At 58.8% G+C, this 57,671-nt stretch carries 42 protein-coding genes and 3 pseudogenes (1 of these 45 cut by a window edge); 22 read left to right on the top strand and 23 right to left on the bottom strand.

Features of this window, described 5'->3' with window-relative positions; translation table 11 throughout:
- Nucleotides 1–54 precede the first annotated feature (54 nt).
- The 8 genes from XH93_RS10750 to XH93_RS10715 form a co-directional block, all read right to left on the bottom strand.
- Nucleotides 55–2,082, bottom strand: coding sequence for a carbamoyltransferase (locus tag XH93_RS10750; protein WP_194473462.1), 2,028 nt, complete (start codon nt 2,080–2,082; stop codon nt 55–57).
- Nucleotides 2,083–2,368: 286 nt separating this feature from the next.
- Nucleotides 2,369–3,160, bottom strand: coding sequence for an ABC transporter permease (locus tag XH93_RS10745; RefSeq protein WP_194473461.1), 792 nt, complete (start codon nt 3,158–3,160; stop codon nt 2,369–2,371).
- Nucleotides 3,161–3,163: 3 nt separating this feature from the next.
- Nucleotides 3,164–4,081 (bottom strand): nodulation factor ABC transporter ATP-binding protein NodI, encoded by a 918-nt coding sequence (gene nodI, locus XH93_RS10740; RefSeq protein ID WP_194473460.1) that lies wholly within the window; start codon nt 4,079–4,081, stop codon nt 3,164–3,166.
- Nucleotide 4,082: 1 nt separating this feature from the next.
- A complete protein-coding gene (gene nodU, locus XH93_RS10735; protein ID WP_194473459.1) occupies nt 4,083–5,792 on the bottom strand; it encodes a nodulation protein NodU in 1,710 nt (569 codons plus the stop codon).
- Nucleotides 5,793–5,805: 13 nt separating this feature from the next.
- Entirely contained in the window at nt 5,806–6,435 is a 630-nt protein-coding gene (gene nodS / locus XH93_RS10730; protein ID WP_194473458.1) for a nodulation methyltransferase NodS, read from the bottom strand.
- Nucleotides 6,436–6,465: 30 nt separating this feature from the next.
- Complete coding sequence (nodC, locus tag XH93_RS10725) at nt 6,466–7,821, bottom strand: chitooligosaccharide synthase NodC (protein ID WP_194473457.1); 1,356 nt, start codon at nt 7,819–7,821, stop codon at nt 6,466–6,468.
- Nucleotides 7,822–7,837: 16 nt separating this feature from the next.
- Entirely contained in the window at nt 7,838–8,497 is a 660-nt protein-coding gene (gene nodB / locus XH93_RS10720; RefSeq protein WP_194473456.1) for a chitooligosaccharide deacetylase NodB, read from the bottom strand.
- On the bottom strand, nt 8,494–9,126 hold the full coding sequence (locus XH93_RS10715) for a NodA family N-acyltransferase (RefSeq protein WP_194473455.1): 633 nt from the start codon (nt 9,124–9,126) through the stop codon (nt 8,494–8,496). Before XH93_RS10715 ends, nodB begins: the two co-directional genes overlap by 4 nt.
- Before the next feature lie 793 nt (nt 9,127–9,919).
- On the opposite strand from XH93_RS10715, the gene nodD1 reads away from it, so the two are divergent.
- From nodD1 to XH93_RS10665, 10 genes and pseudogenes are all read left to right on the top strand, one after another.
- Nucleotides 9,920–10,864 carry a transcriptional regulator NodD1 gene (gene nodD1, locus XH93_RS10710; protein ID WP_194473454.1) on the top strand — a complete coding sequence of 315 codons (945 nt, stop codon included), beginning with the start codon at nt 9,920–9,922 and terminating at the stop codon, nt 10,862–10,864.
- A gap of 638 nt (nt 10,865–11,502) precedes the next feature.
- Nucleotides 11,503–12,498, top strand: coding sequence for a transcriptional regulator NodD2 (nodD2, locus tag XH93_RS10705; protein WP_194473453.1), 996 nt, complete (start codon nt 11,503–11,505; stop codon nt 12,496–12,498).
- 595 nt (nt 12,499–13,093) lie between these two features.
- Complete coding sequence (locus XH93_RS10700; protein ID WP_194473452.1) at nt 13,094–13,303, top strand: hypothetical protein; 210 nt, start codon at nt 13,094–13,096, stop codon at nt 13,301–13,303.
- Between the two features lie 122 nt (nt 13,304–13,425).
- A complete protein-coding gene (locus XH93_RS10695) occupies nt 13,426–14,139 on the top strand; it encodes a MerR family transcriptional regulator (RefSeq protein ID WP_194475095.1) in 714 nt (237 codons plus the stop codon).
- Nucleotides 14,140–14,400: 261 nt separating this feature from the next.
- Entirely contained in the window at nt 14,401–15,492 is a 1,092-nt protein-coding gene (locus XH93_RS10690) for a branched-chain amino acid ABC transporter substrate-binding protein (protein ID WP_371814976.1), read from the top strand.
- A gap of 406 nt (nt 15,493–15,898) precedes the next feature.
- Nucleotides 15,899–16,162 (top strand): annotated as a pseudogene (locus tag XH93_RS10685) (transposase); the annotation flags it as partial.
- Between the two features lie 169 nt (nt 16,163–16,331).
- Nucleotides 16,332–17,366: an LLM class flavin-dependent oxidoreductase gene (locus tag XH93_RS10680; protein ID WP_194473449.1), complete on the top strand. Its 1,035-nt coding sequence runs from the start codon at nt 16,332–16,334 to the stop codon at nt 17,364–17,366.
- 1,129 nt (nt 17,367–18,495) lie between these two features.
- Nucleotides 18,496–18,870, top strand: a complete 375-nt coding sequence (locus XH93_RS10675; RefSeq protein ID WP_194473448.1) for a NolY — start codon at nt 18,496–18,498, stop codon at nt 18,868–18,870.
- 1,062 nt (nt 18,871–19,932) lie between these two features.
- Nucleotides 19,933–20,190, top strand: a complete 258-nt coding sequence (locus tag XH93_RS10670; RefSeq protein WP_194473447.1) for a hypothetical protein — start codon at nt 19,933–19,935, stop codon at nt 20,188–20,190.
- 635 nt (nt 20,191–20,825) lie between these two features.
- The gene (locus XH93_RS10665; protein WP_194473446.1) at nt 20,826–21,551 is read left to right on the top strand and encodes an outer membrane protein; all 726 of its coding nucleotides are present in this window, start codon (nt 20,826–20,828) and stop codon (nt 21,549–21,551) included.
- Between the two features lie 328 nt (nt 21,552–21,879).
- Here the strand turns inward: XH93_RS10665 and XH93_RS10660 are convergent, their stop codons facing one another.
- Nucleotides 21,880–22,605, bottom strand: a complete 726-nt coding sequence (locus XH93_RS10660; protein ID WP_194475094.1) for a LuxR family transcriptional regulator — start codon at nt 22,603–22,605, stop codon at nt 21,880–21,882.
- A 1,463-nt stretch (nt 22,606–24,068) separates the two neighbouring features.
- Here XH93_RS10660 and XH93_RS10655 point away from each other — a divergent pair.
- The 3 genes from XH93_RS10655 to hemN all read left to right on the top strand — a co-directional run bounded on the left by XH93_RS10655 (nt 24,069) and on the right by hemN (nt 27,163).
- On the top strand, nt 24,069–24,239 hold the full coding sequence (locus XH93_RS10655; RefSeq protein WP_194473445.1) for a hypothetical protein: 171 nt from the start codon (nt 24,069–24,071) through the stop codon (nt 24,237–24,239).
- Between the two features lie 3 nt (nt 24,240–24,242).
- Nucleotides 24,243–24,959 (top strand): sulfite exporter TauE/SafE family protein, encoded by a 717-nt coding sequence (locus XH93_RS10650; RefSeq protein ID WP_194473444.1) that lies wholly within the window; start codon nt 24,243–24,245, stop codon nt 24,957–24,959.
- A gap of 869 nt (nt 24,960–25,828) precedes the next feature.
- Nucleotides 25,829–27,163 carry an oxygen-independent coproporphyrinogen III oxidase gene (gene hemN / locus XH93_RS10645; protein WP_194473443.1) on the top strand — a complete coding sequence of 445 codons (1,335 nt, stop codon included), beginning with the start codon at nt 25,829–25,831 and terminating at the stop codon, nt 27,161–27,163.
- 239 nt (nt 27,164–27,402) lie between these two features.
- Here the strand turns inward: hemN and XH93_RS10640 are convergent, their stop codons facing one another.
- On the bottom strand, nt 27,403–27,927 hold the full coding sequence (locus tag XH93_RS10640; RefSeq protein ID WP_246799564.1) for a hypothetical protein: 525 nt from the start codon (nt 27,925–27,927) through the stop codon (nt 27,403–27,405).
- 1,077 nt (nt 27,928–29,004) lie between these two features.
- Here XH93_RS10640 and XH93_RS10635 point away from each other — a divergent pair.
- Nucleotides 29,005–30,720 (top strand): carbohydrate porin, encoded by a 1,716-nt coding sequence (locus tag XH93_RS10635; protein ID WP_246799563.1) that lies wholly within the window; start codon nt 29,005–29,007, stop codon nt 30,718–30,720.
- A gap of 159 nt (nt 30,721–30,879) precedes the next feature.
- Here XH93_RS10635 and nolL read toward each other — a convergent pair whose 3' ends face one another.
- From nolL to XH93_RS10605, 6 genes are all read right to left on the bottom strand, one after another.
- The gene (nolL, locus tag XH93_RS10630) at nt 30,880–31,995 is read right to left on the bottom strand and encodes a nodulation factor fucose acetyltransferase NolL (protein ID WP_194473441.1); all 1,116 of its coding nucleotides are present in this window, start codon (nt 31,993–31,995) and stop codon (nt 30,880–30,882) included.
- A 1,092-nt stretch (nt 31,996–33,087) separates the two neighbouring features.
- Nucleotides 33,088–35,355 carry a hypothetical protein gene (locus XH93_RS10625; RefSeq protein ID WP_194473440.1) on the bottom strand — a complete coding sequence of 756 codons (2,268 nt, stop codon included), beginning with the start codon at nt 35,353–35,355 and terminating at the stop codon, nt 33,088–33,090.
- A 533-nt stretch (nt 35,356–35,888) separates the two neighbouring features.
- Entirely contained in the window at nt 35,889–36,875 is a 987-nt protein-coding gene (locus tag XH93_RS10620) for a pectinesterase family protein (protein ID WP_194473439.1), read from the bottom strand.
- 252 nt (nt 36,876–37,127) lie between these two features.
- The gene (locus XH93_RS10615) at nt 37,128–38,426 is read right to left on the bottom strand and encodes a glycoside hydrolase family 28 protein (protein ID WP_194473438.1); all 1,299 of its coding nucleotides are present in this window, start codon (nt 38,424–38,426) and stop codon (nt 37,128–37,130) included.
- 1,185 nt (nt 38,427–39,611) lie between these two features.
- Complete coding sequence (locus tag XH93_RS10610; RefSeq protein WP_210340472.1) at nt 39,612–40,175, bottom strand: ImmA/IrrE family metallo-endopeptidase; 564 nt, start codon at nt 40,173–40,175, stop codon at nt 39,612–39,614.
- Nucleotides 40,176–40,181: 6 nt separating this feature from the next.
- Nucleotides 40,182–40,529, bottom strand: coding sequence for a helix-turn-helix domain-containing protein (locus XH93_RS10605; RefSeq protein WP_194473437.1), 348 nt, complete (start codon nt 40,527–40,529; stop codon nt 40,182–40,184).
- A gap of 149 nt (nt 40,530–40,678) precedes the next feature.
- Between XH93_RS10605 and XH93_RS10600 the strand changes: the two genes are divergently transcribed.
- From XH93_RS10600 to XH93_RS10575, 6 genes are all read left to right on the top strand, one after another.
- On the top strand, nt 40,679–41,107 hold the full coding sequence (locus tag XH93_RS10600) for a hypothetical protein (RefSeq protein ID WP_194473436.1): 429 nt from the start codon (nt 40,679–40,681) through the stop codon (nt 41,105–41,107).
- Nucleotides 41,107–41,616 carry a hypothetical protein gene (locus XH93_RS10595; protein WP_194473435.1) on the top strand — a complete coding sequence of 170 codons (510 nt, stop codon included), beginning with the start codon at nt 41,107–41,109 and terminating at the stop codon, nt 41,614–41,616. Before XH93_RS10600 ends, XH93_RS10595 begins: the two co-directional genes overlap by 1 nt.
- Nucleotides 41,613–42,149: a Mov34/MPN/PAD-1 family protein gene (locus tag XH93_RS10590; RefSeq protein WP_194473434.1), complete on the top strand. Its 537-nt coding sequence runs from the start codon at nt 41,613–41,615 to the stop codon at nt 42,147–42,149. The genes XH93_RS10595 and XH93_RS10590 overlap by 4 nt, the downstream gene beginning before the upstream one ends.
- Before the next feature lie 2 nt (nt 42,150–42,151).
- Nucleotides 42,152–43,690 (top strand): ThiF family adenylyltransferase, encoded by a 1,539-nt coding sequence (locus XH93_RS10585; RefSeq protein ID WP_194473433.1) that lies wholly within the window; start codon nt 42,152–42,154, stop codon nt 43,688–43,690.
- Between the two features lie 261 nt (nt 43,691–43,951).
- Entirely contained in the window at nt 43,952–46,981 is a 3,030-nt protein-coding gene (locus XH93_RS10580; RefSeq protein WP_194473432.1) for an AAA family ATPase, read from the top strand.
- Between the two features lie 26 nt (nt 46,982–47,007).
- Nucleotides 47,008–48,567 carry a hypothetical protein gene (locus tag XH93_RS10575; RefSeq protein ID WP_194473431.1) on the top strand — a complete coding sequence of 520 codons (1,560 nt, stop codon included), beginning with the start codon at nt 47,008–47,010 and terminating at the stop codon, nt 48,565–48,567.
- A gap of 425 nt (nt 48,568–48,992) precedes the next feature.
- On the opposite strand, the gene XH93_RS42720 is transcribed toward XH93_RS10575, so the two are convergent.
- The 7 genes and pseudogenes from XH93_RS42720 to XH93_RS10545 form a co-directional block, all read right to left on the bottom strand.
- Nucleotides 48,993–49,115 carry a hypothetical protein gene (locus XH93_RS42720; protein WP_256436602.1) on the bottom strand — a complete coding sequence of 41 codons (123 nt, stop codon included), beginning with the start codon at nt 49,113–49,115 and terminating at the stop codon, nt 48,993–48,995.
- A pseudogene (locus tag XH93_RS10570) lies at nt 49,112–50,213 on the bottom strand (IS5 family transposase). Before XH93_RS10570 ends, XH93_RS42720 begins: the two are co-directional and overlap by 4 nt.
- A gap of 716 nt (nt 50,214–50,929) precedes the next feature.
- On the bottom strand, nt 50,930–51,709 hold the full coding sequence (locus XH93_RS10565; protein ID WP_246799562.1) for a hypothetical protein: 780 nt from the start codon (nt 51,707–51,709) through the stop codon (nt 50,930–50,932).
- 747 nt (nt 51,710–52,456) lie between these two features.
- Nucleotides 52,457–52,777, bottom strand: a complete 321-nt coding sequence (locus XH93_RS10560; RefSeq protein WP_194473430.1) for a helix-turn-helix domain-containing protein — start codon at nt 52,775–52,777, stop codon at nt 52,457–52,459.
- A gap of 53 nt (nt 52,778–52,830) precedes the next feature.
- On the bottom strand, nt 52,831–53,028 hold the full coding sequence (locus XH93_RS10555) for a type II toxin-antitoxin system RelE/ParE family toxin (RefSeq protein WP_210340471.1): 198 nt from the start codon (nt 53,026–53,028) through the stop codon (nt 52,831–52,833).
- A gap of 501 nt (nt 53,029–53,529) precedes the next feature.
- Complete coding sequence (locus XH93_RS10550) at nt 53,530–53,733, bottom strand: hypothetical protein (protein WP_139486127.1); 204 nt, start codon at nt 53,731–53,733, stop codon at nt 53,530–53,532.
- Between the two features lie 786 nt (nt 53,734–54,519).
- Nucleotides 54,520–55,428, bottom strand: a complete 909-nt coding sequence (locus XH93_RS10545; RefSeq protein ID WP_194473429.1) for a hypothetical protein — start codon at nt 55,426–55,428, stop codon at nt 54,520–54,522.
- A gap of 486 nt (nt 55,429–55,914) precedes the next feature.
- Between XH93_RS10545 and XH93_RS42225 the strand changes: the two are divergent.
- Together XH93_RS42225 and XH93_RS10540 are read left to right on the top strand one after the other, a co-directional pair.
- A pseudogene (locus XH93_RS42225) lies at nt 55,915–56,116 on the top strand (aminoglycoside phosphotransferase); the annotation flags it as partial.
- 1,023 nt (nt 56,117–57,139) lie between these two features.
- Nucleotides 57,140–57,671 carry the 5' portion of a glycosyl hydrolase gene (locus XH93_RS10540; RefSeq protein WP_246799561.1) on the top strand. The gene runs 176 nt beyond the window's last position, so the window shows 532 of its 708 coding nt (coding positions 1–532); its start codon is at nt 57,140–57,142; the stop codon falls past the right edge of the window.

Raw genomic sequence — 57,671 nt, 5'->3', positions numbered from 1 at the left:
GGCCCAGCCTCCTGTACACGGAGGCATTGCCATGGCCATATTCATGATCGCCGGTTATGCTTCGCCTTGCGCTCTAATGCGGACGCAAGCAGCGCGTGGCGGATGCAGCCGAACGCTGCGCTGTTCCCACAGGAGTCGCAGTTCCTTCACGAGATCTTCGCGTTGGGGCTGGTCCAACATAGTTGTGTCGAGAAGCCAGCCGAGCGAGGCCTCCCCCTCGATCCGCATCAGCAGGTCGAAGAGCTCATGCGAGATACGCATGCTCTCGCGCCCCGAATGTCCCATACGGATCTCGCAGACCGTTTCCTGACGATCTTCCGCTGTGTGAAAGCGAATACGATGAAGGGATGCATACGGAGGCAATGAAACACTGAGTGTGCACCAATCCCGCAGCGTTGCCGGCCGCTTCTTGACGAGGAATGGCCCAACTACAAGTCCGTCCAGGTCGGTCGTCAAGAACGTGACGATGGCGTCTGAAACGGAATCCACGATCGGCTCGGCATTGTTGTTAAAGGACGTGTTTAGAAGAACCGGGATGCCGGTTCGCTTCTTGAATGCATTGATGACATCCCAATAGGCAGGGTTTGTGCTCCGCGAGACTGTTTGCAGCCGAGCAGTGCCATCAACGTGCGTGATCGCACCAAGCACGCTATGGTGGGCTTCGCGCACACGAACCACGAAGTTCATGAAGGGAAACTCCCGCTTGCCGCTTGGGAGCTCAAAGAACTCACTAGCATCCTCCTCCAGCACTGATGGCGCAAACGGACGATAGCCCTCGCGCTTCTTAACCATGGCATTGATGCGGTTCTTGTTTTCCGCCGGCCGCGGGTCGGCGAGAATGCTGCGGTTGCCAAGCGCACGTGGCCCGAACTCAGATCGGCCCTGAACCCAGCCGATGACAGCGCCATCTGCCATCCAGTCGGCTGCACTGGCTGCGATGTCATCACTACGTTGAAAATCGAGGTGGCCGGACCATGCATTGAGCTCGTGTTCTATGGCTTGCTCGGTCCCAAGATCGGGTCCCCAATAGACGTCCGACAATCGCTCGCGCGGCGCGGGCCGACCCAGCTCGTTTGACATCATCAACGCAGCGCCGAGTGCGCAACCGGCGTCGTGCGCCGCGGGCTGGACGAAGATGTCGTCGAAAAGCCCGGAATAGAGCAGCTTGCCGTTCATCGTGCAATTGTGAGCTACGCCTCCCGCCAGGCACAAGCGCTTCATGCCCGTCGCTTCGCGATGATGCCGCAGGATATGAAAGACGATCCGCTCCAGCGCTTCCTGCAGCGAAGCGCTGACGTCTCGATGCTGCTGCGTGAATGCCATTCCCTTTCGCCGGACCTGGATGCTGCGGATCAAGGCCGGGCCGATTCGATCCAGGTGGACTCGATAACCACCATTGTCCAACAATTCGTAGAACTGCGCGAAGAGCTCGCGATAGGGAGCAGGGTCACCATAGGGAGCAAGCCCCATCACTTTGTACTCGTCGAACAACCCGTAGCCGAGATAACGGATCGTCTCGAGATAGAACAAACCCAGAGAATTATGTTCTGGAAAGCTTGCGAGTTGCGAAATTTCGGTGCCAGACCCCACCGCCAGCAGACCTGAGAGAAAGTCTCCGCCGCCGTCGACCGTAAAGATCAGGCTTTGCTCAAATCCAGACATGGCAAATGCGCTCGCGGCATGCGCTTCATGGTGATTTACGAAGGACACGCGCGACGCATCGACCTCGGTGCCGAACTCCCGTGCCAGCAGCTGACGTAGCAACAGTTTGGCGTCCAACGGCACTGGCTGAGAAACAAACAGCCGCTCCAGCATGGTATTGCAGTAGGCTTCAGTCGCATAGAACGCGATGCGGTCGATCTCGCCAAGCTCAACTCCTGCAGTTGAAAGGCAGTATCGGATCGAGTTGCTTGGGAACTTGTTGGAGTGCTTGACTCGATTGAGGCGCTCCTCTTCGACAGCAGCAAGCACACGGCCATCCCGCACGAGCACCGCAGCGCCATCGTGCAGAAATGTGTTGGGCAGCTCGGGCGAGCTTTGATAGATTCTGTCCAGACCGCCACTTACTCCAAGACACAACATCTTGCTCTCCATTTGATCATGACAGGAAAGCGAACCGCCCTCCCCAACTAAATCGTCTGTACTGTCACGCCCTCTCGGCCACGGGGGCCACGCAGCACAACCAATGCTCTTGCGAAGCGAGACCCGGCGCCGAGCCGGCTCGACCTATTGAGGTGCTCGGCGTTCTCGCACCGCTCGACCGATCCGGCGGCGTAGACCTGGGAATGATCGCGTCCTTCTAAAGCCATTGCAGCTGCTCCTGTGGCAACTCACGTTGCCGCCAATACAGAGAGCATTGCGAATCTCGTCAACGCAGCAGGCGGCGCCGAAACAATGCCGTCGACACAAAGAAAGGTAATACCGCGTACATGCAGAGCGCACCGACATGGAAGACAGCCCCGCCACCAGCCGTACGCTCCAGCATCGCCGGGCGAATGAGATCGACCGAATGCGCCAGCGGCAACAAGCCGGCGACCTGCTGAAAGGAGCTCGGCAGTTGACTCATCGGAAAGATTGCGCCACACAAAAACACCATCGGTGTCAGAATGAGCGTCTGGTAAAACACGAAGTAATCGTAACTTGGCGCAAGAGATATGACGACCATCGCCAGACTTGCGAAGACAAGGCCGGTCAGGGCGACCATCGGCATCGCATACAAAACGGACGCCCAGGACGCATAACCGAGCGTCGCAGCGACGATCCCGATTGCGGCTCCTGCCAGAACGGACTTGCTGGCCGCCCACACCAATTCGCCCAGAACGACGTCGCCAAGCGTGAGTTGTGTGGACAGGATTGCTTCCCAGGTTCGCTTGGCATCCATCCGAGCAAAGGTTGCATACATCGTTTCAAAGGTCGCGGACGTCATGGCGCTGGTCGCGACCATGCCGGCTGCCAGAAACGCGATGTACGAAGTCCCTTCAACGCGGCCTACGATTAGCCCAAGACCAAAGCCAAGACCGAACAGGTTGGTTATGGGATCTGCGAGGTTGCCGAGAACCGATGCGAGTGCGACTTTCCTCCATGCCAGGAAGTTTCGACGCCATACCGCGATCCAGTTGTACGCGTTAGCCGGCATCAACGCCGCATAGCTTTCACCCATCGCTCATTTCTCCATCTCGCGCCCGGTCAACCGCAAGAACACGTCTTCAAGGTTCGGCGGCCGCTGCAGAATGCGAAGGCCCGCTCGCCCGCGCAGTTGCACACGTACCTGCTCCGGATAGGGCGCATAGCAAAACAGCGTCTCTCCACTCACTTCGATGTGCCGAGCATAAGGCTTGAGCAGTTCACCGAACTCATGTGGATCACCGCCATAGATCTCGATCACGTCGCATCCGATATGCTCGTCGATCAAGGCGTCCGGCTTTCCTTCGGCAATCTTGCGTCCACTCTCGAGCACACAAAGACGATCGCATAGGCGTTCGGCTTCTTCCATGAAGTGAGTGGTGAGCAGGATTGTCTTGCCCCGCGCAAGCAGAACGCGCAAACGTTCCCAGATCAGGTGGCGCGCGTGCGGATCCAGGCCGGTCGTGGGCTCATCCATCACAAGCAGATGCGGATCATTGATCAGGGCGCGCGCCAATGTCAGCCGACGCTTCATGCCGCCCGACAGATGCGCGACGCGCACGTCCGCCTTACTTTCGAGCCGCGCAAACTCGAGCAACGAGGGTGCGATCGTCTCGACCTTGCGAGCACTCATGCCGAAGTAGCGGCCAAATACCAGCAAGTTCTCGCGTACGGTGAACTCGAGTTCGAGGTTATCGAACTGCGGCACAACGCCAATGCGCACACGTGCTACACGAGCGCGGGCAGGCACAGGCTCGTTGAGGACTGTAATCTTGCCCGCGTCCGGCGAGATCATCCCAAGCAGCATACGTGCAATTGTGCTCTTGCCGGCTCCATTCGGCCCGAGCAGGCCGAAGCATTCTCCGCGCGCAACCGAGAACGACAGCTCATCGACGATGATCTTGTCGCCAAATGATTTTCTTACGCCGGCAAGCTCGATTGCGGTGGGCATGTTCATCTTAGGCTGACAGAAGCCGCTCAGCGGACGTTGGCTTGCTTACGACCGTTTTGGTCCAGAGCAGACCGTCGCACCACACATGCTCTACGCGCCCCCATTGGCAGGCGGCGGCCGCGTCCGGGAAGAATCCTCGTCCGTGGAGGTTTGCACTCGTATTGCAAAGCAGCGGAATGCCCGTGAGCTGCTCGAACTCGACAAGCAGCTCGGCGATTTTGTGCGGAGAGTTGCGGGCAACTGTCTGCAACCGCGCAGAGCCGTCCAGATGGACGATAGCAGGGACCTTATCGCGCCACTCCGCCCGGGTCTGGTGATCGAACAGCATATAGGGATCTGGCGTCCCGGGGCTGAAGATCTCTGGCGCCCGATCCTCCAGGCAAATCGGTGCCACCGGCCGGAAATGCTCACGGCGCTTGATGTCGTTGAGATGATCCTTCATTGCCGGCGAGGTCGCCGCTGCGAGAATGCTTCTGCCACCCAACGCCCGCGGCCCAAGCTCGGCGCGTCCCGAAAGGAAGATTACGGGCTTGTTGTCGGCGAGAATAGCCGCAAGCTCACGCAGAGTGCATGGCGTGGCCTCCCATTCTGGCGGGTTTTCGCTGGCCTGCAGCGCCGGACCACTGTAGACCGACCATTCCAGCGGCCCGAACCCCTTTTGTGCCGCCATCGCGCTGCAAGCAGCGCCAATTGCCGAGCCGCTGTCATTTGGAAACGGCGGCACCCAGACATCATCGAACAATCCCGTCGCGCGAAGCGCACTGTTCCACTTGATATTGAGGCCGCACCCTCCGGCCACGCATAGGTTTCGCGCGCCCGGAAGCGACGAGTGCCGCAGCAGCACCATCGCGATTTCCCGGACAAGAAGACGTTCCAGGAACACATGAAACGACGCAAGGACGTCTTCGCCTCGCTTGGCCGTCAGGCGCAGCGCGCTCGCCTCGAAAAAGTCGTGCACAGCGGCAAGCGACGCCTCCGCATTGTTGATGTCAGCGCGGTAGCGACGGGCCTGCTCTGTATCCGCAGCGAAGCGCTTTTCGTAAAGCTCCTGAAACACAGCCACGATGGCTTCGTCGACAGAGCCAAGCGCAATATAAGCCATCAGCTTGCCGGCGATGCCCAAGTCCCAATTGGTGCGATTCGGCTGCCTGTAAGGCCCAAAATGAAGGCCCGCGGCAGCATAGGCATGACCCATCATCGGAAACAGGCTGGCAATGAGCCGCGCGCCTCGAGGTTCGACATAGTAAAGACGTGGAAAGATGCAGCCATCCCATACCAGACAGAACGCGGGCTTTCCGGCACTGGCAAACGGGCTGGTGCTGTATGCCGAGGCGACGTGGCCCGTGACGTGCGGGTAACTCTTATAGGGAAACACCTTGCCGCCGAGGATCAGGCCATAGCCATCGACCGAATCTAGAAGGCCCTCGGCATGGCGTTCGACATATGGCGCCCCCTTCAACGCGATTGGAACCGCCCCACTGAGAACCTGGAACTGCGACTCGATCTCCCCATCCCAGCCGTCGATGACAAACTGATCAATGTCTCGTGGATCGAGGCCATGCTCAGCCAACGCGAGCACGACTGCATCGAGGTTATCGATGGATTGATACCGCGGATTGTTGCCGCGCTTCTCTTGCTCGGTACAAAAGACAAGTTTCCCGTCCTCGACGACAGCGATTGCCCCGTCATGTGTTAACTTGATGCCGCAGATGCGCATACGACCCCCTGGCCTAATGACCGCGATTTGGTTGTTCTGACGAGTTAGTCGGCTTCCGAAACAGGACGATCAAACAATCTTCGTTGACCGATTCAGTATGGCAATGCAGACGCTCGACTTCAGATAAACTCTCATTGAAGAGAGAAATCACCGTTTCAGCACCGGCGGCATGCCCCCAGCGTCGACACGCGGCATCACGCGCAGATCCGAACACCAGGGTGCCGTTTGGTGCAAGCATACCCACCAGGTTGCGGATGGCTGCGTGCATCTCGGCGATGTCCTTGAGGTAGTAAAGAACCTCGGCCACGACGATCAGATCGAACTGCTCAGCGGTCGAGAACCGCTGAATGTCGCAGGTTATCCACGTGATATGCGACCACCTCCTGGTCCGTTGGCGAGCACGCTCGATCGCCTGCGGCATGACATCGACCACGGTGACCCGTTGGCAGTGCGGCGCCAGCATTTCGGTGAAGGCGCCGGCTGCACATCCGACTTCGAGGGCATGCACAACGTCACCGTTGCAACGCGACATCCGGAGCATTTGCGCGTATCGCTCCTGCTCGAACGAATTGCTGTCGAGCCGCCATGGATCATCGACGGCCAATTCGCGCTCCAACAGCTGGTAGTTCTTGTCCGGTGTCACTGGTCATTCAACCTATTTGTAGGCGCTCGATCAATCACGACCGCACACACTGTCGGTGGCGGCCAAGCCCGATGGACGGTGCGAAAGCCCGGACTTGCGAATTGCGCTAGAGCTCACCCCACTTCTTGCGGGACCCGTTGCGGCGGTCGCATGCGGGATGACGGCCTTCTTTTCTCCTGTGCTTTGCACGGTGACTTTGCGCGACAGCCAATCGCTATTGCTCAATGTACAAAGCGCGTAGGCTTTCAATGGCAGCAAGAGAAAGATATTGATTGGTGTGTGGAGCGAGAAGCCGAGAAACCGCATATCGCGAGCACGGAACGCTGCAACGCTGCACCGAACCATCGTCATTGCTGCAATCGTCAACACCGTCCACCAGGCCACCGACCCGCCGATAATGAACTGTGCGAGCGCAGCCAGTGATGACAAAGCGAGAAGCAAGGGGCCGAGATTTTGTCCGACAACGTCGAGCGTGAGATAGCGATCCAGCTCGGGCAGCAGGCGCAACGCAAGAAACGTGTCCCGGAAGGTACTGCGGGCCCAGCGAAGTTGCTGTCGCAGATATGGTCCAAGGCTGTCCGGCACCACTGTCGCTGCGATCGCGTCGGGGACATACTCGGTTCGAAACCCCGCTTTGAGCATGAGGATCGTTAGATGACGATCCTCGCCGAAATCGCTTGGCTTTCCACGGAAGAACTGTGTTTCGTATTGATCAAGCAGCAAGGCGAGCGCAGAGCGACGATACATGGCACATGGGCCGCAGCAGCACATGACCGCGCCGAAGCGTGCCTGCGCCGCGCGCTCTTCGTTGCAAGCCAGCCAGTATTCCATATCGATCAGCTTGGTCAGCCAGGTTTCGTTGCGATTGCTCGCTATCAACTGCCCCATGGCCGCGCCGACGTCGGCGTCCTGCATCTTCAATACAAGCTTCGTGACCACGTCGGCGGCAAGAATCGTATCCGAGTCGACGTTTAGGACCAGATCGCCGGAAGAGCTGCGTATCGCGGCAATCTGCGCCTTGCGCTTTCCGACGTTCTTGGCCAGCAAGATGATGCGAAACCTCGGATCGTTCGCATAGATTTTGTGTACAGGTCCCACAAGGTCGCGATTTGCGGACCCGTCGTCGACCATAACGACCTGCAGTTTTCCAGCGTAGTCCTGGCTTGCAATCGACGCGAGGCATTCGGAGAGTGTGTGTGGGTCCTCATTGAAACTGGGCACGATGACATCTACGCTGGGCAGAACCGCCTCGGCTTGTCCGAGATCGTTCTGCAGCGAAGAGGGTTTGACCGGCTGAGCGTAAAGCGCTTGCGCGCTCTTGTAGATGGTCGATAGCAGCGCATAAGACGAAACGGCGACGGCGCTGGTTGTAGCGAGCAGATCCATGGGGTTCCAGTTTTGTTCAGTGAAGTTGAGGAAGCGGATGGATTTCGAACCCGCGCAGTTGCAGTGCCGGAATCAGATATGTCAGCGCCCGCACGGTCTGTTCACGCGAAGTGGCGTCAGTGCACGAACTCTCCTCGCCGGGAGGATACCCGTCGTGCAGGAGCACAATTGCACCCGGGCGAACCGCCGCCAGCACTGAGTTCACGATGCCATCAACCCCAGGGCGCACCCAATCTCTCGGATCGACCGACCAGTGCACAGCTGTGAGGCCAGCCTTGGCTGACGTAGCAAGCACGTCTTCGGTCCATATGCCGTAGGGTGCCCGTATGTGCCGCGGCAACGCTTGCGGGCATGCCAAACGGATTGTCCTGCTCGCCGTTAGCACCTCATCCTGTACCTCCGCTGCTTCGCATCTGGACAGATCGGGATGCGTCATCGTGTGGTTTGCAACCTCGTGCCCTTCGGCGATCATTCGTCGAATGAGTTCAGGTTGGTCGGCCGCATACGTGCCGATAACGAAGAACGTCGCGGGCACCCGATGCTGCGTCAGCACATCGAGAACATCCGGCGTGCAGAATGGATTGGGCCCATCATCGAAGGTTAAGTAAACCGAGCGACTTCCGCCGACGTCGCCGTAGTTGCGCCGCACCGCAGACAGGGGGATGAGTTCGTTCACAGCTCGGGCCCGTTCCGATCGATAATTGTTCCGGCCGGCCACTCGCCCATTGAGCGTCCAACCGGGAACACCACCACGAGCACGTCTTCGATGCGGATCGGCGACAAATTGGGGTAGACATCTGGCTGGGTGGAGCGGACGCGAATGCCAGATATGAGGGTTGCCAAGCCCTGCCTTCCGACCAGTCTGGTGAGATGCTTCTCAAGCGCAGGCCGGACCGTACCAAAGCCGAACGGCACCCCAAACTCCCGCAGCGCAGGATACATCACGCGCATCGAGTGGCTGATTCCGAGCCCCTCAAGATCTGGACGCACGGCATATAAGCCAAGTTCGGCCACGAGAAGATCGACGCCATCAATCTTGATGAAGCGGCGTAGTAGGCCGATATGAGCAGCGACGCCGCGCGCGTCGTAACCGATTACGCGCACTTCAGGCCTTGCACCGGCCCAACTTCGATTACCCTCGAATGGCTGCGCATTGAACGCACCGGTCGGCCCATAGCTCCTACGGAAGAAGTCGGCAAGCTCGGCATGATCGGCGAGCTGCAGCTCGTTTTCCCAGCGAAGGCTCCACTGGACTTGAGTGCGCGCGGAAGGCTCTTCCGCAGACCGGGACACGGCAATATTCATGGCGGACTTCCCTGCGCCAGTGGGGATGAGAGCGGAGATGGTCACGTAAGAAGCTCGCTATTCGCCGAACCGTCGGTCAATCTGGAATGTGTTGGTGCGCGGCATCCGCGCTCGGCTTTCCTCGCCAGACCGCGCGGGAGCAGACCGAAGCGGAATGGCGCCATCGTTAGCGGCGAAACGATCGCGCAGCTCGCACGTGTCGTTGCAGCCAATGCCATGGTCGACATATGCCCGGACATCCCAATCGGGCGGTTGGGCATTACCGCATCGGAGGGCTGGCCATCGATGCGTGAAAGCTCATCGATGGCACACGCAGCTGGCACCAGATCAACTTCGGTCCTATGCATCTTCGACCCGCCTTGCATTGCGATGGACAGGCGCGCCATTTGGCCAGTCGCCGGAAACATTCGGCATCCGCGATCTGCGAACGCCGCTTGGTCGCGACACTAAGGTGAGGCTGAGCAGGCCCTCAAGTGTACGCGGGTAAACCGCCGATATGGAAAGGGATGGAACACGCATACGAAGGTTTATCGAGGCCTGCCGAGCGTCGCAGCGCGTGATGGTCGCACCTGGAAGAGGCGCAACTCGCGTGCGGCACAGATGGCCACTTCCCAAACGGATTCGGCAGGTGCTCGCACGTCCAGGAGTTTTTCTCGGAGCCCGCGTACGACCAATAGCCATCGTGGCATACCTAATTCATTTTCCAAACTGATGTTTGCTATCCAACATTCCGTAGTTTGGTAAAATCGATTGTTTCGATAGAACACATCCACACGATGGATAGACTCACGACATGCGGTTCAATGGACTTGATCTAAACCTTCTCGTTGCGCTCGATGCTCTGATGACGGAGCGCAACCTCACCGCGGCGGCACGCAAGATTAACCTGAGCCAGCCCGCGATGAGCGCTGCGATCGCGCGGCTGCGCAGTTATTTTCGCGATGAATTGTTTACGATGAGAGGTCGCGAGCTCGTCCCAACGCCCGGCGCGGAGGCGCTTGCGGGTCCGGTTCGCGAGGCCCTGCTGCACATCCAACTGTCGATCATTTCTCGGGATGCGTTCGACCCGACCCAGTCGAGCCGACGCTTCAGGGTCATTCTCTCCGATTTCATGACGATCGTATTTTTTCGGAGAATCGTCGATCGTATGGCGCAGGAGGCGCCTGCGGTGCGCTTCGAATTGCTGCCATTTTCCGATGAACCCGGCGAGCTGCTTCGCCGCGGCGAAGTCGATTTTCTCATTTTGCCAGAATTGTTCATGTCGAGCGCGCATCCTAAGGCGACGCTATTCGATGAGACCCTCGTATGCGTGGGATGCCGCACGAACAAGCAGCTGTTGCGACCACTTACATTCGAGAAATACAATTCGATGGGGCACGTCACCGCCAAGTTCGGACGGGCACTGAGGCCCAACCTCGAGGAGTGGTTCTTGCTCGAGCACGGCTTGAAAAGGCGCATCGAGGTCGTTGTGCAGGGCTTTAGCCTGATTCCGCCCATATTGTTGGACACGGACCGTATAGGAACAATGCCCTTACGTCTCGCCAGACACTTCGAAAAGCGGATGCCCCTGCGGATCGTCGAGCCACCACTCCCACTGCCGACATTCACCGAGGCCGTGCAGTGGCCTGCGTTCCACAATACCGATCCGGCGAGCATTTGGATGAGGCGGATATTGTTGGAGGAAGCATCCAACATGGGATCTGCGCATCGGGAGCCCCCAACGCGCAGGCGCTGCTAGGTCCGCCACAAGCCGCCGCCTCGGCAGATGCAAATATCCTGCTAATCATTCGACGTGGCTGCCTTGTCATTTTAACTTCCCGGACGGCCATGCTGCAAAACGCACGCGCGAGCCGGCCCGGGATTGTGAACGATTGCCTGCCCGTGCGCTTAACGATCCCACAAAGCGTGGTGTAGTGCGCTTGTACTGCACGCAAGGTCCGACGCCATCGCGCAAGGACGCGAGCTTTCGAGTACGATGGTATTTGGCGAAGCCAATTAAATCGCTTGAACCCGACACTGCGTCAGGTTGTAGTTTTGCCTCCTGACCAACGCTGCGCCGGCGGACGGGGCACATCGGGCGACCCCATGGCTATGGTGGGAGAGGCACTTAGGCTGGTTTGCCAATGGCGACTCGACTAAGTCGAGTTGTGAGAGTGCCTGGAATCGACGAGCTCGATCAGGCTCGCGTCCCCGACGGGCTCGAGCCGTAGGTCGTCGTCCGAGCGCACTGCGCGCCATTCTGCGATGATCCGCGAGCTTTTTTGCAATCGCACGAGCGGAACGGAGTTGATTCGGACGAGCCAATGACACTGCTTCAGATGCAGCCGTTGTCACTCATTGATGCACTGTAAAGACGATCGCGTCGGATAATAAGATATGCGTTTCAACGGCCTGGATCTGAATCTTCTCGTCGCCCTCGATGCTCTAATGACCGAGCGCAGCCTTACCGCAGCCGCACGCAAGATTAATCTCAGTCAGCCGGCTATGAGCGCAGCCGTTGCCCGGCTGCGTTCCTATTTCCGTGATGAGCTGTTTGCGATGAGAGGCCGGGAACTTGTCCTGACCTCACGCGCAGAGGGACTGGCGGCGCCCGTTCGCGAGGCGCTGACGCACATCCAGCTCTCCATTATCGCGCGGGATGCGTTCGACCCGGCGCAATCGAACCGGCGGTTCAGGATCGGCCTGTCTGATTTTATGACGATCGTATTCTTTCGACATGTCGTCGAGCGTGTCGCGCGAGAAGCACCCGCCGTCAGCTTCGAACTGGTGACGCTCGCTCATGAGCACGATGAACTTTTCCGGCGCGGCGAGCTTGATTTTGTTATCCTCCCGGAACTATTCATGTCCAGCGCGCACCCGCGGATAGCCCTGTTCGAGGAGAGGCTTGTGTGCGTAGGCTGCGGCACGAACGGACAGCTACGGCGGCGGCTTACATTTGATCGATACATGTCAATGGGCCATGTTGCGGTTAAGCTCGGAGTTGCGCGCAAGCCTCCCATCGAGGAGTCGTTTCTGCTCGATCGCGGCCTCAACCGACGCATCGATATTCTCGTGCAGAGCTACGGCATGATCCCGCCCATGCTGGTAGGCACGAGCCGGATAGGGACCATGCCATTAAGGCTCGTTAAGCATTTCGAAAGGACGATGCCCCTTCGGATTGCCGAGCTTCCGCAGCCGTTTCCCACCTTTACCGAAGCGGTCCAATGGCCTGTCGTTCACAACAGCGATCCGGAAAGCATCTGGATGCGCGAGATATTGTTGCAGGAAGCGGCTCGCATGACATCTGCGAGTGATGATTGCTCCATGATCTACGCCTCAGAACAAGTGGATACTGAAGGAAGCTTGACGAGAGTTGCCTCGCGGCTATCGTGAGGACTCCTGAAAACGTGTGCGAACCTTGTATCCGGCTGCATGTCTGGACAGCCGCGCTTTAGACTTCTCCTGCTTTAACTCATTCTTGGTTCATGAACGTCCCGCGGCTTCGCCGCCCAGGCGGCCATCATGACGTTATTGCGAGGTTCGCACATTGGTATCACGCCCGACGTGCGGGCGGCGGCTCAAGTCCGCCTGTTGCTTGTTTTAGAAGGCCACACACCGAAGGAACGAGCACCACGCACTCGAGGCCTCGCTCAAGCCAAGCCCTCGCCTTTAGCGCTGCAACTAACATCGGCTCGGGGCGCGCCGTCCACGCCCAGAGCCAGTAGTGCTCGTAATGCACGGAGCCGATTCGCTTCGCCCAGTCGCACATGACGCGCAGCCGGCGTGCCTACCGATTGTACAGATGACGGGAATCGCTCGTGCGATTTTGCAAGACACCACGCACCTGTGTTGCCTTGTCGCATCACCTGAAAGGGCACCGCATCTTCATCGCTCCGCGCCGCCGGTCTGACTTCTTTTGGCCCTACCGCGGCCAAACGTCTTGACGACGTGCGCTGCCTTGGCGCAATGACAAACAAGGAGCCGAACGTTGGAACAATACAGCGGCGTATTCGATCCGGAAGAACTCTCTGTCTTAGGAAGCGTCTTTGATGTCGCAATCAACGCGTTACCGCCGTCGATGCGAACGCCTGAAAACCAAACGGCAGTCGCCAAACTCATCTTGGATCGTACAGAGATCGGCGCGTCTAGGCTGGCATGCCTGATGAACTTGTTGATCACCATTTCACCTAAGGGTTGATCGCCAACCATTCTGAGGATAGTCACCATCTCTTACGCTGGAATGGAAGACGATCCAGCTAGAGCTTTGAAATAGCTTGAATCATACGTGACGTCAGGTTGTAGGCTTTGAAATTGAACAACATGAGCAAAGCTACACCACGACGCCGTCGATGGCGCATTGGCGAACTTGCAGAGGCGACCGGAGTGACGGTGCGCACGCTGCATCATTATGAACATACGGGACTCTTAGCCGCGTCCGAGCGTACAGACGGCGGTCACCGAATGTACGATCGTGAAAGCGTTCAACGGGTTCATCAGATTCGCGCGCTACGTGAGCTTGGCTTCTCCCTTCACGAGATCCGCAAGGCGATGGAGGGCACGACGTCACTTATTGATCTGCTGCGCAAACATTTGGAGCGGATCGAACTTCAAGTCGCTCGAGCGACCCTGTTGCGAGATCGTTTACGCGACATGACGACGGGCAGTGAGATCCAGGTAAGTGTAGATGAGCTGCCTGCCACCTTGGATGCGATGTCTCGGGTCGAGACACGTCGTCAGACGTCCCGATGTACGTGCACATTAGCTGCAGAGCGCGAGGAGCGGTGGCGGCGGATCCGCGACGAACTGCGTGATTGCATGGATCGGGGCGAACACCCTTGTGGTGAGCGAGCAAAAGCTGTTGCGGTTGCAGCGCGATTGCTGATCGGCGAAATCGCCGGAGCCGATTCACGCGTTTCGACGATCCTGAAGGTCCTTGCGCGGTTGAGTGCTCCCCGCAGTCTGGCTGGTTGGGACCCTACTCTCATGCAGTATCTCGACCTAGCCCTTGCCGGGCTGGAGGATCAGCCGTACTGACGGCTTAGGCGTAGCGACGCGCGCAGCACGTCGCCGATCTTTGCGCCGAGGCCATGGCTGGATAGTTTCACAAAGGGGCTTGAACCGCACGTAACGTCAAATTGTAGGCTCTACCGTGGTCGCGGTGTGGCCAGCTGACGCGCATGACTTGGCTTGGCAGAAGAAATCCCACCGAGGCCTGGAAGCAAGTCGAGCCGCGAGCGCTGGCGGTTCACTTCAGCTGAGCATTGGAGCTCTACAATGTTGGGTCGGTGTTACGCTTTGGCTGCCAGTGCAGCCCTACTCTTCTGCGCCGTCGGCTCGACCACGCGTGCCTCGGACGTCAATATCGCCGTGGCTGGTCCCATGAGCGGAAGTAGCGCTGCGTTTGGCGCACAAATGCGCGATGGAACGGCGGCCGCCGTCGATGCCTTGAACGCCTCGGGCCTATTTCCCGATACCAAGCTCATATTGACCGTCGTCGATGACGCCTGCGACCCCAAGCAAGCCGTCGCAGTTGCCAATAAGCTTACAACCGAGCGCGTCCGGCTGGTCGTTGGTCATTTTTGCTCTTCTTCGTCGATCCCGGCCTCCGACGTCTACGACGAAGCAGGCATCATTCAAATGTCACCCGGCTCGACAAATCCTCAGCTGACAGAACGTGGCCTTAAGACGCTGTTTCGGATCTGCGGTCGTGACGACCAACAGGGTCTCGTTGCAGCTAAGTACATTCACGCAAATCATCATAACGAGACGATCGCAGTGCTCGATGACAAGAGCACGGCCGGTAAGGGCGTTGCTGACGTGGTTGCGGCACAGCTTCAGAGATCCGGTGAGCACGTCATTCGAAAAAGCTATGTAGCCGGCGAAAAGGACTACGCGGCGCTGGTCTCAAGAATGAAGAAGGATGGGGTGCGGGTCGCCTATATCGGCGGCTATCATACCGAAGTTGGACTGATCGTACGTCAGGCGTCAGAGGCAGGTGCTGGCCTCATCGTCATGGCAAACGATCCACTGATGACGTCTGAATTCTGGGCCATTACCAGCAGTGCGGGAAATGGCACATTGTTCACCTTCATGCCCGACCCCGTCAAGAATGCCAACGCAGCCGGCATCGCGGCCAAACTCACCGCTGCCAACCTGTCAGCCGAGGGCTATACGCTTTACGCCTATGCAGCCGTCCAAGCATGGGCAGAGGCGGTCAAGCGGGCCGGATCTTTCGATGCTCGACGAGTGGCCGACGCACTTCGTTCGCGGCCGATCGATACCGTGATCGGCCCAGTCCTGTTTGATTCCAAGGGTGACAACGCGGCTCCTGGATTTCTCGTTTACCGGTGGCGCGACGGGCATGTTGAAGCCGTCGAGCAGAACTGATCGGGCCGACGCGTAACCTTCCACAATTCAACCAGTGACACAGATGATTAAGCACCCTCACGACCTTGGTGAAGCGATACTCGCCAGCACTCTTGTACTCGCGGCTTTCGGAGCATTTCTCGCGCTCGCTGCAGCGCTCGCGGAGCTGCCTGATGTCGATGCAACGGGGGATGAGTTACGTCCGATGATCGACAAATAGTACCCGTGCCAACCCTCAGTGTTGCAAATCGGCCTTGGCAAGCCTCTTTTCGGGCTTGAAAGGCAGGAAGTTGCAGCAGACTCCGCTGAACTTGAACCTTCTAGAATCCCCTCCGACCCACGCTTCGTGCTGGCGCGCGGCAGATGACCTCTTATTGGCCATTTGCTCCAGCTGGAGCGCAAGTCCTGCCCCAAGAACGGCGGACAGATGAAGCGATCGCGATCGAGATTCACGGAAGAGCACATTATCGCGATATTGAGGGAGCATGAGGCTGGCGGGAAAGCGGCCGATCTAGCTCGCAGGCACAGGACCTCTGAAGCGGCGATCTACAATTGGAAAGCCAAGTATGACGGCATGGACGCTCCTGCGACCAAGCGATTGAGGGCCCTGGAAGAGGAGAACGTGAAGCTAACGATGCTTCTGGTGGAGCACATGCTCGGTGTGGCGGCGCTTCGCGAGCTCCTGTCGAAGTAGTGATCAGACTGCCATTTGCAGATTCTCATGACCCAATCGCATCGTGCAAGCTCATGGCTTGCACCCAACGAGAAGAGTCAAAGGCAGTCAAATAGCGAACGAGCCATCTTTGAGACCGACGGCATCAGGCAACTGGGACTCCTATTCCACAAACGGAGATGATCAAGTGAAAAACAGCCCTCATTCAAGACTAACGTGCGGCATTTTCGACCATTTGGACGACGACGGCCGCGATGTCGCGCGACAATACGAAGATCGCCTCAAGTTGGCGGAGGCGTGTGATTCTCTCGGATTTTACGCTTATCACCTAGCCGAGCACCACTGCACACCACATGGCAGAGGGCCGTCGCCGAATCTATTTTTATCAAGCGTCGCGCAGCGTACCCAAAGACTGCGCGTTGGTCCGCTGGTCCTGTTGCTCAACCTCTATCATCCTTTGCGCGCATTCGAAGAGATCTGCATGCTTGACCAATTGAGCGGCGGCAGGCTTGAGCTCGGTATCGGACGTGGCTCCCTGCCGACCGAATGGGGCTATTTCGGCGTCAGCGCGGACGTGGCGCCAGAGCGTTATGAGGAAGCGAGCGAAATCCTAAATGCCGCGATGAAGGGGCATACGCTATCCTATCACGGACGATTTTTTGAGCTGAGCGAGATACCTTTGACCATGAAGCCTCATCAGCATCCATATCCGCCGACCTGGCTCACGAGCAGTCGGACCGAATCGGCGGAGTGGGCCGCTGCAAATGGCGCCAATCTGGCGTGCCAAGGCCGCTCCTCTGCTGTTCGAAACATTACGAATGCGTTCCGCTCGCATCGGGCGCGCATGACAGACGCGGACGAACGGGAGCCGTTTCTTGGTCTGCTCCGCATGGTCGTGATTGCGCAGTCTGACCGAGACGCCCATGTAGCAGCGGAAACCGCTTATCAGCGATGGCTCGAGAGCTTTAGATTCGCTTACGAGTTGAACGCCATTCCGACACCACCTAACCTGCCGCTGACCTTCGATGCAGCGCTCGAGAACGAATTGTGCGTCGTCGGAACGCCAGCTTCCGTCCGACAGCTCCTTCTTAACCAGATGGAGGAGGCAGGTGCCAACTACCTACTTTGCCAGCTTGCCTTCGGGAACCTGCCGCTAGAAACTTCTCTATACACCGCAACCGCCATCAGGTCCGAAATCATCGCTAGTTTTGGCCGACAATAACTATCCGATTTTTGCACCTCAGAGAGGCTGCGCATCGCGACCTCCATCTATGACCGGCCGCCCTGTCGAAGGCGCAAATTCAGGGCCTCCTGCCTTACTCAGCAGGAGGTCCACGGACCGATGAGGAGCGAATCGCCGCGATCACCATCGTGGCGGCCTCTCGGCCGATGTCGTCGGCGGTGACGTCAACTGATTCGGAGAGCTGCGGCATGTCAAGCGAACTATATTCATATGCCGCCGGCCTCATGCGTCTTGGAGAACGGATCGACCCCGATCGCGCGCGCTATCCGCGAGCTGGATGCATCCCATCAAAACTTTCGATTTTACCGTTCTTAACCAAATACCCCATAGTCAATCGCCGATTTTCGGAAAGCGCCCTTCACGAACCACGTGTGACAATGAACCCAATTTGCTTAGAGCATAGTCGCAGGGCATCCCCAGCCACGCGTGCCTGCATCCCCAATGAGACTTCCCCATCCTGCAAATCGCGGCACGTGCCGCCCACATGTAGTCGGATTGCCCATCGCAGCGTCCCACGCGCCACCTACCGCGTAGTCGCCGACCTAATTGTCGTCATGCCGAAGGCGCTGCAGGAGATTGGCCCTCACGTAGTCTTATTGGCTGGGGTCTATGCGTGCGCCGGCTAGACTTCGGACAAGCGAACTGCGCCCTCGGCCAATGCGAACCGGACTTGTTGCCCTGAACCGCCAGCCCATACCGTCAAGCCGGTGCTGTGACGGCCTCCAGGAAATACCTGTCTGTCAGCTATCCGGCCACCCCATCTGCAAGACATATTTCTCCGGTCACGAGAAGACACTGCTGTCGACTTGCGTGACCAGACGGGCTTCGCAGTATTACTGCTCGCGCCCCTACGTCATCGTGGTCAGGGATTCTCACTCCGCTCGCGCCCTCAGTGCTACTCGGCGCCGGCCGCCTCCACCCGCTTTCTGCAAACTTGCACCGTGGTCATCTCATTCTATGCGCTGTTCGCGACTGACTGCACGCCTGCACAGCTTTCTGCAGCGGCAATCAATTCGTTCTCGTCACGTGCCTGCAGCCCCGCGAGCGGGACAAAGGACGCACCTCTTTACTTAACCTACCCTGCTTTTAATTGCTCTGGAGCAACACTGTGGAACTCGACCCTTCCAATTCACGCATACAGAACCTGAAGCACCGCATCGACCTGCAACTGGACATCGTTGCCGCCCTCATCGGCGAAGACGGCAACGAGCTCGAAGCGGTCCGGCTGCTTAACGCACTCACAAACGAAATGATAAATGCGGAGCTTGCGCTCGGTCAGCTCGGCGATGCGAGGACCGGTGGGCGCACTGGCGACGGGCAAACAGCGCGAACGTCGGCGGACCGCGGCATCTATCATCCAGAGGACCTTCAGGTTTTGGGCCAGCTTTTCGATCAAGTAGTGGCGGCTTTACCTGAGGCTCTGCGCACGCCTGCCAACCGAATTAAGATCGCCACGCTAATTCTGTCGCGTGCAGCGGAGTGACGTTCGATTCCGTGTTCTCCGGCCGTTGACGACGCGCTGACAATCCATTCATAGCCGGGCCGACGGCGCGTTGAAGTTCTGCGCGCCGAGTACGCAGCAAGGCTCAGGATTGAATCGGCCTATCGTCTCGCGAGCGAGCGCTTCCGTTGCCCTGTCATATTGCAACCGTCCCGCATCACCGCGGGGCCGAAGAGATGCTATCGCGCCGGAGAGACGCGATTGCCTCTCATCTCAGCCGGACTTTCTTGTATCAAGTACTTCGTATTTATCATGCCTTATATGCCGCAGCTCACTCCACAACCATAGCGAATGAACGCGAAGCAAACGTATGTGGCGAAGCATAGGCACGGTTGTCTCGTCCGGTCTAGTGTTTGACGTTGGCCTGTTTGACGTTGGCCTCGATGGTTCCGCGCTTTGTGTTGCGGCAGCACTCTTACATCCCGCAACGCACTACAGTCCACAGTGCCTTGCGGGACGACACCAACCAGATCATCGAAATTGCCCGCATCACGTCACCGTCTTCTCTTCCGCACACCACTTGAAGCAAAACGTAACACCACGCAGCCATGCGCACGGGTCGAACAACAGAAAGGCGGCCGTGCCGTCGACACATGTCAGAACGCCAACAAACACTGTCCGGAATACGTCACGCGTTTAGAAGATGAATCGTACAAAACGGACAATACTGGATTCAAACGCTTCGTATTTCGAGGCTTCGGATGTGGTGAACGGTCAGCACGTCCGCTACCTAATCTGGACCGCCCTTCTGGTTTCTTGGATTGGCCACCACCGACCGCAAGCAATTCGGGCAATTCAGCAGGAAAGCGCACAACAACCCACGCACACCTCAAGTGATACAGAATCATTCGAATTGAGTTTGGCACTACGACGTTCGGTCATCCGCGCTTCAATAAGCGTCTATATAAATCTCATCGGAGCCCCGAAAGTAGCTCGATACGCGAACGCGCCTGCGGACCCGATCTCTTGCTTGATAGGCCACCGGCACTCGGTGCTTCGAAAAACGCCACTTCTTCGTGTTTAAGATATCGATTGGAGTTTGAGATGGATCAGATCTCGTCAGATCAGATGCAGGTGCCAGAGGTTCTCGTGAGCGTCGCATTTGACAAGGCGTGGCGCTTTGTCGAGAAGGATCCGCTACTGGCACATAATCACAAGACGGTGCTTCATAGCCGATTGCGAGCTTCCCTGGAGTGTTCGATCAGGAACGGCGAACGGAATACCTTGCAGCTGGCGAACGAGGCGATTCGCAGATTACGCGCAGAACTGACAGCCTCGAGCAAGCAGCAAGATCGCTCATAACTTCCGCGGCAAGAACGATCAGCCATGTCACGGCTCTCCGCGATCTTAGGTCGCAGATGAGCATTCTCTATATATCGCTGTCGAATTATTCTTCCACGACTATTCTGCGCCGAGCCGCTTCTCAACCAATGCAGCTGGTGCAAAGCTCCAAGCGCTGGGCCAATCAGCTAGAAGTCAGGTAAGCGACGACGAGGCCGGACAGGCTCGCTGTTCCTTTGCGCGACACTGTGCATACGAAGATTCTACCCATGCCCTAAGCTCGGCACGAGCTTGTACAACTTCGGCGTAATGCCTCGTTAAGCGCTGCCGCATCCGCAAGGGCGCGGTAAAATAGCTACTAGAAGTAGGCCAGCCACGCCGGGCTTTTTGGCTCCTCCTCGGGCGCACAGAGACCGTTGAGCATCGTGCAGAAGTTGCGATCGGCGCGGCATTGACCTTCGCTCATTGTGCGCGCCTCTCGGATAAGAGTATCTTGGTCTGGCTGTGCATGGCGATGGATGCGCGCTCAACAATCTGACGCAGCGTTCGGTTCAACCCTTTTCTTCCGAAACAATGTTGTGCTGCAGTTACAGCAATTCGCGACGATGTTGTTAAGACGCACAGCGCCGGGGGGCATCGAAAGGAACAACACTCGAATGAAGAATTTGCTGATTCTGACTGCATGCGTCGGCGCACTCGGTGCGGCCGCTCCCGCATTTGGCGCGGACTTCGCCGCGCAGCACCTCAACGTCAAGGCGCCTCCGCAGCCGGTTGCAGCCCTAATTACCGACTGGACCGGCTACTATATCGGTATCAATGGGGGCTGGGGATCGAGCCACAATTGCTGGGATTTCAATGGCGTCACTCCCGAGGGCTGCCACAATGCGGCTGGGGCCACCGTCGGTGGCCAGATTGGCTATCGTTGGCAGATCTTCAATACAGTCTATGGCATCGAGGGTCAGGGCAACTGGGCCGATTTCAGCGGCTCCAATGTCAGCACCGCCTTCCCCGCAGATGTCATTGGCACCAAGACGGATGCATTCGGCTTGCTCACCGGTCACATCGGCTACGCGTTCAATGTCGTTCTGATCTACGCTAAGGGCGGTGCTGCGGTGACCAGCAACACCTATCACATCAATTCAGTGACTACTGGAGCCGGGATTGCCAGGAACGACGATGTGCGTTGGGGTGGTACGCTAGGCGCTGGAGTCGAAGTCAGCCTCACGCCGAGTTGGTCGGCCGGCGTTGAGTATGACCACTTGTTCATGCAGGGCAGCAGCGTGCTCTTCCCAACATCCGGCGTCGGCGATCGCGTCCACCAGGACGTCGATCTCATCACGGCACGGCTCAATTACAAGTTCAGCCCGGCGTTTGGCAGATAGTGATATCCACACGCTTGCGGCGTCGAATCGAGATCCCCGACCGTCGGTCGGGGTTCTTTCTTCAAGTTCCTTTAGCCAACAGGCACCCCGGCCGGCTTTTTCGAAGCACCAGTCGTCCAAGCTGAAGCATAGGCCAGATGAAACGCAGCGCCGTGCTCCAACACTCGTTGAGGGCTCCGCCTCGACGCGACGATGGGTTGCAATCGCTTGCCTCAACAGAAGAGCGGGCTCTGCAACTTCAGTAAAAATGGGCCGCGCAAAGACTTGCCGGAACCCGGGAGCAACAATTAACCGTTGGCGTCGCTTGCTCCCCATTCAAGTGAGCGATTCAAAGAACATTGAGGCGAATCGCCATAACGATTGCCTGGATCCGGCTGGTCGCACCCAACTTTCGCATCGCATTCTTGATATGAAAATTGACGGTATTCTCGCTGATATCCAAGATTCTCCCAATTTCCCATGACGATTTTCCCTCCGCCACCCACCGCATGCAACTGATCTCCCGCTGCGACAGTGCCACCTTCTTCTCTCCATCATTATTGCAGGGGCGTGCGATCTCGCCATGGGCGGTATGAAAGAGCGAAGCCAATGCGTTGAGATGGCCGATGCGGTCCTGAGGATCAACATCGTCAGATGGAGATGCGAACGACACCACCGATACTCGGCCCTGCGGCCCAAACAACGGCACGCTCATGCCATGCTTCAAGCCGGCCTCTCTGGCCTCATCCAGCACCCGTCTCTCATCGGGTTGAAGTTGATAGTGGTCGGCGAGTTGATCCCACAAAAACGGCCGCGAGAGCATCGGCGTGCGCCGTACCACCGGATCGATAGTGTGATACTTGCGTTTGAAGTATCGGTCGCACCAATCTGGTGGCCACTTCACGGCCACGGTTGGGGGTGGATATTCCGCCAGCCGAAGCGGCTCGACGAAGTTGAGGGCGCCATAAGCAACTTCACTAAAACCCTCCTCGGTGGCGCAGCTTACAAGGAGCTCGAACAGCGCTCTGAGCGAATGCGTCTGGTTTGCGCATTCTGTGAAGCTAAAGCGATCCATGATGGGCGGCCCAGGACGCCGATCATGGTCGGTGCCGCTGCGTTCGATTGCGCTTGTTTCAGGCGGAGCCAAGTTGCATTCCATGGCCTGAACTCCTGGGTTTGCTCTACGTGAAGTCTGGAGCGCTCGCATGCTGCCCTGACGCCATTTCCACATTCGGTGCCTTGCCGCCAACTGCGACGGCGTGATCGTCTCCGTCAAACAGCCGAGGCGCCGCCGCTATCCTGTGTCTGAAGCCGAACAACGCGACGCAACCGCAGCGCCTATACCCATTCAATGTGATCCACCCGTCTCGCCGGTGACGCGCTGGCAATCCAGGAATCGCCGCAGGGTCGGCCACTTTGATTGGTCTGCGCTCTCGATCTCTAACGCACATTCGTCCCGAAAGTCTAAGCGCTGGTTTGGCCGCCGTGCGCGGCCCGCGGATTTGAAGCAATCCGATCGTTCTAACGGTTCAGCCGGCGACACGAACCAAACAGCACGACCGGCTGCGGCGTCAGCAAAGGTTAGGTTGAATCGTGCGCAACCAAGGTCCGGCGCGAATGAAGCTTCACTGCACATCAAGGCCGAGCACGAGCAGACTATAGGCACTGAGCGTCCTGAACGAGGTGAGCTCGGGCACGCCGACCCGCTCGCCGGCGCCGGGTTCCGATTGCGTGATGTCACCGTCGATACTCTGCTTGCCGGCGAAGGTGATAGGGGGTCCTTTTTCTTGCCTCTCTTGCGAATTGACATCACCAACCCTTGGCCGATCCTGGGCCCCTCCGCGGCGTCGAGGACGCGATCGATAAGCAGCATGCAGCAGAAACCGCAAAAGGTAACGACCTAGCATCAATGCGCGGCCTCTGAGGGGCCTCGGGCGCGCAGGTCCGGCGCGAATAAATCGAAGGGGCGAATAGAAGTGGTGTCAACGATGCGACGAGAGATACGCGATGTCGCAAGAGCTCCTTGACGCAGAGGACACGTTGCATGTGCATCTCCAGAAGGGAGAGGACTTGGGATCGGACCAGCAAGTGTCATACCAGTTTTTGTGGTTGCACAATCAGCCATGGAAACAATGGTTTGGCAGACAGGCGGTTCCCGTACATGGCGCATTGAAGCAATCGTGACATCGGGAGGAAACGCGACAGCACCATTTGCCGAGCCGCGGCACTAATTGATCCAGATCAAAAAGAATGTCGGTCTCGCGACGGCAGCCGCTCCAACGCGTCGGTGTGCCAGGCGCAGCGAACTTTTGGCCTGAAAGCCACGGAGAGCGGTCGATCAGAGATCGACGACAAACGCGGGCCCGATCACCGGCACCCGACCTTGCATGTGTAACGGCTCGGAATGCGACCGTGGACGCCAGGCGAGGCCGGCAGTACTGCCTACCCGACATGTGTTGTGCATCCACTGGCAGCTGCAAGAGTTTTGAGCAGTCCAGTCAACTACCAACCTTGACAATTGATGGAGACGATCGACACATGGCAATCGTCATGCAAGTTCGACTGACTATCGGTCCGGCCGCGCGCGGCCTGGCCAAACTCGGAATTCACAGCAACAGCCCCGACGCGAAAGACAATTGCACCTCGCCTCGGGAGGGCATCCTTGATGCGGTTCGCAACCAAGGCGAAGAGCGTCGCCAAAACCGGTGAAGTATGTTTTCTCTGGTCCTGGCGATCATCTCACTGCTCTATACGACCGTTGGCCAGGCGGGTGGCACTGCATTCCTCGCGCTAATGGCTTTTGCTGCTCAGCCATCGACAGAGATGCGCCCGACGGCGCTTGGTCTCAACATTGTTGTCGCAACCTACTCTACGTGGGTCTTCAACCGCAACAAAGTCGTCGACTGGATAATGCTGCGTCCGCTTCTGCTCTCATCGATGCCAGCGGCGTTTGCCGGCGGCCTTATGGTGCTCGGAGAAGACATTTATAAGACGCTGACCGGGGTCGTCCTTTTGCTGGCAGGAGCCGTGATGATCATGCGGCGCGGAGGCGCCGCCGATCGCATTTACGAAAATCCGCTCTGGGGAACGGTGAGCATTGGAGCGACCATTGGCCTGGTTTCCGGCCTGACCGGCGTCGGCGGCGGAGTGTTCCTCGCCCCGACGCTCATCGCCCTGAATTGGGCGTCGCCGAAGCAGACCGCCGCGCTGTCGCCCCCTTTTATTCTGGTTAACTCCGCAATCGGCTTCGTCGGAGCTCTTCTCGCTGGTCAATTTCCGTCTTCGTATTTCGGGCTTTACGCCGTCGCCGCTCTGGGGGGCGCCGTCGCCGGCACGATGATCGGCCTGAAATGGATGAACCAGACAACTGTCAGGTTCATCCTGGCGGCGGTTCTATTCGTTGCCGGCATCCAATTGGTTTGCGTATGATTGCGCAGCTGAAGCGCGACCAATGAAGACCTGAACTGCATAATCTTGCGAAGATTGATAACTGCAAATGCGACGCAAAAACAAGCGACATTGCTGAGGCGGAGCAGAACCGTATCGTCAGATAGTGACTGCATGTGAGAAGCTCGTCGGGCTCGCATCCGGGACTAGCAAAGCCTGACACTTCATCGTGAATTGGTGACCTGCTTGTACTCAGCGATGGGACGCCGCCGAGCCAAGGCGCCCCGACGCACTTTGCCGGGGTTGGAAGTGCGCCGGGTCCGCCCCAACATCATCAGTACATCCGTGACGATGCTTGCGGCAATGAGACAAGCAGCGTGGCGGAATTGAGGCCCATGCATTTTTTTAAGCTTGGCGTCTAAAATGCTTTTGTGCGCGGCTCCAAGTGACTTGAATCTCACGCAGCGTCAAGTTGTACGATCTCGCACTTGTCGCGCCTCATCTAATGAGCAACTTCTTGTCCATGGTTCGCCGGCCGGACGCGTACCTGCTCATGGCATTTATCTAAGAGGTGCTGCCTATAGCGAAAGTGAGCGACGAGAAGCCACTCGCTTCACCGGACCTGCACGGGATGTAGTTTGCCTCGCGGTGATGGTTCCAGAGGGTGGATCACATCCACGCTCTGCTCATAAGATAAGTTTATTCTTCGCACGACATGCCAATGATGCGCCACCTGTTCCCGTGTCGCGCGCTCGTCCCTGGATACTTCTCACGCCACGGCAGGCCTCAGGTAGCGATATCGAGAACGGAATTTCGATTTTGAAAAAGGTTCGGACCAGTTGACGTAACTCAAAGACACAGGAGGGTGCATCGGTCAGCTTTGCGGCTGTATGAGCATGGGAAGCCAAGCCTTGCAGACCGCACTCCTGAACAAATATTGCGATGCTCGCCTGCCTTGGTACACCATTTACCCAACCGTACCGGATTTCTCCACGACGATCGGCGCCAAGACTAGTCAGACCTGGTTGAAGCGGCTGCCGGCCGGCGAACCCGTATCGCTCTATCTCCACGTTCCGTTCTGCGGGTCGATCTGCTGGTACTGCGGTTTTCCCACAAGCCTCACTCGCAGCGAACGGCAGATTCGCAATTACTTGACGTCGCTGCGGGAGGAGATTCGTTTGGTTGCAGAGCAACTGCCGCGCGCCTTGCCCGTCAACGACGTGCATTTCGGCGGCGGAACGCCGACCAGCATTGCGGCGGTCGATTTCCTAGCTCTGGTGGAGCTCTTACGCCGCTATTTTGCCTTCAGCACATCGGCTAGCGTCGCCATCGAGATCGACCCGCGCGCGTTCACAACCGAGATGGCGGAAAGCCTAGGGGCAGCCGGGGTCAACCGAGCGAGCATCGGCGTGCAAAGCTTCGACCCCGAGGTTCAAAGGGCGGTCAACCGCCTTCAGAGCGAAATGCAGACGGCTTCTGCCGTCGAAAGTCTTCGCCAGCAGGGAATAAACCGCATCAACTTTGACCTGCTCTTTGGACTGCCGCACCAGACTGTGCAGTCCTGTGTCAACTCGGCAAGGACGGCAGTGGCGATGCGACCCGACCGGCTTGCGGTCTTCGGTTATGCCCATGTGCCCTCCTATATGAAACGTCAGCGCCAGATCGATGAGACGGCACTGCCGGACAATGTTGCCCGCGTCGAGCAAGCTGCGGCCATGGCGGAAACGCTGGTGTCTGCCGGCTACCGCCAAATCGGGCTCGACCATTTCGCCTTGCCGGGCGACGAACTCACGCTGGCACAAAAAGCTGGGCGGCTGCGCCGCAATTCACTGGGTTATTCGTCTGATACCTGCAAGACCGTGATCGGCCTTGGTCCGTCAGCCATCGGCCGTCTCCGTGACGGGTACGTTCAGAACGAGGCCGAAACCGCTAATTATAGCCGGCATATCAGAGCTGGCCGTCTGGCAACATCGAAGGGCTGCTGTCTCACTGAGGAAGATCGGCTGCGGGCTGCAATTATCGAGCGCCTGATGTGCGATCTGCAGGCCGACGTGCCGGCACTCTGTGCTGCCCACGGATTTGATCCGATCGCGTTTCTCGATTCAGCCGACCGCTTGGAAATGCTCATCGAGGACGGGATAGTGGAGATCCAGTCCGGCTTGATCCGCGTCAAGCACGAGTATCGTTTTGTCGTGCGCGCCGTCGCTGCCGCATTCGACGCTCATCTCGACCGCACACCCTACTAAGCACGCATCCGAGCACGATTTCGATGCGTCAACGCTGCTTGCCAACGAATGATTGAAACAAGCGGTGCGGGATGCTGTCGGCTGCATTGATGCGGATCACCCCAGCGTGCGTGACCTTGGGGACGACGCCGCGTTCGTAGGCTTCGGCTATCTATCGCAACAGCCACTTTGCGAAACGTCGGCTGACCTCCGTGAGCGCGGCTAAAGGACTCGGCCACGCCTGTAACAGCCTTGACATGTCAAGGCCCGCCCGTCTTCTGTCCTGCGCTCACTGGCGCACCTCCGACAGAAACGGGCCCTTGTGGTTTGGACCGCTCGACGCGCTTCTCAGTGCGCTTCTTGGCCGGGCTCGAAGCAGCTTGTGGGGGCGACGAAGAAGTGACGGAAGGAGCAGGAGACACAGGTCCTAGATTCTGCAAGGAATCAATACGCGAAGCCAGCACCGTGATCTGCTCTAGGATCTCGTTGAGGTCCTTGCGCTGAGCATCGATGTGCCGGCTGAGCTCTGCAATATCCTCGCTCACCTTCTCCTGCGCCCAACGTAACTCGGTTAGGGATGTCCTGTCCTCCGCTGACAGGTCCACTGCCGAATCTGCGGGCCGGGCTGCCTGCGTCTCGACAAATTCTGCGAGGCTGCCGCCAAAATGGGCTGCTGCCGCACACAAGCCGACGAGGACAAGAAGCAACACCAAACCCCAGCGAATGCGCCTTGACGAGCCATATAAGAGCGACCGCATGTCTGAAGCGGCCGCCTGATCAACCATCTCCATCGTTCCTTGCCCGACTTTCCCGTTTCGATAGGCTTGTTTGGTTGATCCGAGAGCTCGCGATGCTCACGCATCCCAGCGAGCCGCGCCCCCCCCCAACAACATTCTTCAACTCGCCGACCATTTGCCCCTTTGGCTCCAATGAAGCGGCCCGTCTTGACCAAGGCAAAGCAAACACCCTACGCGGAACTCCTGCATCATAGGGCTGGCGGTAGGCAATAGTTCTCATCCTCTCGGCCATGGTGCAGCATTGTCGCATCATCCACGATAACCTTGCAGATTTTGCACCCTGCCGGCGCCTGCTGCGAACCGGCCGCTATTTCCTTGTCGGACTCTCGGCTTTCCGCGCTGCCGAGACCGGCAACTCCGCAGCCAGGTGCTACGGAAAACGCGCCGCAACGGCGCTTGAGCCACTATGCTAGTGGAGCGGCAAGTGTTGAGCATGGCCAACTACCAATCCTGGCAGGTTGATCGAGACGACGGACACATGGCAAGCGTGGCCCACGAACGTTACGGGATCACAGCTAGGAACTCGGAATGTACCACGGATTTGGCTGTGCCAACGGAGCGGATAGAGTTGGCGATTGCTTGCCCACGGCCACCAGAGTTGCTCGAGACCTGATTCCCTCGTTGTTCTGGCCACCTTCATGGACGTTCTCGCGCGATCGCTGCGCGAACAGATTCCAACGCTCTATGAAAATTGCGGTCGTCGATCGCTTTGTCCTTGGCGGACCGCGATACCAAGACAGCTTCGCTAAGCCACGGCTCCGGTTTGGCTGGCATTCGGTGGCTGCCACTTCGTCGAGAAAGGCACATTTGAGCAGTTATGCTCGGCAAGGCTGCAATCCTCTACCCCGCAGTGGATCAAGCTCGAGGTTCGAAATGTCTTGGCGGCGAAGACAGCTGCGGCTCCGCGCGCTCGCGGCCAACGGTTCTCGCCCAGCCCGCAAGCGCTGCTCACTTTCGGCAATCCGGCCTGATGCACACGCAAGGTGCAGACCGGATCGTGCTCGCGCTTACGCGCGATCAGGTCGGCAGGTCTGGTAAATCTCGCCGGGATAGACGTCCACCCCCATGAGGCGTCGACCCTCTTGTCCTCGGACGACAAGGCTTGCCGCGGGAGGTCCGTTCTGGGCCAGCGATGCCGGTTTTCAATCCATTCATGGCTCGCAAAACAAGGATGCGAAATACACTGTGCGTGATTGCTTTGTTTCGGCGACGACGCCTCGGACATCTTCGGCTACCGCAGCACTTGCCTGCAGTTTGCGATCAAGCGAGCCGCAACGGCGACTTGCCGTTGCGCTTTCGCTCGCGGCTTGTTTGGTCGGCCCTCCCGTTTCGGCACAAACTGCCGCTGAGCCTGTCCCCAAGAGCAACGCTGCGGACCAAGCCACCAAGAGAAAAACGCCGACGCCGCCCGATATGGCTACAAAGCTCCGGATCGGCGTGGTCAATCAGCCAATTCGACTTCATGCCTCGGCGCTGGCATCAGCTCCCAACCTGCCTCTCATAAAGCGCGGCAGGGCCGGTCGGATTGCTCAGACGCAAACGCGAAAGACGATCGACCCCTTCGCACGCTTTGATGCTTTCAGAGAAAAAGGGATCTGGCTCAACATACCCGGCCCCGCTGATACGATTGATCAGGACAAGGATGGCGCTAGGTCCGCACTGGCAGACGTCGGCATCGGCTATATCGGCTGGACGCACAACACCTTTGCGAACAACCAGCTGCCGAATGCAGCCAGAAGCAGCATCGCCAACCAGCTCTATATGGGGCAGAATCCGACGTTTGCCACGGCGAACTTCGTGATCGTCACATATGATCTCAGCCGGTTTGGCATTCCCGACGGACAGATTGTCGTTGGAGCCGAGCAGCAATACTGGACATGGAAGCGACCGGGGCCGGATCGAGTAGGATTGAATACACTCGCCTACTATCAAACTTTCCTCGACAGGAGATTCGAACTCAAACTTGGGTATCTCAGAAATGCGAATGAGTTCACCGGCACATTGTTTGGAGGAATTTCAGGATCAAACATGTTTGCCCTGTTCCAGGCAGGGATGAGCACCAACGCCGCGCCAACGCCCGCCGCCAATCTGAAGTACAATTTTGATGATCACTTGTACAACAAAGTCTCCGTGCAGCGCTCGATCAGTCCAGATGGTCCCTATGCGCAGATAACCGAAAATCCTTCGGGTTTGAATTGGAGCACAGCCAATGCCGGCATTCTGTTCATTGACGAACTTGGCTACAAGAGCAAGGCCGCTCCCGGCGTGCCCGACACCTGGCTGCGGGCCGGCATTGGTTTGAACAGCAGCCGCTACAAGAATTTGGCAGATCCGGATCAACAAAGGCAGAGCGGGAATAACTTTCATTACATCGCCGCTGACAGGCAGCTCTGGCAGAGTGATGTTGAGGGGACGCCATCTCGCGGCATCTATGGCGGATTCTCTATCATGGGAGCTCCGCCAGACCTAAACAGGATCAGCCGGTACTACGAGCTTCGTCTTTATGCGAAGGGACTGTTTGAAAGTCGGCCCAGTGATTTGATTGCTCTGGTTGCCAACAACACGACCTGGAGCAGGTTTGCAGTGGATGCTGCCTTGGCTAAAGGGCAGCTTGCGCATCACGATACCACAGCCATCACGGGGACATATACTGCGCATCTCGCTCCGGGGATATATGCAAGCCTCGGACTGTCCTATCTTCACAACCCGATAAGCGTCATCCACACGCACCAAACGGAACACGCCCTCAATCTTCTGGTGTCTACGCTGATATTTTTCTAGATCAGTGAGGATGCCACCAATTGGGCTACCAAACTCTCGGTTCGAAAAAATTGCGCGCAAAGTTCTGCCAGCGCGCCGGCGAGACGCTGTGAGCAGACGAACAAGGGGCCTGCTATCCCATGATCTAAGAGCCTCTGACCGAATTTCGGCTACAGCTATTTATCCGCAGGCTGCCCCGCTTGACACAGGGCGCGGGGGTGAAGTTCCAAGAATGAGCCGAGACAGATAGGGAACGTCGCGCACGGTTCGGCGCACCATTAGCGCGACGAGAACAATCGCTGCCCCTAGAATTCCCGCCAAGGCCAACTTGGATGTGAAATCCGAAGGTTCTGCGTACTGTATCGAGTCCAGAAGACGAAATGCCATGCCCTGAATCAGGTACAGCACCAGCGTGCTCTGTCCTATTTCCACGGCGATAAAGCGGACCACTCGATTTGAGCGGCCAATTCTCCAGCATTGCTGGAAGAGCTCACTCATGATCGCTGACGCCGCTGCTGAGCCAAAAAGCATCAGAAGCACGTCTTTTGCCGACTGCATATCTTTGACCAGGACGAGATTGTCGTAGACGTAAGTGTCTTTGCGCCAGGCCAGAAAGCACACCAGTGCGGCTATTGAGGCCGACATGATCAAGAGCGGCTTGTAAGCGCGCGTTATGCTCGTCCACCAGTCTCTTGACCGCGCAAATGAGAATCCCAAGCAGAAAAACGGGTAAGTGTACTTTATGAGAGGAAATATGGAGAATGTCAGAGGTGCAAGTGCGACCAGGATGACTGATAAGAATAGGATCCAGGGCGACCAACGATTGAAGATCAAAATAATTTTGACGAGAAGAAAACACACCAGCGCGGCCCAGATGAACCAATATGTGCCGGCGACATCGTTTAGAAACTGTAAAATGTTGCCTGATGCGTCAGGGGCGCGGGGAAGCACGGCTAACTTTGCTGTCTCCAGGAGACCGCACCAAAACAGCATGGGCACCAAGAGCTGCATCGCCCGATCACCGACGGCTTGCATCAACGACTTTCGCAACAGCGCTCGGCAAGAAAGATATCCGCTTATCGCCATAAAGAGAGGCATGTGGAACATGTAGATCCATTTGAAGAATGGCGAATACCAGAACCCTTCATCTCGGTAGAGGATATATTGGATCAGGTGACCGACGATCACCAAAATGATGAGCACTCCTTTGTCGAAATCCAAAGCTAGATCGCGATCGTTTTCCTCTGGCGTACCAGGCACAGTCGACCCAGTTACATTTCGCAATGTATCAATCATCTCGGCATCCCTTCATCCAACGAGCTGGAGATCCGTCTGACGTTGAGTAGCTGCCGCGACCAAGTACTGGCCGGAAGCTGCATCATCAAATCGTCGGTCCATCGTGCTCATCAATTTGGAATTCCGAGCCGGCATCAAAGACATCCCTGCCGGATGTCGCAGGTCCACTCTCCGGAACGCTGCTTTGAAGCTAGCCATTCAGGTCAGCTGGAATATCGGGTGCTGGTGAACCAGGCGTGCGAAGGTTGGCCGCGGCCTGGCGGCGTCCGAGAAGACACCACACCGTGACGACTGTTCTTAGGGTCAAGTTTCATGAGATGCCGCGTTATACCGGAGCACGGGATGCCCGGTCCAAGAGAGAAATGGTCGGAGCGGCCGAACATCGGCATCCGGCGGCCAACCACTTAGTATGAAAAGCAACTGCTGCAGCTTTTGCTCCATGGAAATCGATCCGACCGATGATCGTGGAGGCAATTGCCATCTCGAGTCTACGCTCGGATAGCTGGCTGGACGCCAATGTTCAATTATATGGATGTGGGCAATCGTTATAAAGAAAGAGGGAACGAGCTATACGAGGGTTTACCGATTTAAAGTGCTACCTCACTTCGATCGGCAGCCAGATCGAGCGGTCACCTTGCTGGGTGTCCCGTCCGAAAAAAACGCACTATGAGAATTTTGAATAGCGGCAATACCCAACTCGAGCATGAAGGCAGGGCCTCATTCCGAAAGTATTCGACCTTGCCATCACGAGTACCCAGCGTCAGTAAACCGACGTTTTTTGGCGAGCGTTCCCACATCCAGCTGACGCTCGCGTCGTCTGCACTCCGGGCTGTGGGCGGTCGAAGTGATTCGAACAGTTGCGCTCACTGAGCAACGGCTCCTAAGGCAAGATGCTCGGCGGAAGATTTGTGAAAGCCTGAGGGATAGAGAAGGCCGTGTTCAAGCTGCGCCAACAAACGGGAGGCTGGACCGCTCAGGCGGTGCCCGTGTCACTACTTCGAATGGATACATCGGCTGTCAAGGGCCGGGCTGTAGAACGCCTCGCGCGAGCTGCCCCGCCGAGCGCCTGAGATTGCCGTCCACCTGCGCTCGTCAGTCACGTTCAGGATAGATGCGAACGCGCCGGCGGCCCTCGCTTTCATCCAACTCGCCCCTGTAAGGCACGCCGCGGATCGCGAAATAGGTTGGACGGCCATCCTCCGGCATGATGCGCTCCCCCTCCAGGACGCGGACAAGGTAAAGCGGAAGGAACCGCTCGCGGTGCTCCCATCCGCCGTGGATCAGGTACCCAAGGTCCCGTAGACCCTCACGGGGTTGTTCGGCTTGGACGATCTGCGGTGGAAGATGGAGCGGCCGGGATGGCCCAGCTTCATCAAGGTAGCTCGGGCGCGGATGATGGATCAGGCGGACATCCGTGCGCCCTCCCGGTCCGAATGTGGCCGAGTAGCGCTCACCATTGATCATAAACTGGCTTGGCCCGAACTGGTTTGGCAGCAGATTGATATTGCCGAGGACATCAACCAACACGTCCGAGGCAGCTTGAGAGCCGTGGCGCCAGTCAGAGCCAACGACGGCCCCTATATCCCGCGGTTCCAGAGCGGCCCGAAACGGTCCAGCGAACGACGGCGCTCTGCCAAGTTCAGGTGCGGGCGCGGAGCGGGCATCGTCGTGCAGTGCGGACGGATCCAAATCAACCAAGGGATCCAGACCGCTGTAGATGTTTGATGAGCGAGGCCTCACCGACGATGGTGAGGCGGGTGCTTGCATCTGTTGCCCGAACCAATCCCAGGCTCCTTGGCTTAGGCTGGCTGGAGTCGCAGGAAGCCCGTGCGGCAGATTGGGCTGCGGGACCCAGTAGGGCGCTTGCACAGGTGCGGCGGGTTGGAGGATCTGCTCGCTGGACCGGTCCCAAGCCCCGCCGCTCGGGCCGGCCGATGTTGCGGGAAGCTGCTGCGACGAACTGGCCTGCCAACCGTGATGCGGCACTGGCAGTGATGAGGCGGGTCCGTGGATCTGCTCGCCGAGCCAATCCCAGGCTCCCGCGCTCGGCGTGGATGGCGTTGCCGGGACCTCCTGCGGCGAGTGCGCCTGCCGAAGGCCTTCCCCAACGGGCTGACCCGCATCCTCGGCAGGTTGCAAACCGAGCGCCCTGTTCGCATCCAGGATTTGCTGGTAGCGCCCAAGCCTGAGCAAATCAGCGTTGATTTTGCTGTCTTTGGTTTCTTGCCTGTACTCCGCGACATCCTGATCCAGCCCGGAGGTGAAGAGCCGGCCGGCGATGGCCTGCTTATCGTGCGTTCGCAGCCACTCACTCAGCCTCGACATTCGGCGGGCCTGCCTGTCGATCGTCTCCGGCTCAATCCTGTGTGTCGCCTTTTCCGCCGCGGCCCACCTGCCGATAAGGGTCGCGTCAGCGCCATGGGGAGCCAGGCGACGGAGATCGGCTGACAAGGTGTTTCCGGCGCCGACCTCACGGAGCTTTTTCAAGGCTGCTTTGATACGTCTTGCGCGGTCCGCTGCATACTTGTCGACATCCTGGTCGAGCTCAGCTTCCAGCTGGTGGTTTTCCACCTCCGGGTCTTCCAATTGCGCATTATCCACCTCGCGGCGAATTCGATCCGCGATTGATGGCCTGTTGTTTTCATTCAGGCGCGCGCTCAAAATGCGCAGGTCGGCTGCCGCATTTCTGATGGTGCCGTCGGTGAGGTTGCCGGCTGCGGTGCCGTCGGTGCGGTTGCGGACTGCTCTTTGCCTAAACTCTTTGATGAGCGCCTCGTCCTCCGGATCGACCCCGCGCGTCCGGCCCGGCTGCCTGGCGTAATCGACGCGAAAACTCGTCGAGGAAGCATCCGGCTGCGCGGCCTCCCGGGAGGACTTGCTACTCGCTCCAAAGGCTTTGCCGACCCCAGACTTGAAGCGCGACCACAGTCCGCGGCTTTTACCGCTCCTGGCCTGGACCGCAGGCTCTGCGTCCGGCAAGCTGTAGCGCGCGCTGCTGAACACGTCATCGCGTAAACTGGACTGCGGCACTTGGGCCGGAGCATCAAGCTGGAAGCGGGGAATGTCTACGCTCCGCCGCGCATCGCCCCGCGCGCTGTCCCTAAAATCTGAGCGTGGCGGCACCCGCATCGAACCGCCGAAATCGCCCCGTCGAACAGCTCGCCCCGCTCCTGCGGGAGCCTGGTCCGGCGAACTCGACTTTGCGGAACTCTCATCAGACGAATCGAGCTGCAAATCTTCCATCCGCCGCTCAAAATCGCCTTGCTGGCTTGCGTTGCCCCCTGGCTGCCCCGCTCGCCCCTGGGCGGCGTACGCCTCCATCCAAGCGCCTGAATCGAAGAATGGGTCGACTGGATCCATCCTGCTCTCCTTGTGATGGTAGAGGCCCTGCGCAATCCGCACGTTTGCACGGCCGCCAAGTGGCAGCTGTGAAGCGAAGTCAGATTCTGGATTTTTATGGGATCTAGCTTTCGAAAAGCTGACGAGTACAAGAATTCACAGCGAGCAATGCCGATTGCGCTGACCTCTTCTGAAGGGGCAGCAAGAAGCCGGCGTGGCGCGACGGCCGGACCCTGCCCCAATTTCAGTTGCTGTCGACGGGAGGCCCCAGCGCAAGGACGATCTCGTCCCCGCTCTCGGCCCAGGGCTATCGCATATGAAAGAAACCCGCGTGGAATCGATAGTTGTGCGAAGGCCGGATCGACCGAAGCTTTTCGGCATTCGCGGTCCGATTCCGATTTGTTCTCCATCCGATTCCAACGACCATCCGAGTCCCGCTCGTGCCACGCCAAGCCAAGTATCGGAAGAGACTCGGGAATTGCCATATGCGATAGCCCTAGCTCTCGGCCCGAGCCGCGCAATAATGAGAAAACACCCGTAAGGTTCCTCTATTCCTATCTGGAAGGTTCGTCGGACAGCCAATCTGTGGCACCTGCGAAGAACGCTTTCAGCGACCATTTCGCGGCTTCGCGATCGGTCAATTGGTGCGAATAAGGCTCGCGACCTGCGGGATTGGCTCCGACGCCGGTGGATTTGTATTCAGCATAGTAGGCCGTACCCAGCGTACTGGTCTTGCCCGGAGTCCATTCGCGCCACCCCTCGGCGAGGACCGGTGCATCCATCTTCGTCGACAGGAAGATCACCGTGGCATAGGGGCGCCAAGCGCGGCCAAGCGCAACAAAGCGGGCGGAGGGGTCGGCAGTCAGCCTGCAATGATCGAACACATAGGCGCTGTCCTCGTCCGGCGCGGCTTTGCTCTGCGCGGTATAGACGACGGCTTGATTGGCGATGCCATGCAACTCACAGTCTTGGAAATAAGCCTTGGCATTGCCAAATATGAAGTCGACGTGCCCCTCGATATAGCAATCCGAGAAGTATTGTCGCGACATTCGGCCGTTCTGCCCCTTACCGGCGAACAATGTGTCCTGGGCGCCGAGCAGGCGGACGCGGCTGATAATGTCCCTGTCTCCGGTAACGGACAGTGCCACGGCCTGCGAAGCTGGATTGGCCGGGTTGAGGGCATAGTCGTTTTGAATCGTCAGATTATCGAGCCGGAAGTCATCACCCGACGCGTCGAGCGTCGCCGAACGGATGGTCCCGCCGACATTGATCGCACCATCGCCGTACACAATGACCGTATCATCCGGCTTCCTGCCTGATCCTTTGATATGAACACCGGATTTGAAGACTTTGACCTTCTCGCGATAGATGCCCGGTGCGATCTGGATATCCCCGCCTTGCGCCGGTAATGCGTCAATGGCTGCCTGCACGGAATGATAGGTTGCTCTATCGCCGTGCGAGACAAGAAGTGGCTGAGCATGGGCTGCACAGCCGCAGAAACACCCGGCCAGAACGGTAGCGGGAAACACGAATATTCGCATCTGATCTCACTCTTATCGGGCTTGCTGCACACCGAGTGCGATCGGTACAAGATCCCGTCTCGATATAGAGCTGAGGATGGTCAATCCATTTGCTCACCGAAGTGGAACCGGCGCGCAATGGCTGCAACGTTAGAATACGGCAATACCTGTCAGAACGGCTGCAACCCAGCACCATGAGACCGCACTCTGGAGATGACCGTAATTCAAAGCCGCATTAAGGCGGACCCAAGCTGACGTCCCCGGTTGTTGTGCTTACCGGTTACCGTCGCGGAACACCCGGGCGCACCCCTCCCAATCGCGCGGCACCGGTTTTCTAGCTCGCCCGGGCAGCGGCGGCGAAACGTCAGAATGATCGGCGGTCACATTGACATGCTCGAGGTGCCAGGTCGCGGAATCGGCAAATCGAACATCTTCGAGGGTCACGTCAAGCGTATGGCTCTCGTCTGCCCCACGCATCAGCAGCGCACCATTGTCGCCGCGCACATGGCGCAGAACGATTTTTCGATACACCGGAATCTTCGTGCCTTGTGCGCGTGGGTCGTACTTTGTATCGAACGCGACGGGCCATCGATTTCCTCGCAGACAGACGTTCTCGTAAGTCACTCGCTCGACCAATCCGCCTCGACTGGCATCGCTCTTGATGCGCAAGCCAGAGGTCGTGCCGTCCAGGGTCAGGTTGCGCACCAGTATGTCGCTGGCACCGGAGTTCACCTCGCTGCCGATCGACATGCCGTGGCCCCAGCCGAAATAATTATCGATGACGGAAATATAGCGGGTTGCGCCGTTGTCGCCGGCCTTGATGGCCACATTATCGTCTCCGGTGCGGATCGAGCTGTGGGTGATGGTCACATCCTGGCTGGCGCCAGGGTCGATGCCGTCGGTGTTGCGGGCGTCAGCCGGCGCCTCGATCGTGAGGCCCCAAAACGTGGCGCCTTCGACCCGGTTCATCGCGATATGGAAATTGGGCGCGTTGCGCAAGGTGACGCCAGAGACCGTGATGTCCTGCGCATGGTCGATCTGGATCAAACGCGGGGCGTTCTGGTGGCCACCCTCGACTTGCGCGCGGCGGGCCAACTGCCACCAGGTTTCGGCACTGCCGACCATTGGCGCACCGCCCTGACCATCGATGATGCCGTCGCCGTAGATGCCGCCGCCGTGCGTTTTGCTGAAGCTGATAAACGGGCGACAGCCATCGCCTTTGCCAGTGATGCGACCACACTCCCCCCGGCTCTTGTCGTAAGCAGCTGGTTCGGCGATGGCGAACAACGTTGCACCGCGTCCGATCCATAAGGTTACGCCAGATTTCATCTCGAGCGGACCCGACCGGAACTCACCACGCCCGAGATAGACCGCAGCACCGGCGGGGCAGTGGTCGATGGCATCTTGCAGCCTGCCCGTGTCGTTCTTGCCAGAGGCCACCGGGCGATCGCAGACCGTACCAGGTGCAACAGGTTGGGCGACAATGCGGCGATCTTGCGCTTTTGCGGCGGGGCACAGCACCATGGCAGCAACGATGAACAATAGAGTCCATCCGCGAAAAAGCTCTGTCATCGACCTAGTCTCTTTGCCGCGAGCATCATCGCCGCCACCTTGTCCTGAGTTGATCGCCGGCCAATCGGCCGCCGCTCACCTCACTGGCCCGCGCAAGATGACATTTATAAGATCGCAAAGAAGAACGCCGGCCTTACCGCTGTTAGCAATGACTGCATCCTCCGGCTGATCCCCATCGAGTCAGAGTCGAAGCACCTCATGTCCGGCATCGATTTATCAGCAAAGGGAGCAATGGCAGTCCAGGATACAAGGCCGCCCAAGCACCATTTGTATCCAGTTGGAGCAGCCCTGCCTCGATCTGAAAGGACCTGAGGATCAGGCCACCGATGGCTATGCTCCTGAGCTGATTTCCCGATGCTGGCACTCTATTCTGCCCGGGATCCAATCTTGCCTGCAAAATTTCGAATAACGATTCCCATTGCAAGCTCATCATCGCACGGGCGTGTAACACGCGCGTCCATTGCTCGCATTGTGATCCACATCTATGAAAGTGGCGTGTAGCCTCAAATAGCGTCGGATGCCCATAACGACGACTCGGAGCAACGCTTTCAGGTGCGATAAGCCGGGACCGGAACGAACCGGCAGCGCGCGGCTGCACGACACGACACTGGTCGGGCGCCGCAGCATACTCAATCGGTTGCCCGGTCTAGGATATCCGCTATTTGGCTTCTAGCGGGGTTGAGCTGGTCCATATCCGACGGAGAGATCTTCCGGATGATCCTCTCCGCAGCAACTGAAACACCGAAGACTCGAACGCCAAATGTGGCCCGCAAAGACAAGGTCCATCGGGTTGTTTTTAGTATTGCCGATGAAAATGAAACATTAGATCAGAGAAGCCTTCGATAGGTCAGCCGCAAAACGCTCCAGTTCAACGAAGTGGACGCGCTGAAGGACGCTGACCAATCGAGGAGTTCTCGAGCATATCGTGACTTATGAGGACTGCCACAATACGCCAACCATCGGTTTCATCAGAAGGACCGGACCTACTATCGAGACATTCATTACTACAATCTCGATCTCGCATTGCTCTCGGCGCTGTTCGAGTTTCGTCGGGCTTTCTATCTCGATGAGCCGTTTTTGCCTAACGCTTTTCAAGTCAAGAACTTGCAAGATTCCGCCAATAAGCTCTGTTGAGGATTGGCTGTGGCCGGGAGACAAAGCCTCCGCAGGTCGAAGTCACAAGAGCTAGCGATCGGATGCGCGTCGCATCTGAATGTCGACGCCTGTCATGCGCAGGCGGTACTCGCACAGCGCCTTGCTGACGCCGAAGATGACGGCAATTTCCGAAGCAGCCTTCCCACGCGAGCGTAACCGGAAGATCCCATCGCGTGGCAGGAGAAAGGATCCGGCATACCAATCGGCCTCCTGCTCCTGCTCGTCGGAGAAGTCGCTTAGCAGCATGAGTCCCGATGACGAGACCTCGACGCGCGCGGGAACGTGCTTGAGCTCGATGTGGGCCAATTCATGCATGAGGTCGTAGCGTTGACGGGTTGCGGCGTGCGCCGGATTGACCACCACACCATGAACACCGTCGACATTGATGGTCATCGCCGACCAGCTGTCGCCATCAACCACCGTCAACTGCCGCACTGCTGACGACGGAAGTTGCAAGGCCTCAAAATCGAGAACGACGATATTCAGATGGCCTGCGTAGGCCCACGGATCGAACGGCACCATTGCCGACAAGCCCAGCAATTGCCTCGCGGCCGCCGCAGCTGTTTCTGCCTGTGCCTTGAAGCCGCGACGCAAAGCAATTCACCGCCCGACCAGATCTTCGCGGGCGCGAAGCGCGCGCTGCGCCGCCAGGATGAGTTCGCCGAGTGCCTTTGCCGTCTCGACCTGGACGGTCTTCTTCTTCTTGAAATGCACAACCGCGCGGCGGGTGTCGTGAGTATCTGTGGTTTCCATGCCGAGAAATTCGCGCGGATCTCTCTCGATCCATTTGCAAAGCGCGGCAAAGGTCTTCAGGTCGGGCATATGGCCGTTCTCGACCCGCGACATTGTCGCCGGACTGACATCAGCTTCTGCGGCGGCCGAGCGAATCCCCCGACTTCCCCGCTTGGCAGCGACGAGCCGTCCGAACTCTTCGATTGTTAATGGCATTCAGTCTCCATCGCACGACGACCCGCTCGCCTTGACGACGAAACGAAGAAGCGATACTGTTTCATTGCCGAGACAGATCGTATCATGTGCGATACGCCAGATCTCTGCAAGGGCGGCGCCAATTTGGCACCAAAAGAAGAGGATTCGCAATGTCTGACGCTATTCACGGTGAAAGTGGCCTGAATCGGCTCGAATTGATCATCGAGAAGTTGGAGCATGCCGAGGAGCGCTTGGTTCGTCTTCGTGCCGGCGAAGCCGAACTCGAGGGCGAGATCCAGGAGGCCCTCCGGGAACTCAGGGAGTTTGAGCACCATGTCGTCGAGGTCCATGTCGTTCATGTGAACGAGGTGGAAAAGACGACCTTCAGGGTGAACGTGGCCGCCACGCTGCAGAAGGTTTGGGACAAGGCGTATGACAAGCTGGAGATCCCGCACGAGCCCAAGGACGTGTTCCAGACCGGTGGCGAACATCCCAAGTCCTTGATGAGCCACCTGTCCCTGTCGCTCGCGCAGGCCAAGGATCAGGGCGTCATCGAGAATTATCACTTCGGTATCGCGTCCGAGACCGGGGGTGCGTGATGGTCGCGGCGACGCCGCCGACGGTTGACGTCCAAGCCGGTGCTGCTGCGCTGGACGAGGACATCCCGCGCGTTCTCAGCCTGCTAGGCGCCGAAAGCCTCGAGCAGCTCGGCTGGTCGCGGCCCAACAGGCTGACGCTGCTGGTACCGATGTGGGGCATGAACGGGACGACACGCGACGACTATCTCTTGCGACTTGGTTTCCAGGCCTACCGGCGCTGGCCGCCCGGCGCGCAGTTCGTCAACCCGGCCACGTTGACCTACCAGTACCCGGACGATGAAAAATTCGTTCCACGGCTCGCGAGCCAGGAATGTCACACCCATAGCAACTACCAGAGCGTAGGAGGCCGGACTCTCCAGCTCGTCTGCTGTTCTGCCGTCTGCGAGTTCTATGAAATCCAGCATGACGTGCACGAAGAGCATGTTTGGCGCGAGACCGACACCTTCTACAAGACGATCATGGCAATCCGCAAAGCGTTTGGATCGTCCTACGGCGGGAGGTTCAATTGATTGATGCGGAGGACTATCTGCGCCGGCCGCCTCCTGCGCGCCCTTACGAGCCCGCCGCGCAACAGCTATCGGTTCCAGCCGCGGCGATCGGAGCGACGCTCAGGCTGCTGCAAGGCGCGCAGAATCGTGAATGCGGGCTGTTCTGGTACGGGGTTCGCGACCACGCCGGCAACGGAACCGTGTGTCATGTCGCTGCTCCTCGTCAGCATATGACATGGGGCAATTTTCACGTCGCGCCGGAGGCGCTCGCCGAGATCGTGCATCGCCTCCCCGACGGCTGGAAACCGCTTGCCCAGGTTCACAGTCATCCGGGTACCAGGGTCGAGCACTCCAACTATGACGACCGCATGATGAGTAGTCGCAGGTCACTCTCCGTGGTGTTTCCTAGCTACGGCAGGCTGAACACGGCGTTTCCTTTGGGCGTCGGCGTTCATGAATGGCAGGTCGACTACTGGCATTTGCTCGACGACGAACAGGCTCGCCGCCGGGTCCGTGTCGTCAATGGATCAGTCACCATCGAGGACCGTCGCTGACGATGACCGAGACCATATCCAACCGGCATTTGTTGCAGGCCACCGGGCTTGCCGAGAAGCCACTGCACCTCGCCCAGCGTGTACGGATCGTCCTGGACTCAGAGTGGGCGTCGTCACGCGCCGGACAGCTTCTTGCCTCGTGCCTGGTCAATCTTTTGGTCCGCCAGGTCGAACTGGTCGGCACGATCGAGATCTTGTGTCCGCCGATTGCAGCACTGATCCGGCAACCCAATGGCGACGTGCCTGGCGTCCCCTTCGCGCAATCGCTCGTGCTCGTGGCAAGTTGGGCCGTCGGAGATCGGGTCGAGGTCTTGACGCCACAGGCGCCTGCGATCGCAGCCGATGTCACGATCGTGATCGGACGCGGTTCACCTGGCTACAGCGGCACCGTGTTGTTGGCCTTGGGCAACGGCTGGAAAGCCTGGATCGGCGCTTGCGAGCGCGGGCCCACCCACGTTGTGCCCGACAGCACGAACCCGCTCGGCCCGTTCCTTGCGGCCGCGCTGGCCGCAGGTGAAGTCTTCAAGCGCGGCCGCGGCCTGTTGCGCGGCCGCTTTCTGAAAGGCGATGGATACTCGCTGTGGTCAGGACAGACATCGCCTCGGTGGGACGAGCTGGAGGATGGGCCCGAGCTTGCCGGCGCTGGCCTCAGGCCGATCCACATCGTCGGCGCCGGCGCGGTCGGCAATGGCCTTGCTTACATCCTCGCCAACAGCGGTTTCGCCGATGCCTATGTCGTCGTCATCGATGACGACACCTACGACGACACGAGCCTGAACCGGTGCTTCCTCGCCGGCCACGACGACGTCGACGATCCGAAGGTTGATGCCGTTGCCGGTGCCATGGACAGGTCGGGAATCGGCGTATTCAAGTATCGCGGCACCATCAGCCAATACCTGGTCGCCGATCGCACCGGCCTGCGAGCGGATGTGGTGCAGCAGGCCGACGACCTGAGCTTCGACATCGTCGCGTCATGCGTTGACCGCGGCCTATCGAGGCAGCATGTCCAGGGTCTTGCGCCGTCCCTGCTGTTTGGCGGCAGCACATTGGGATTGAAAGCCAGGGCCAATTTCTATCCCAATCGTCCGGGGGCCGCCTGCCTCTCCTGCTTCAACCCGTCCGAGCGTGACGGCGAGAAGATGCGCGAACTCGAGAAGAAGCTGCGCGACCTCGGTGTGGACGACCGGGCAGCGCTTCTGCAGGATGCAGGAGTGGATCCGCAACTGATCGAAGATTACCTCGCCAGCCCGAAATGCGGAACGCTCGGTGAGGCAGCGTTGCGGAATCTGGCGACACGCGCGCCATCGCAGTTTTCGGTTGGCTTTGTGTCGCTGGCAGCAGCGCTTCTGCTCGCCACAAAGATGTTTCAGGTCATCTTGTGGAATGGCGCGCCAAACCGCGCTGACGTCTGCTCCTTCAGCTTCATGAATGGCGGCCTCGGGGATTCGTTCCTGGGGCCGGACGATGCCTGCGAATGGGGTTGCCAGGAACGGCGAGGTCAGGTTGACGCAACCCATGGCACCGATCGGTCCGTATCATAAGCCGCCAGGCACCCCTACCATGGGACCGTCCACGGCCGGCAGACCGGACGTGAGCTGGTCGCAAACTGCGCTCCTGCGACATGGAGGTTGCTGTTTGCGCTCCGCGCCGTACTTGGCCACAAGTTGTAGTTGCTTACGCCAAAGGAACGCGTAATCATCGCCGGGAATCAACCGCATAGAGCCAATTTCATTTCGGTCTGCCGCCGTCGAATTGTTAACCCGTTTCTGGATCGGGGTGGACCTCTCAAACATGAAGTCAGCATGCCCGACACCGCATTCCGTTTTCTGCTGCAGAACGACATGCAGCCGTTCTGTCCGTCGCGCTGTTATATCGTTGCAGACCCCAAGAATCGCGATCGCAGGCAATGGACGCTTCAACTTGATCCCCCCGAAGAGTCCGCCTGGTTCTATCAGTTGGACGACATCAAGGACTGGATGCTCCACGGCACCAAGCCGGTGCGGCAGATCTTCTATGATCCGAAGAATCCGCTGACGCCGTTTCGCGAGTTGGAGCGCGACGAAGTCTTCCGCGAATATCTCAGGAAGATCCTGGAGAGATTGCCTCCGGAGTTCAGGCAACGCCGCAAGTATGCCTTGATGCCATCGATTGCCGATGATCGAACGCGGACCCGTTACAAGGACGCCGTCGAGGCGGCCATTCCGGGGATCACGGTGGTTCCCGAACCAGAGATGGTTGCCGAGTACTTTCGGCTCCTGAAGCGCTCGCTGAAGCTCGAGACCGGAACGAACAATGTTCTTCTGGTTGTCGACGTCGGCGCCTCGACCGCCAACATGACCCTGGTTCTCAGCCGCCGCGACGGCACCATCATTGATGTCGACGCCAAGGGGGCGCAGCGCGATCTGAGGGTTCGTGCGCTTCGCGGCGATAGTGTCGGTCACGCCGGCCGCTGGGTCGACTCGCGGCTTGTCGAATCGCTTGGGGTGGCCGATTCGCTGCTGGAGAAGGATCGCGACCTGGTCTTGCGCGCGATCGAGCGGGCAAAGGTGCAAGCGAGCCTGACGGATACCGCGATCCGGGTGGAGATTCCTTCGGCAGCGCCGCTGTTCATTGACAAGGGTACGCTTGTCTCGGTTGCGAGCGAGCTATGGAAGGCCTTGCGGCCGCTGTTTGAGCGGCTTTGCGAACGGCTTTACGAGAACCAGACCTCGTCGGATGACGCGCGACGCAAGAGCGAGGCGCGGTTACGCGAGCGCCAGGTAGCCTCGCCGAGCGAGTCCTATCGTCTCATCGATACGATCTTGCTTGCTGGTGGCACCAGCCTGCTTCCTGGCTTCGAGGAGGCGATGATGATGACGCTGTTCCCCGATGACCATCGACCCGCAGTCCTTCGCGTGGGAAGCTCGTTTGCCATTGCCGCGGCAGCCGGTGGCCTGGCCCACATTCTTCATAATTACGATCCGCCGCGGCTTCGGGAGCCCGACGGGAAAGGTGGCAGTGTGTTCAAGGCGCCGTTGGTATCCACGCTGCCTTATCCGCTGCTGCTTGGGGTCAAGCAACCAGCCGAGCTCGAGCAGCAGGTCACGGTACTCGATCCCAACGATCCATTCATTGACGATGGCGGCAAGCGTCCGATCCAGGATCTGCCGGCTTTTGCAAAAGGCGCGCAGCCTCGGATGCGGCTGATCCCGGGCGGCGCGGCTGGCGTTTCAGCCCGTCAGGGACGCAAGTTCGAAGCCCTTCGGGTCCGTCAATCCCCAGGCAAGATGGAGATTGAGTGGGATCCCGCAAAGCAGCGTGCGACGATCCATTCCGAGCAGATCGAGGGAACCAAGGGCACGCTATGGATCGATGCCAACACGCTCCGCAAGCGCCAGGAATCCTCGCTCAACCCGTTTGATGGCCCGCTGCAGCCGGGTGCTTTGGCGGTCGACGCCGCGGAAGACGTCGTGCTTGACCTCGGCATGTCCAAGATCGTGGCTCTAACCGCAAATCGAGGTTGGATTTCCGCGGAGGAGCTTGAACGCATTGTGCGCGACGGTCTCGATCCGTCCGACCTGCTGCCAAGCGGCCAGGCTGAACAGGACGGTGGTGCTGAGGCAACAGATCGAGACCTGCCGGATGACGTTACGCCCGCGCAGGACATCGAAATCGTCACCCCCGCTCCTGCCTCCTTCACCGGCGCGGAGCCTAGCGTTGTGCGAGATATTAATCTCGACCGCGATCGCGGGGATGCAGAGCAGAATGCCGGCCTGGGCTCCGCTGAGTTGAGCTCCCACGAGCAGGTCCTGACGCCAGCTCCTTTGGTCGCACGGCGGCCCGAGCCTGCGGGCGGAGGCCAGTTCGACTGGGACACCCGTGTGTCTGACGCCCAGTTCTCTCACGCGCTGGAAGCCCTCCAAGAGGCGCTGAAGTCAAACCAATCGCAATACCAGTTTGACGATATCGTCGTCGCCATTCTGGCGCTTGCAGTGCGTCCGATCGTGCTGCTGGCAGGCCCTCCAGGATGCGGCAAGTCGTCACTGGTTCGGTTGATTGCACGAATACTCGGAAAAGAGACAGGCCTGACTTTTCATGAGGTTGCCGTCCAAGCGCACTGGGATAGCGACGACGTCCTGTTTGGCGGCAAGGGGATGCTCAGTCACCTGCTCGCAAGCAGCTCGCATTCTCATTTGATCCTGTTCGACGAATTCAACCTGACGCGCCCCGAATACTACCTGTCACGGCTGTTCCATGCGCTGGACGGCGGTGACGGCGCGATCTCACGCGAGCTCAGAATTGCTCCCTGTCGAGTGTTTGGAACAATGAACATTGACGACTCGTCACGTCCACCGTCGCCGAAGGTGATCGACCGTTGCTTCCTGCTGGAGCTGACGCAGGTGCCGTGGGATGTCGAAAAGCCAACGGGGCTGTCGGATCCCTCCGCAGTTCCGGTGCTGCCTGGCCTGCCGGTGGTCTCGATCGACGGAGCGAGCACCGACGAGCGGATCAATGCGGTGTTGCGCGCGCTGCACGTTGCGGTTTTCGAACACAATCTGCGCCACGACCTGCTTCCGTCCCGGCGGGTGCTCGCTGACATCAAGGCGCTGTTGGCGCTCCATCACAGGCTGGATCTGCAGGGCAAAGACCTGTTGCAACGCGACGAACTGGTTGACCGGGTGGTTGCCAGCCGAATCCTGGTGAAGCTGTCGGGCGCGTTCGATCAGCTCCAACCGGCGCTCGACGCCCTCGACAAGGCGGTCGACGGCGTAGAGGAGCTTCCCCGCACCCGCCGCCGTCTGAAGCTTGCGCGCCAGCAGGCACGGCTTGGATTTGTCTCGCCTTGGCAGTAGGTCGAACCAGCATCGAAGCGGTACGCGTGACGGGCGGCGACGGCATGGGCGTCGAGCATGCCTGGGAGCCCAACACGTGGTACCTCATTCGCGATGACCGTCCGTATCTCGACGTCCTGACCAGGGGTTACCCGGCCCAACCCAAGGGCGAGACCAAGCTCGAAGCACTCGACGAGCCTGCTCCCGAGGGTACACGGTGGCAGCGCTGGAATCTCGAAGCCGACCTTGCTTATGAACGTCGTCTGGGCGAGGTCGTGCTCGCCTTGAAGGTGCCCAAGAACCTCACCTTGCGCTGCTACGTCGTTCCAACCTTGCTGTTGAGCTACCGCGATGTGATCGCAATGGTGGAGGATATCGAGTCCGAGCTCGGGGTCACGGCCGCATGGGATATGATCACCGAACGTCCGGAGCGATCATGGAGCCGGCGCATCGAGGGCGGACATGCCATGGCGCCGTCGGAATTGGTCGGGCTGATCGAGGAGGAGCTGCCTGCTGCGCTCGCAATCCGGCGCGACCCGTTCAGGGAATTGGGGCCGCAGTCACGGCGCGGTATCCCGCTTGGCGAGAATGCCATCGTCTCACATTGGGCGATCCGCCGACATGGCCAGCTGCGACAGGCCTCAGAGCTCGTTGCGACCGAGCTTGGCGCACTGCGATTGAAGGGCGCAAGAATCAATCCTGAAGGTCGCCAGAAGAGAATCAACGAGGAAATCGCGCGACTCGCCGCGCTCGAGCAGACGCTGGGGGAGCTCGGCGGATCGCTCGCCCGGCTCGGCGACGAGGTCGAGCTCATGACAGCCGTGCATCCCGCACCGCTGTTTCAGCGCGACCATCGTCTTCGCCGTCTGCTGCGCGCCTTTGCCCCCCGTGTCTCAGAGGCTCTCTCGGCGGTGGAGTCGTCAAGATCGCACTTTCCCCCGATGTTCCTGAACAGCCTCTGGGAGCTTTGGGGAGCGGTGTGGCTCGCCCGGGAATTGCGGGGGTTGGGTTTCGCGGGCCCTTGTTCGCTCGACGCCGCCGACATGGTGAGCTCCTGTTCCTGGCGGCTTGAACGGGCGGGCGTCGTCGTGGAGCTCGACTACGAGCCTGATCCAGTGCTGATCGACTACGAACAGCTACCGCCCGCACATGATCGCGATGTGCCGGCTCTCGAATGGGCTGCGCTTCACCAGGATCTAGATATAGAGCGGCCTCTTCTCGGCACCGAGCCGCGTTGTTCGCCGGATTACGTGCTTCGGATCACGACGCCATCGCAGCTGAAGTCTCTTGTCGTCGGCGATGCCTGCTTGGCGAGCCCGGACCATCACGGCACGGGGCCAGACAAGAGCGGCGCCAAGCCATATATCGTGGAGCGATACCGCCGAACGCTGGGCTGGGCGGTCAAGGGGCAAGTCGTCAGGTGTCACCCAATGGGCGGGTTCGTCGTCTTCCCACCGCCCGGGGCAGCGTGGCGGCACCTAGAACAGGTACCAGGCGCCGGCGATTGCACGCTGCTTTGCCCAAGTCCGCAGCACGTTGCAGACGCAAGCCGTCGGCTGATCAACCTGTTGCGCATGGTCGCGCCGGAAATCGGCTGGCAGCCCTAGCCGTCAACACCACGGCCATCGGCACTGCTCCACGCGATCGCAGGACGTTTCGTTCTCGGAATCCCGGGACCGATCCCGGCTGGATCGCGTTGCCCGGCGGCAGTGATCACGTCCCGCAGCCGAGGCGCTCAACCTTTGGCCGGGACCGCCTCGCCGATGTCATGAACCCGCCATTACCTTGCGTTATCCTGTCGTGCTGCCAACGTATCGTCCAGCTAGTCAAGATCACCTGGTGCAACCTCGAACATGGCGCCCATGTGGCGGTGTTTCCCGGCTCCCTCGGCATGGGTGAGCGTCACAAGACGGCTGTTGGATTTGAGCGCGGCATACAGCTTCTCCGGCCGCCTTTGCTGATTTCATGGGCCCCTTCAAGGGAGCTCATCGCTAGGGCCGAAATTTAAGATCAGCTATGATCAGGAAGACCGTCAAACAGCCGGGCGATCGAAGGCGAATTCTCCGCCGGCCTCATCGAACAAGATGTAGGCGCCCGCCAAGGCGCTGTCGTAGCCCGGCGTCTCGACGACCTGCCATGTGCCCCGAATGCTCATGCCGGTGCTGCCAGAAGCTTGGGAAGCCGGGTCAGATTGTAGGCTGCAAGCGCCAGGACGAAGGCGGCGTCTACGCAGTCGCGGCCTCGCAGCTTGACCTTGGCCAAGCCAGCGGAACACTTGATCCAGCCGAAGACTTCTTCGATGCGTTTGCGACAGCGATGGCTGAGGTCATAGCCACTGTGGAGTGTGGTACGCGCGTCAGTTGCCGTCTTGCGCCGCTTGCTGGTCTTATTCAGATGTCCGTCGATCGCGATATGCGGAGTGACCGACCTGTCTCTGAGATCGTGCACGAACTGCATGACATCATAGGCCTTGTCGGCCCCCAGGGTGATCCGCGTCACGCACCTTCGCTTGCCGATCATAGCAAGCGCAATCTCCCGCTCGGCGGTACCCGTCGCTTGGCCCCCTCCACCCAAAACCGCCAAACCATTGCGGTTCTCCATCAGGGCATGGCCCACATAGCTCAGCTTGGCTGGCTGGCCGTCACCCTTCTTGTAGAGCCGCGCCTCAGGATCGTCGTGCTCTTATTGAACCGGTTCTCCTTGTGGAAGCTGCACTCGGCGTTGCGTCCCGGACCATCCTGGCGTTTGTCGCCGCCATCCTTCTTCCGGAAGCTCTTGATCGAAGCCCAGGCTTCAATCAACGTACCATCCACCGAGAAGTGATCGCTCGATAGTAGACGCTTGACCTTTGGCTGCGCCAAAAGCTCGTTCAGGAACTTGGCCGCAATCGCGCCCTCAAGCAGCCGGTCACGGTTCTTCGAGAAGGTCGAATGGTCCCAAACCGCATCGTTCACCCCAAGTCCAACGAACCGGCGGAACAGCAGATCGAATTCCATCCGCTCCATTAGATGCCGTTCCGGGCGAACCCCATAAAACGCCTGGAGCAGCATCGCCCGAAGCAACTTCTCCGGTGCGATCGAGGGCCGTCCAAAGTCCGTATAGAGCTTGCCGAACTCCCCAGAAAGGTAGAAAGGTCGCCCAGCGCCGCATTCGCCAAGTCTCGGATCATCCGTAGCGGGTGATCGACGCGAACCCGAACCTCCAGGTCCACGCAACTGAAAAGCGAGCCGAACCGTTCGTCACTCCCTCGCATCGCCTGCTCCTGTCGCTCGCGAGCATCCTTCGCGAGGATAACACTGAATTTCCGCTTGAGGTCGGTCCGCCCCCTTCACCTTCTCCTGGCGGGACTCGGGCGCATGTTGACTGGTACCCCCGAGACGTTTGCTGAGATCCAGACGGAGAATCCTTTTGCGCCGACAGTCCGCTTGCGCCTAATCGCAGCACTCGAGAGGCTAAGCGGGGACGGCCAGGAAGTCCTCGACCATCTTCGCTGTGAGTGGAGTGATCTCGCGCCACGTCTCAAACCGGCCGCCGAGACTTGCGAGCGCCTATTTGCATGCCCGATTTTTCCTCTGGAGAGGCGCGAATAGAGATTGAAGACATAGACGTATGACTGACGTTAGCTCAGGCGGCAGTACGCAACCGTGCGCAGGCCGACGATTTCGACACCGAACATTCTCCTAAACGTCGCATGGACATTAGGCTAACATTGCATCGAGCTCCAGCCGCCCAAGCGAAAGGCGAAGGGCATCGGGTGTATAGCTCAGCGGTAGAGCCGGCCGTTTGCTTGAAGACCTGATCATCAGTTCGACACTGGCTCCGCCAACCAGCTCAATCATCAGCTCTCCAAAACGAGCTTGAGTAGTCGCAGCGACACCGTACTTCTTGATTACAGTGGCACTCGGATAACATTCCGCCTACTCACGTACCGCCCTTGGTGCCTCGCTAAAATCGTATTCGGCAGTACCGCTACAGTTCCCGACCAGAGTCCCGCCTCCCCCTTTGCATGTGCGAAGTGCTCCAAACCCTGAGAGCTCGGGGTGTGAGGCGGGCACCGGCAAGTTCTCTCCAGGACTTCCGCACCTCGATCCAGCGGCTTTTCCGAGCGGGCAAGGCATCAAGCATTTCGTGGGCAGTCGGTGCGAGGCGCGCAGCTTCGGAGTTCGGGTCGAGCTTGGCTTCCTCAAGAATTTTAAGCGCGGTCTTTTCGGACAGCGTCCACCCCGACTCGGTGAACCTGCTCTCCGCGAAATACTCAAAACAGGTGCGGAACGTCAAAGCGCGGCCAATGACCGCATGGTTTGATAGTCCCGCTTGGTTCAGCCACCGCCGGAGATACTCACACCACTCTTGGCTGCCAATTTCGGAAGGACCGCGACATTCGAAGAGCAAAAGCACCGCCATGCCAGCGATCTCGCGACGGACTTCTCCATCCTGCTTTTCGAACCAGTCCCGGATTGCCTGTAATGGCGTCACCGGCGGCTTCACGACCGGTGCCGTAGCGGTGCGGTGGAACGAGACCACGTTTTCCGGCGGGGGCATGCGTGGCCATGGCCTTCCGTCTGCGTCCCACAAGACCCACCGCTTTGCGATCTTTCTTGCTTCTTCAGGAGACCTGGTTCGCCAAAGCTCCTTGAGCGCCTCATTGACGTAATATGGGACGTCAGCCTTCAGGCCGCATGTACGTGCTATTGCCGCGAGGCGCCCGGCGTCAATGAGCCGCGCCGCGAAGTTATTCTCTGCATTCATTTGCCGAGGCCCTTCGTGTCCTTTCTAGCGCGCTCCGCTATTGGCTCTTCGGCGGCGTAATACGGACCCGCCGGGATCTACACCAGCAGGCGCCATCTCTCGCGTAAGTTCCACGTGTCGCCAATTTCACTGACCAGCCATGGCCTCAACTTACGATGCTGGCCATGCCCAAGAGAGGCGCCCATTGCATTCCGAGGGTCTGCATTCTTCGTGCCACAGTAACGGTCCGAGATTCGTATTGCGTTGCGTCTGCTTTGTTTTCTTTCCGACTTGCGCCCGTCTTGTTCTTTCCACTCGGGGACCATCCGTGGCAACTTCATGTGTCGCCCTAAGGTAATCGATCGACGTCGGTGAATTGTGCCCGCGCCCAATGAGTGAGCATCGCATCGGGAGCCGCGCGCAGCGTTTGTGCCCGCGCCATTGCGCAGCGAGCGCCTCAGGCCGAAAATCGATCTGCGCGGCCATGGACGGCGGCACGAATCCTCCGAGACAGGACTTGGCTTCTACCGGTGCTGCTGTGCCCAGACACGGGCACGGTTTTCTCGGTCCGCCATAAGGCCGGCGGCGCCGCCGCGACGACTGTCAACACGTCCCCCAAAAGCAAGCGTGTGGTTCAACCAATAATACGCTTGCGTGCGGCACGAGGCAAAAAAGTAGCGCCCTTTCGAATGCCCGGCGTATCCATTATTGCAGGACGCTGTGCCCCATCTCCCGGCGCTCGCCGGAGGCCAGCGACGCGGGGATAGATCACGCGGGCACAAGACGCCGCTGACGCCTCGGCTTCACCTCAATCCTAACTTCGACGTCCTGATCGAGCTTCACGAGCATGGCAATCAGGCGGTCGAGCGTAAAACGGTCGAGATTGGCCTTTCGTACGCGCGAGAAGTCGGCCGCCGCAAATCCCGTTAGATCGTGCGCCTTCCGCACGCTGATATCCTGCTTGTCCAGGACGCCAATGATCTTTGCCGCGAGAATAGCCTTGGCCTGCTGAATATCCGCGTCTGGATAGCCAAAATCACGGAAGACATTGCCGCTGCCACGGACGAGTTCCAAAGCTTCCTTTTTCATCGCAAAGCCTCGTTCAATCGCTTGATCCGTTCCTTGATGCGGTCCACGTCCATCTACGACGTCTTGATCCCGCTTTTGTACTTCTTCTGGAACGCATCTATTACCCACACGTCATCGCCAATCTGCACCGCATAGATCGCTCGAAACGCATCGCCGCGGTGTTTCAGGGCAATCTCGAACACACCCGAGCCCACGCATTTAAATGGCTCGGCCTTTCCACCCCGCGCGGCAATCGTCAGTGCTGTCAGCATGTCGCGCTGGGCGGAAACTCCTCGAAGTCTTTTCTCGCGGCCTTCAACCACGAGATCGGGCGGACCAATTCAGGCATACAGGACATGTTGTCATATTTGACAACAGCAGTCACGGACCAGGATTTTGCCAGCGGCCCGGCGCGGCCGGGCATGTCGCGGGAGTGCACCTTGTTGCGAGCTGCCGGCCACGCGATCGCTCCGCCAAGGCTCTCCAGCTCGCCCCGGAAAAGCGTCGTTCACGCCTAGTGCGACATTGTCTCGATAAGGTTGATCGGGATCCGGGGCATGAAGGGGCGCCGAAGGTGGATTTGTCAGCTCACACGGGAGGCAGGGAGATGTCGACGGCGGCCAGTGCGAAGTGCCCAGCCGCCGGCCTTTTCTACAAGGGCGTGTACACTCATGGTCCTGGAACACGCCGCAGATAAACTCCGTTCCTAACGAAGGGCCCCCGCCGGATACGAGGGCCCTTCCAGAACTTGGAGGAGGAGATGACTCCAAGCCCTATGTCGGCGACTGCAAACCTGGAGACGATACCCATTGATCGATGTCAGCTGCGATCTCCGCCGTCCTCGCACGCTTCAGCAGTTGGTCGCGCTCGACGCCTGGCGGAAGCCGCGCTGCCTTGTGGAAGATATCGTCAGCAAACGCATTGAGCCGGTCCTGAAGCGACGTGGTTTGCTTTGCTCTATTTCTGGTTTTCTTCATAACGTGCTCCGCATTTTTTCTCGGAAGCGCTGAGGCTCACCTTTCCAATGAGCATATGAAGTTATGATGATCGTTTCCACAACCTAGGTTACGATCGCGATAACTTTGAACGAATTCGCGCGACGAAGACCTTCGGACGTTATGTCGCGGCATTCGATTTTCGCTGTAACAACAGGCTCTAGCCATCTTGAGCGGCTTACTCAATTTACCTTTTGGGCTAATTTCACTGCCCAGCGTCTTGCGGATCGTGCTGACGTCGTTCGCTTCCAACCGGTCCCGACCTTGCCCATGTAGACCAGTTCTTTGCCCTCCTGTTTTCCCAGGTACAGCGCGACGAAATTCGATAACCGAAAACTCGCGCCGCCGGACAGTCTTCACCTTCAGCCCGGCTTCGTTGCGGTCGGAGCGGTACGGGGCGCCCATCTTCATCGAGATAATACCCTCGTAATAGAGCTTCGCAGCGTGTTCGAACAGCTTCTGTCCATCACCCTCGACATGCTCGTTGAAAAAGTACCGGCGAACCGCTGTCCGCCGAGAGCAATGGCGGCCTCCTCGGGACTTACTCCACCAGCGAACGCGCCACCGGCGGGCACTGGTGGTACGACCTGTCCAAAGCCTCGCGCGAGGGTGACGACTATCGCGTCAACGTCGAGAAGTCGTCCACCACCGGCTCGGGCCAAGCCGACTATCACATCGTGCAGACGCGCCCCCCGGGCGCCAAGGACCAGGCCGACATCATCTCTTTCGAGATCGGCAGGACAAATGTTCCTTCCGGATCCTCCCCACTCATCCTTCCGTCTCCAGCTTCCTGTATGGATTCGGTTCGCTAGCGGTCCGATAGTCATCCAAATTGCCGCCCAGAAACAGCACCTCGCGCTCCTCGATTGGCGTATCGCTCACCCATGCTAGATCTGGTTCATCATTCTCGGTCCCGTCCTCGAGTATCCGGACGATCTCTTCGGACGTCCAGGTAGCGGCCCTCGGCACCGTGTAGGTGTGCAACTCGTTCGAGCTTTCCGCGATCGCTTTCGCGCCATACTCGTTGGCATCGTCAGGCGAAAGCAGCAGTCGTGAGGCGTCCTCGGACAGTGACACAAAGGGCGAAGAATTGGTATCTCCCCTCATGTGCTCTGCCGCTGCGCGACCCAGATCAAGTCGTTGCCCTCCCCAAATATTCCAGGGGGCGTGCTCGTAACGCAAAGACGCCATCGAACGCAAATGGTCCATCGCGCTCTGATGCTCCAACACACGCGGCTTGCAATGGGCCGCGTGGTCTTGAAAACGTTGCAGCCGCGCATACGACGATGCCACCACGTCATCGAAAACGCGGCTGCGATCGACACTGCCGGCTGACGGCCCAGTCGCTGTTGGCCACTGTGCTGTTTGTTGCGCAGCCAGTTCGATTTCTCGTCTGAGCGCCCCGGCGTTTGCACAGGTCAGCGTTGCGGCTAGCTGAGCGCGCGTTCTGACAAAGGATTCGGCCGCGCACCGTTCGTCAGCCTGGATAGTCCGCGCTCTCTTATTGCCGTCCGTCACAATCCCCGATGATCCAGCCTCCAGTGGAGCTGATGTTCGGTGGATCGGTAGAGTCTCTTCAAGTTGCTGCTCAAACTCTGATTGCAATGCCTCTTCGAGTTGCGGCTCCACAGAGTACGTGCGAGCGGCGGATGGGTTGATATTGTTAGATGGATCCATTTCATTCTCCCTTGACAGCTTTGCCGATAGATGCGCGAACTGTCGCCATGCCATAATTGCGGGAAGATCCGGGCTTAGCTGCGCGGAGGCTACTTTCATGATCACGGCCGCCCGCGATCGAGCATGATGTGCCCGCGGCGCGGCATGCTCGCCACGGGCGGTTGCAATCCCTCAGGCGCTGCTCGAAGTCGATTGCTCCGGATGCATAACGTAGCACGTCCGTGAAACGTCTGGACCATTCAATGGATTTGTCTTCAGGTCGGGCTATCCCTATCGGTCAGTTGCGGTCGCTTTGCAGGCTAAAGCACCCCTACGTTTCCAGTCTAGCCGATTTAGCTGTCGAGAAACTGACGCGCACCCTCACTGCCAAATGCGACTCATTGAAGCGCGCGCAGCATGGCGAACGCATCAAGAAAGTCGAACAATAAAAGCAGCGGCACTTCCCAATCTCGCTCTTTGATGATCTAGAATTGCAGCGTTTCCATACGGGTAGAGCTGATTGACTGGGATGAGTCGCATGTCGACGTTCCCGATCTCGACCTGGTGCTGCCCCACGACGCGGCCGGTCTCGACGACGGCGCCCATGACATCGCCGCGCAAGCATCGGCCGCATGGAAGCCGCCATCTGGTGGGACCACGAATTGCAACCAAGCGGCTTGCCGCGGTTCGGACAGTGGCAACAGCTTGATGACGACTTCAGGTCGAGGACGCCGACTGAGGCTATTTCCGCAAAAGTTCAGTCGGCCACGTGGAGGGAACAGCGCCCAAGCATAAACTTGGTCAAGTTTCCGCTCCGGTCATTGCCTGTTTGCAATAGCGCCAACCTGCGTGATCAAGCCCTCACCGCTTGCCGAGATACGACCAGTATTGTCCACCGGCCTGGCCGACCATTGGACGACCCGTTGCGCCGGGATAACCAAGTCAGGTTTCCGTCAGATCTGGTGTGTATAGCCATCCGGCGATACCAATCACGATTTGCCAGCTCGGCTACGAGAGTGGACCGGATATATTGCGCTTCTGGGAAGCATTGCCGCGGGCTCCCTGTTCCTTGCCTTTTTCTCAAAACGTCTTCGGCTGATTGCCGGAAACGCGCGGCTAACTCAAGGCTCTCCCATGCGGCCCGACCACTTCTCATCACGTTCCGTTCGACAATTGTTTCTGCGTCGCATTCTTTCCACCATTGGCTCACCGCTACGTTTGCGCCGGTAGCTACCCACCTCGATTTAATCCCTTTCAGTCGAATGAAGACCGACGAATGATAAGGGTGTCGCCGCCGGCTATTGAAATTGGAAGCAGCCCCCAGACTTGCAAACTCCGGCAACGAATTGAGAGCTCCCACTCCTTGTTGGATGTTCGCTCCAACTGTATTCGAACGAGGCTGGCCATCAAATGGAGCGTGCTGTCTGTTTCAGCCCGACGGCTGACATCCGAGAGGGAAAACCGGGACGGAGTCCACTTTTTGTCTCGAGCTCGTCAGCTTCTCGAAAGCCATCCTTCCTAGCATTCGAGCCCAGTCTCTAGGTATTGATGCCGCCTGCGACTGAACCGGCCACGAACCTAGAGTGCGTGCTCGGCTGGTACGCAGGAGACTTTGTTCTCAAACCAGATAGGAGAAGCTTTGGAGACCAATCGGATAAGTGGCGCGGGCTCACCAGGGTCCCCAACGGAAAACGTCCAAACACAGGAGGATCATGACCGATTTAGGCAGGCCGTGAATGAAGCCAAGTCATCATCAGCTGCCGCGCCAGGGTCGGCGAAAGCTCCGATTTGGAGGTCGAGCGCTCCATACGGGAGCTTTTCACGCGGTATCTACTCTTGGAACAATGACGTGTGGGGGGCGGGCGCTGGGCCTCAGACGATTTCAGTGAGCGCCGCCAATCAGTGGGACGTCTGGTCGAACCAGCCTAACACTCCTGGCATCAAGAGCTATCCGCACGAGACTATCAACATCGGAAAGCCGCTCAGCTCCATCAAGAGTTTGACCTCGAGCTTCAACCAGCAAGTGCCTGACGGCGGCGCTTGGGACACCGCCTATGATATTTGGGACAGCTCAAACGAGCACGAGATCATGCTCTGGACAAACTACACCGGAAATCCCGACGGTGGCGGCAACGTTAAGCCTATTTCGTATCATTACGCCGCTTCCGGAGCCGCGATCCCGGTCTACAGCAATGTCAACATAGGTGGAGCGACCTGGAACGTGTTTGAAGGCTTCAATGGTCACAAGGTCATCTCACTGCTAC

The organism is Bradyrhizobium sp. CCBAU 51753 (assembly GCF_015291565.1).
GTDB lineage: Bacteria > Pseudomonadota > Alphaproteobacteria > Rhizobiales > Xanthobacteraceae > Bradyrhizobium > Bradyrhizobium ivorense.
The sequence above is the reverse complement of the archived record's forward strand: the minus strand, read 5'-3'. Positions and strand labels throughout refer to the sequence as shown.

Coding starts and splice junctions, on each gene's coding strand:
- XH93_RS10750 (WP_194473462.1), bottom strand. CDS start 2,082: ATGTTGTGTCTTGGAGTAAGTGGCGGTCTGGACAGAATCTATCAAAGC.
- XH93_RS10745 (WP_194473461.1), bottom strand. CDS start 3,160: ATGGGTGAAAGCTATGCGGCGTTGATGCCGGCTAACGCGTACAACTGG.
- nodI (WP_194473460.1), bottom strand. CDS start 4,081: ATGAACATGCCCACCGCAATCGAGCTTGCCGGCGTAAGAAAATCATTT.
- nodU (WP_194473459.1), bottom strand. CDS start 5,792: ATGCGCATCTGCGGCATCAAGTTAACACATGACGGGGCAATCGCTGTC.
- nodC (WP_194473457.1), bottom strand. CDS start 7,821: ATGGATCTGCTCGCTACAACCAGCGCCGTCGCCGTTTCGTCTTATGCG.
- XH93_RS10715 (WP_194473455.1), bottom strand. CDS start 9,126: ATGAATATTGCCGTGTCCCGGTCTGCGGAAGAGCCTTCCGCGCGCACT.
- nodD1 (WP_194473454.1), top strand. CDS start 9,920: ATGCGGTTCAATGGACTTGATCTAAACCTTCTCGTTGCGCTCGATGCT.
- nodD2 (WP_194473453.1), top strand. CDS start 11,503: ATGCGTTTCAACGGCCTGGATCTGAATCTTCTCGTCGCCCTCGATGCT.
- XH93_RS10695 (WP_194475095.1), top strand. CDS start 13,426: ATGAGCAAAGCTACACCACGACGCCGTCGATGGCGCATTGGCGAACTT.
- XH93_RS10670 (WP_194473447.1), top strand. CDS start 19,933: ATGGATCAGATCTCGTCAGATCAGATGCAGGTGCCAGAGGTTCTCGTG.
- XH93_RS10665 (WP_194473446.1), top strand. CDS start 20,826: ATGAAGAATTTGCTGATTCTGACTGCATGCGTCGGCGCACTCGGTGCG.
- XH93_RS10660 (WP_194475094.1), bottom strand. CDS start 22,605: ATGGATCGCTTTAGCTTCACAGAATGCGCAAACCAGACGCATTCGCTC.
- XH93_RS10655 (WP_194473445.1), top strand. CDS start 24,069: ATGGCAATCGTCATGCAAGTTCGACTGACTATCGGTCCGGCCGCGCGC.
- XH93_RS10650 (WP_194473444.1), top strand. CDS start 24,243: ATGTTTTCTCTGGTCCTGGCGATCATCTCACTGCTCTATACGACCGTT.
- XH93_RS10640 (WP_246799564.1), bottom strand. CDS start 27,927: ATGGTTGATCAGGCGGCCGCTTCAGACATGCGGTCGCTCTTATATGGC.
- XH93_RS10635 (WP_246799563.1), top strand. CDS start 29,005: ATGAGGCGTCGACCCTCTTGTCCTCGGACGACAAGGCTTGCCGCGGGA.
- nolL (WP_194473441.1), bottom strand. CDS start 31,995: ATGATTGATACATTGCGAAATGTAACTGGGTCGACTGTGCCTGGTACG.
- XH93_RS10625 (WP_194473440.1), bottom strand. CDS start 35,355: ATGGATCCAGTCGACCCATTCTTCGATTCAGGCGCTTGGATGGAGGCG.
- XH93_RS10620 (WP_194473439.1), bottom strand. CDS start 36,875: ATGCGAATATTCGTGTTTCCCGCTACCGTTCTGGCCGGGTGTTTCTGC.
- XH93_RS10615 (WP_194473438.1), bottom strand. CDS start 38,426: ATGACAGAGCTTTTTCGCGGATGGACTCTATTGTTCATCGTTGCTGCC.
- XH93_RS10605 (WP_194473437.1), bottom strand. CDS start 40,529: ATGCCATTAACAATCGAAGAGTTCGGACGGCTCGTCGCTGCCAAGCGG.
- XH93_RS10600 (WP_194473436.1), top strand. CDS start 40,679: ATGTCTGACGCTATTCACGGTGAAAGTGGCCTGAATCGGCTCGAATTG.
- XH93_RS10595 (WP_194473435.1), top strand. CDS start 41,107: ATGGTCGCGGCGACGCCGCCGACGGTTGACGTCCAAGCCGGTGCTGCT.
- XH93_RS10585 (WP_194473433.1), top strand. CDS start 42,152: ATGACCGAGACCATATCCAACCGGCATTTGTTGCAGGCCACCGGGCTT.
- XH93_RS10580 (WP_194473432.1), top strand. CDS start 43,952: ATGCCCGACACCGCATTCCGTTTTCTGCTGCAGAACGACATGCAGCCG.
- XH93_RS42720 (WP_256436602.1), bottom strand. CDS start 49,115: ATGAGCATTCGGGGCACATGGCAGGTCGTCGAGACGCCGGGCTACGAC.
- XH93_RS10565 (WP_246799562.1), bottom strand. CDS start 51,709: ATGAATGCAGAGAATAACTTCGCGGCGCGGCTCATTGACGCCGGGCGC.
- XH93_RS10560 (WP_194473430.1), bottom strand. CDS start 52,777: ATGAAAAAGGAAGCTTTGGAACTCGTCCGTGGCAGCGGCAATGTCTTC.
- XH93_RS10555 (WP_210340471.1), bottom strand. CDS start 53,028: ATGCTGACAGCACTGACGATTGCCGCGCGGGGTGGAAAGGCCGAGCCA.
- XH93_RS10550 (WP_139486127.1), bottom strand. CDS start 53,733: ATGAAGAAAACCAGAAATAGAGCAAAGCAAACCACGTCGCTTCAGGAC.
- XH93_RS10545 (WP_194473429.1), bottom strand. CDS start 55,428: ATGGATCCATCTAACAATATCAACCCATCCGCCGCTCGCACGTACTCT.